Raw genomic sequence first — 55,115 nt, 5'->3', positions numbered from 1 at the left:
GGGAGGACGACGTCGCGATCATCCGCGCCATCGCCGGCTCCCGCGTCGACGAGGCCCCGGTCTCGTTCGTCGGCGCGCCGCCGCTCCCGACCGGGACGGCGTACGTCACCCACCGCGCGGACGTCGACACCTTCGTCCTCGGCGACTGCGCCGGCACCGTGACGGTCACCGCCAGCCCGCTGCCGTCGCAGGCGAACCTCGACATCGAGCTGAAGGTGCTCGACGGCCGCGGCCAGGTGGTCGCCACCGCCGATCCCGCGTCGGCACAGACCTCGCTCACCACGGCCTCCGGCATGGGCGCCTCGCTCTCGCTCTCCCTCGACCGAGGCATCTACTTCGTCTCGGTGGACGGCGCCGGCAACGGCGCCTGGAGCGTGGGGTACGACGACTACGGCTCGCTGGGTGCCTACACGCTCGTGTCGTCGGGCTGCGACGCCTCGACGCTCCCGCTGCCGACCGCGACGACCCTCGTGGCCTCCGCCACCGACCGCACGGTCACGCTCGCAGCCACGCCCTCGTCGACACTGGGACCGCTGGTGGGCGACGTGGTCTTCCGCGAGGGGACCACCGTGGTGGGCACGCAGCCGCTCGGCCAGGTCCCGGCCGTCCTCACCCTGGCGTCCGTGGCTCCCGGCACGCACACCTACACCGCGACCTTCGTCCCCCTCGGGATCACGCACCTCGGCTCGGTGTCGCCCGCTGGCACCGTCACGACCGCCGATCCGGTCGTCCAGCCCGCCACCCCCTCCGGCCCCACCGCACCCGGCGTGGCCGTGTCCGCGAGCACGACGTCGATCAAGGCGCCGCGGAAGGCGAGGGCCGGCACCCGACCGACGATCACGGTGGCGGTGAAGCGCGGCACGGCGGCCGCTGCCGGCACCGTCGTCGTGAAGGTGGGGAAGAAGTCCAGGACGCTGACCCTGGAGGCCGGCAGGGCGAAGCTCCGGCTGCCGCGGCTGAAGGGGCGCACGGTGAGGATCACCGCGCGCTACCTAGGAGACCCGAGCACGACCGCGTCGTCGGCGAAGCGGACGGTCAAGGTCGTCGGCTGACCCGACCCAGGAGCGGGGCCAGCGGACGCAGGTCGGCGTGCACCTCCGCTGCTCCCGCGGCGAGCAGCGCATCGGCCCCGTGGGTCGTCGCGATGCCCATGACACGGCGTACGCCGGCGGCGCGGGCAGCGCGGATCCCGGCCGGCGAGTCCTCGGCCGCGACGGCCGCCGTCGGATCCGCGCCCAGTCGCTCGCAGGCCAGGGCGAAGCCCTCCGGGTCGGGCTTGCCCGCGACCACGTCGAGGGCGGTGACCACCAGGTCGACGCTGTCGAGGCCGAGCCCGAGCGAGGTGAGCGAGCGCTCCACCCACGGCGGTCCGGCGGACGTCACGATCGCGAGCGGCGTCCGTGTCGAGCGGGCCGCGAGGACCAGCTCACGCGCGCCGAGGACCGGAGCCGGGTCCTCGTCGGGCACGTGGGCCAGCACCTCGTCGAGCACGGCCTGCGGGTCCAGCCCCGTCCACGGGCCGGGCTCGGTGGCGAAGACGTCGAGCGCCCGCCGGCCGGTGAACATGTCGAGGTCGGGCACGTCCCAGTCCTTGGCCGCGAAGAAGAGCTCGTAGCCGCGCCGGTGCAGCGGCTCGGAGTCGACCAGCGTGCCGTCGAGGTCGAGCAGGAGGGCCGAGACCCGGGTCGACGTCATGGAGCGGTGAAGAGCAGGTCGCCCGCGGCGACGGCGCTGCCGACCGCCTCGCTCGTCACCGAGCCCTTCTCGCCGTCCATCAGCACGATCGGCACCACCGGCGAGACGTCCTGACCTGCTGCGGACGTCGGGAGCGCCGACGGGTCCCACGTGATCATCGGGTCGCCTGCGGCGACCTCGGCGCCCTGCTCGGCGTGGACCTCGAAGCCCTCGCCCTCGAGCCGGACGGTGTTGATGCCGAGGTGCACGAGCACCCCGATCCCCTCGCCCATCACCACGAACGCGTGCGGGAGGACCTTGAGGACCGTGCCGGCGATCGGCGAGACGACGGTCGTGGTGCCGCCGTCGGGCTCGACGACCGGTTCGATGGCCACGCCGGGGCCGACCATCTCCTCCGCGAAGACCGGGTCGGGCACGTCGGCCATCGCGATGACGCGACCGGGGCAGGGAGCCAGCACTGGCTGGGTCACATCAGGTCCTCGATGTCGTCCGCGAGGTTGTCGGCCTCGGGACCGACGACGACCTGGACGACCGTGCCGCTCGCCATCACGCCGTGCGCGCCGGCGGCCTTGAGGGCGGCCTGGTCGACCAGGGACCCGTCCTTGACCTCGGTGCGGAGGCGGGTGATGCAGGCCTCGATCTCGACGACGTTGTCGGCGCCGCCGAGGCCGGCCAGGATCTGCTCTGCCTTGCTCATCAGTTGTTCCTCTCGCTGAACTCTGTCTGGGTGACCTTGTTGAGGCCACGGGGGTTGTCGGGGTCGAGGCCCATCCGCAGGGCCATCTGCTCGATCATCACCTGTGCGGGCACGATCGACGCGATGGGCTCCACGGTCTCGGGCAGGTCGGAGCCGGCGAGGTGGAGGTCGCAGCGCTCGGCGAACGCCGCCGTGCCACCGATGCCGAGCACCCGCGCGCCGCGGCCCTGGAGGTCGCCGACGAGGTCGGCCATCGGCTCGGCCAGCGGTCCGTGGGCGGCACCGACGAGCACGGCGAGCAGGCCGTCGGACACGACGGAGATCGGGCCGTGGCGCAGGTCGGCGTACGAGTAGCCGCGCACGGGACGCAGGCACGTCTCCTCCATCTTGAGCGCCGTCTCGAGGGCGGTGCCGAGGAGCAGGCCGCGTCCCGACACGACCACCCGGTCCGCTCCGGCGAGCGCCTCCGAGGCGGCCGCCACGTCGGCGGCGAGGAGGCCCTCGACGGCGTCGGGCACACGGTGGAGGTCGTCGGCGAGGGTCGATCCGGACAGCGCGTCGACCAGGACGCCGAGGGCGACCAGCTGGGTGAGGTACGTCTTCGTGGCCGGCACCGCGAGCTCCGGACCGGCCTGCGTCACCAGGGCGACGTCGGCGGACGACGCGAGCGGCGACCCCGCGACGTTGGTGACCCCGACCGTCGCGGCCCCGCAGGAGCGCGCCCACTCCTGCGTCTCGACGATCTCCGTCGTCGAGCCGGACTGCGAGACCGACACGACGACGGTGTCGGAGAGGTCGAGCCGCGCCCGGTAGTGGGTCGCCACGCTCGGCGCGGCGAGCCCCGCCGGGACACCGGCGACGACCTCGAGCAGGTAGCGGCCGTAGATCGCGGCGTTGTCACTCGATCCGCGGGCCACGAGCAGCACGCGGCGCCGACCGTCGGCCAGCTCGCGCAGGCGGGCCCGCTCGGGCAGCAGGTGGTCGAGGGTGCGCCGGGCGGCCGCCGGCTGCTCGGCGATCTCGGCGGCCATCCGGGTGGTCGTGCTGTTCATCGCGGTTCCTTGACAACGTCGGTGCGTCGGAGCCATGCTCTCCAACTGGTACGTACCAGACCGTACCAATGGATCGCTCAGACGTCGAGAGGACGACATGGCCAAGAGGCTCGAGCCGGGCCCCCGCCCCAAGCACGTCCAGCTCAGCGACGTGCTGGCGGAGCTCGCGACGCGCGACCTCGGCCCGGGCGCCGCGATCCCGTCGGAGCGCGAGCTGATGGCGACGTACGACGTCTCGCGCGCCACCGTCCGCAAGTCGATCGACAGCCTCGTGGCCGGCGGCCTCCTCGAGAAGATCCACGGCAAGGGCACCTTCGTCGCCAGGCCCCGCGTCGAGACCCACCTCCACCTCGCGTCGTTCTCCGACGACATGCGTCGGCGCGGGCTGGTCCCGTCGACCCGGCTGATGCGGGTCGACGAGGAGCGTCCGCCGCCGGAGGTGGTGAAGTCCCTCCGACTCGGCGCCCGCGGCACGGCGTGGCGCATCGACCGCGTGCGCCTCGCGGACGGGCAGCCGATGGCGATCGAGCAGGGGTGGTACCCCCGGTCGCTGCTGCCCGACCTCGACACCGAGGACCTCACCGGCTCGCTCTACACGCTCTTCGCCGAGCACTACGGCCTCGTCATCGACGCCGCCGAGCAGACGCTGTGGGGCGAGGCCGCCGAGGGCGCGACCGCGCGCCGCCTCGAGGCGGCGGCCCACACTCCGCTGCTCGTCTTCCGGCGCGTCTCGAGCGCGTCCGGCCGACCGGTCGAGCACGTCGTCTCGCGCTACCGCGGCGACCGCTACCAGGTCCACATGAGCCTCGGTGCCACTCCGGGCACCACAGGGAAGAACACGAAGAAGAGCACCACCGGAAGGAAACGGTCCCCATGACCACAACGGACGCCGCCTCGGGCGGCACCAGCACGAAGCGAAAGATCAACCTGGCGCCGGTCCAGAAGTTCGGGCGCAGCCTGATGCTCCCGATCGCAGCGCTGCCGGTCGCGGCCCTCATGCTGCGGCTCGGCCAGCCCGACCTGCTCGGCGCCGACGGCCTGGGCTGGGTCGACGTCGCCGCCGTCATCGGCGCGGCCGGCAACGCGCTCTTCGCGAACCTGCCGCTGCTCTTCGCCGTCGGCATCGCGATCGGCATGGCGCGCAAGGCCGACGGTTCGACTGCCCTTGCCGCGGTCGTCGGCTACCTCGTCTTCAAGGGGGTCGGCGACGCGATGTCGCCGGTGATCCTCGGCCTGCCCGAGGGCGACGCCGAGCAGGAGCTGATCAACTACGGCGTCCTCGGCGGCATCGTCACCGGCCTGGTCAGCGCGTGGCTCTGGCAGCGCTACCACCGGATCAGCCTGCCGCCGTACCTCGCCTTCTTCGGTGGGCGCCGATTCGTCCCGATCATCACCTCCTTCGCGATGCTGGTGATCGCGGTGCTGATGAGCTTCGTCTACCCCGCCTTCGACACCGGCATCAACGCGCTCGGCGAGTGGGTCACCGACAACTCCGTGCTCGGCGCGTTCGTCTACGGCACGCTCAACCGCCTGCTGATCCCGCTCGGCCTGCACCACATCCTCAACAACCCCCCGTGGTTCGTCTTCGGCTCCTACACCGACGGCAACGGCGAGGTCTGGACGGGCGACATCGCCCGCTTCCTCCACGGCGACCCGACGGCGGGCGCGTTCATGACCGGGTTCTTCCCGATCATGATGTTCGCCCTCCCCGCCGCCGCGCTCGCCATCTGGCACGAGGCGAAGCCGCAGAACAAGAAGCTCGTCGGCGGCATCATGCTGTCTGCCGCGCTGACGTCGTTCCTCACCGGCGTCACCGAGCCGCTCGAGTTCGCGTTCATGTTCGTCGCGTTTCCGCTCTACGTCATCCACGCACTCCTCACCGGCTCGTCGATGGCGCTGACCAACGCGCTCGGCATCAAGGACGGCTTCGGCTTCTCGGCCGGGCTGTTCGACTATCTGCTCAACTTCAACATCGCCACGAAGCCGCTGCTGATCATCCCGATCGGCCTGGCGTACGCGGTCGTCTACTACTTCCTGTTCCGGTTCGTGATCCGGAAGTGGAACCTGCGGACCCCCGGTCGCGAGGACGACGACGAGACCGGTGCGTCGAACCCGATGCTCGAGCAGGACAACAAGGCCTGACGTGATCGTCACGGCCTCACAGGTGGTCACCCCGGCGCGGATCCTCGCGCCGGGGTGGCTGCACCTCGACGGCGACCGCATCGTCGAGGTCGGCGAGGGCGCGCCACCGCGTGCTCCCGACGTCGACCTCGGTGGCACCGTCGTCCCCGGGTTCGTCGACCTCCACGTGCACGGCGGCGGCGGCGCGTCCTTCGAGAGCGGTACGTCGGACGCGGCAGACGTGGTGGCCGCCACCCACCTCGCCCACGGCACCACGTCGATGGCGGCGAGCCTGGTCACCGACACCCGCGAGAGGATGGTCGACGCCGTGCGCGAGCTGGCCCTGCTCGTGCAGGACGGCCGGCTCGCCGGCGTCCACCTCGAGGGCCCCTGGCTGAGCCCGCAGCGCTCCGGCGCCCATCAGCCGGGCTCGCTCACCACGCCCGACCCGGCGTCGGTCGACGCCCTCCTCGCCGCCGGCGACGGCGCGGTGCGGATGGTCACCATCGCCCCCGAGCTGCCCGGCGGCATCGACGCCGTGCGGCGCCTCGTCGACGCCGGCGTGCTCGCCGCGATCGGACACACCGACGCGACGTACGACGAGGCGCGTGCCGCCCTCGACGCGGGCGCCCGACTCGGGACCCACCTCTTCAACGCGATGCGCCCGCTCCACCACCGTGACCCCGGCCCGGTCGGCGCACTCCTCGACTCCCCCGTCGACGTCGAGCTCATCGCCGACGGCGTGCACCTGCACCCGGCCCTGCTGCGCACCGTGTTCGCGGCCAAGCCCGGTCGGTGCATCCTGGTCACCGACGCGATGGCGGCCGCGGGCGCGCCCGACGGCGACTACGCACTCGGCCAGATGGCCGTCGAGGTCCGCGAGGGCGTCGCCCGGCTCGCCTCGCCGGACGGCGACGGCGCGATCGCCGGCTCGACGCTCACCATGGATGCGGCTGTGCGCCTCGCCGTACGCTCGGCCGGGCTCCCGCTGCTCGACGTCGTCCACGCGGCGAGCACCGCGCCCGCGCGAGCCTGGGGGCTCGGCGAGGTCGGGGCCCTCGAGGCGGGTCGGCGGGCGGACCTGGTCGTGCTCGACGGCGACCTCGAGGTGGTCAGGGTGATGCGCGCCGGGGCGTGGGCGACGCGCTGAGCCTCAGCCCTTCGTCGAGCCCAGCGTCAGGCCCGAGACGAACTGCTTCTGCAGCGCGAAGAACACCACGAGCACCGGCAGGGCGACGATGATCGAGCCCGCCGCGACCAGGTTGGTGTCGGTGAAGAACTGCCCGCGCAGGTTGTTGAGGGCCGACGTCACCGGGAGCTTGTCGCCCTGCTGGATCAGGACGGTCGCCCAGAAGAACTCGTTGTAGACCCACGTGACCTGCAAGGTGGCCAGCGCCGCCAGCGCGGGGCGCACGAGCGGCATCGTCAGCTGCCAGTACTGGCGCCACACGCTCGCCCCGTCGAGCTCGGCGGACTCGTAGATCTCGTGCGGGAGCGTCTTCATGTAGTTGCTCAGCACGAACGTGCAGAAGCCGAGCTGGAAGGCCGTGTTGACCAGGATCAGTGCCCAGAAGCTGTTGAGCATCGAGCCCGAGTCGCTCATGAAGAGCGGCAGCGGGACCTCGCGGAACATCCGGAAGACCGGGATGAGGAGGGCCTGCGGAGGCAGCAGGTTGGCAGCGAGGAAGACGCCCAGCAGGGCGAGGTTGAAGCGGTAGCTGAAGCGGGCGAGCACGAACGCCACCATCGAGGACAGCAGCAGCGTCAGCAGCACGGCAGGGATGGTGATGAGCAGCGAGTTCTTCATGTGCAGGCCGAAGTTGGCCTGCGTCCACGCCTGCTCGTAGTTGCTGGTGGTCCACCCGCCGAAGGAGAGGTAGCCGTTGGCCTGGGTGTAGGCGTACTCGCGGAAGGAGTTGATCAGCGCCCAGAGGAGCGGGAAGAGCCAGGCGAGCGCGAGCAGGGCCATGATCACCGTGGCGACGGTCCCGCGCCGCTTGCTCATCACGCCGCCCTCCCGGCGCTTCGGGGCCGTGTCCTTGGTGGCGGGTGGTGCGGCGACCGCTGTCCCTGTCGTCATCGGTTGCGCTCCTCGCGGAAGACGGTCCGCAGGTAGAGGGTGATGAAGATCGAGGAGATCAGCATCATGATCACGGCCAGCGCCGAGCCGAACCCGTAGCGGGTCGCCTCGCCGATGACGTTCTGGGCCACGAGCGCACCGATCACCTCGAGGCCGTTGCGTCCCTTGTTGATCACCCAGACCAGGTCGAAGGCGCGCAGCGACTCGATGACCACGATCACGACGACGACCATGTTGATCGGGCGCATGACCGGGAAGATCACGTGGAAGAAGGTCTTGACCTCACTGGCCCCGTCGACAGCGGCGGCCTCGCGCAGGCTGGCGTCGACCCCCTTCAGGCCCGCCAGGTAGATGAGCATGATGTAGCCGGTGTGTCGCCATGCGGTGGCGACGAGGACCGCCCACAGGTTGATGTCGGGGTCGCCGTACCAGTCCACCTGGGAGCCGAACACGTCGTTGATGAGTCCCTGGTCGCGGGAGTAGAAGAGCTGCCAGATGAACCCGATCAGGGCCAGGGACAGCACGACCGGCATGTAGAACGCGGTCTGGTAGAACCGGCTGCCCTTCATCTCGCGGTCGAGCACGACCGCGAGCAGCATGCCGAGCACCGTCGGGAAGACGAAGAGGAACGCCAGCCAGATCAGGTTGTGCCGCACCGCCGGCCAGAAGGCCGGATAGATGGTGAAGATGTCCTGGTAGTTCTGGACGCCGACCCACTCGATCGTGTCGAGGTCGCCGAACCCGTTCCACTTGCCGAAGGACAGCACCACCGAGAGCAGCGCCGGCACCCAGACCAGCAGGACCACGAGCACCAACGGGATGGCGACCATCGTGATGACGGTCGCCCGGTCCCGCGTCGGCAGCTTCTTCTCGCGGCCCTGGACCGGCGCCACGGTCTTCTCGGGCTCGGTGGACAGTGGCGCCTCGTCGATGTGGGTCATGGCTCAGCCGAAGATCGAGTTGGCCTGCTCCTGGATGCTGGCCGTCACTCCGTCGATGTCGTCCGGGTCCTTCAGGAACGCCTGGATCGACGGGATCATGACCGTGTTGGCGAAGTCGGCGTTGGTGTCGCGGTCCATGAACTGCGCGATGTTGGCCGCCGCTCCCACGACCTCGGCCGACTTCTTCTGCAGGTCGCTGTAGGTCGAGGTGCTCGCACCCTCGTTGGCCGCGATGAACGGCGCGTCCGCGGCGTTGTTGCCCGCGTCGGCCGCAGCGGCGCTGCCCAGCCACTTCGCCATCGCCTTGCCGGCGTCCTGGTTCTGGCCCGCAGAGGCGACGCAGAAGCCGTCGATCGGGGCGTCGAGCGCGTCGGAGCCGATGGAGGAGTCCAGCTCGGGGAAGGTGAAGAAGTCGAGGTCCTCGCCGTTCTCGCCGAGGGCGTCCACGACGAAGGTGCCGAGGAGGTACATGCCGCACTCGCCCTTGCCCATCGACGTCGCAGCCTCCTGCCAGGTGCGACCCAGCGGGTCGGCCTGGTGGTAGGGCAGCAGCTTGCGCCAGGTGTCGAAGACGCCCTTGACCTCGTCGCCGTCCCACGCCTCGTCCCCGGCCATCAGGCTCATGTGGAAGTCGAAGCCGTTGAGGCGCATGTTGAGGATGTCGAAGGTGCCCATGGCGGGCCACCCGTCCTTGTCACCGAAGGCGAACGGGGTCACGCCCTTGCCCTGCATGTCGTCCATCAGGGCCATGAAGTCGTCGTTGGTGCTGGGCGGCGCCCAGCCGTTCTTCTCGAAGACCGACTTGCGGTAGAAGACGGCCCACGGGTAGTAGCTGATCGGCACGAAGTACTGCTTGCCGTCGGGGGCGGTCGCGGCCTGCTTGAACGAGTCGTTGAGCCCGTCGATCGGCCACTGGTCGCTGAGGTCGGTGATCAGCCCGGCCTCGGCGAACTGCGCCATACGGAAGCCGGCGAACCACGTGAAGACGTCGTCCGGGGTGCCCTGGAGGTAGGTGTTGATGCTCTCCTGGAAGGTGTTGTGGTCGACCGCGTTGAGGTCGACCGTGGTGCCCGACTCCTGCTGGTAGGCCTTGGCGATCGCCGCGAGGCGGTCGTGCGCCGCGCCGACGCCCTCGGCCTCGTTGATGCCGAACTTCACGGTGGCGCCGGAGCCCGTGGCGGGGCCGGAGTCACCACCGCAGGCGGCCAGCAGGCTGGCCCCGCCCACGGCGAGACCGCTGAGCCCGATGCCCCGGAGGACGTTGCGGCGCGTCGCCGCCATGGTGGCGACGGTGGAGCGGGGAATGGCAGTGGATGTGGTGCGGGACACGACGGCCTCCTGGAGACAAAACCCAACAAGGATGCACAGCATGTGACGATCGGCACAGCCTCGTCAAGGGTCCAGGGGTCACAGTTCGCACCACTTCAAACATTTCTCAACGCTTTTCCACCGTCGAGCGTTGACTTTGACATGTGAGCGTGACCACAGTTGCGCATGCCGAGTTCCCTGCCTGCTCTGGCCTTCGGTGGCGACTACAACCCGGAGCAGTGGCCACCTGCCGCCCACGTCGAGGACCGCGCCCTGATGCGTGAATCCGGCGTCGACCTGGTCACGCTGGGGGTGTTCTCGTGGGCGTGGTTGCAGCCCACGCCCGACACCTGGGACTTCGCCTGGCTCGACCGCCAGATGGACGACCTGCACGAGGCAGGCATCCGCGTCGACCTCGCGACCGCCACCGCCTCGCCGCCGCCGTGGCTCACCCACCGGCACCCGGAGATCCTCCCCGTCACCGAGGACGGGCGCACGCTCTCCCCGGGTGGCCGGCAGGCCTTCTGCCCGAGCTCGCCGGTCTACCGCGAGCACGCGCTGGCGCTCTGCACGGCCCTCGCCGAGCGCTACCGGGACCACCCGGCGCTGGCGCTCTGGCACGTCTCCAACGAGCTCGGCTGCCACAACGCCCGCTGCTACTGCGACGTCAGCGCGGCGGCCTTCCGCACCTGGCTGCGTCGCAGGTACGACGATGACGTGGCCCGCCTCAACGACGCGTGGGGCACGGCCTTCTGGTCGCAGCGCTACGACGACTTCGAGCAGGTGCTCCCGCCGCGCATCGCGCCGACGCACGCCAACCCCACCCAGCAGCTGGACTTCCGGCGCTTCTCCTCCGACCAGCTCCTGGACAACTTCGTCGTCGAGCGCGACGTGCTGCACCGGATCTCCCCCGGCGTGCCGGTGACCACCAACTTCATGGTGATGCGCCAGACCATCGAGATGGACTACCTGCGCTGGGGCCGCGAGCTCGACATCGTCTCCAACGACCACTACCTGATCTCCGCCGAGGAGGGCGGCCACCGAGAGCTGGCCTTCAGCGCCGACCTCACCCGCGGCACCGCCGGCGGCAGGCCGTGGCTGCTGATGGAGCACTCCACCAGCGCGGTCAACTGGCAGCCGCGCAACCGCGCGAAGCTCCCCGGCGAGATGATCCGCAACAGCCTGGCCCACGTCGCCCGCGGCGCCGACGCGGTCCTGTTCTTCCAGTGGCGCGCCTCCCGCGCCGGCGCCGAGAAGTTCCACTCGGGCCTGCTCCCCCACGCCGGCACCGACACCCGGCAGTGGCGCGAGGTGGTCGAGCTCTCGCAGCTCCTCGACGCCGTCGAGGAGGTCGCCGGCAGCGTGCCGCGCAACGAGGCCGCGATCCTCTTCGACTACGAGGCGTGGTGGGGGTGCGAGCTCGACTCCCATCCCAGCATCGACGTCCGCTACCGCGACCGGGCCGAGGACCTGCACCGCGCGCTCACGGCGCAGGGCGTCGGCGTGGACGTCGTGCACCCGAGCGCCGACCTGTCGGCGTACCGCCTCGTCGTGGTGCCCACGCTCTACCTCGTCAGCGACGCCACGGTGGCCGCGATCACCGCCGCCGCGGACGCCGGGGCGACCGTGGTGGTCACCTACTTCAGCGGGATCGTCGACGAGCACGACCACATCCGGCTCGGCGGCTACCCCGGCGCCTTCCGCGAGCTCCTGGGGGTGCGGACGACCGAGTTCCTGCCGCTGCTCGAGGGACAGCGCGTGGGGGTCCAAGGGCTGGGCGACTCGTCGGTCGACGCCGACATCTGGGCCGAGGACCTCGAGCTGGCCGGCGCCGAGGCGGTCGCGTCCTACGTCGACGGGCCGGCCGCCGGGCTGCCGGCCGTCACCCGGAGGCAGGTGGGATCCGGGACGGCGTGGTACGTCGCCACCCACCTCGACGCCGACGGCACCGACCGGCTCGTCGAACGGCTCGTCCGCGAGGCCGGGGTCGAGCGACTCCCCGGAGCGTCACCGCTGGTCGAGGTGACCCGACGCGTCGGTGACGACGCGAGCTGGCTGTTCGTGATCAACCACGGCGCCGTCGAGGCGGAGGTCCCCGTGCACGGCGTCGACCTGGTCGGCGACCGCGAGGTCGCCGGAGACCTGCGAGTCCCGGCAGGCGGTGTCGCCGTGGTCCGCGAGCACGCCGTCCCGGCTGCCCGGAGGCCCTGATGCTCGCGGCGCAGCGACGGGGGCGGATCCTGTCCGAGCTGAGCCGCGACGGCACGGTGCGCGTCACCGACCTCGTGGAGCTGCTGGGCGTCTCCGACATGACCGTCCGTCGCGACCTCGTGGCACTGCACCGCGAGGGCCTCCTCGAGAAGGTGCACGGCGGTGCGCTCGCCGTCGCCGAGCCGTCCTCGTCGGAGCCGGGCTTCGCCGCGAAGTCCGTGCAGCGACGGCGCGAGAAGGAGGCGATCGCCGCCGCGGCGGCCGAGCTGGTGCATCCGGGCATGGCCATCGCCGTGTCGGCCGGCACCACGACGCACGCGCTGACCGGGCACCTCGCCCGCATCCCCGACCTCACCGTCGTCACCAACTCGGTCTGGGTCGCCGACGTCCTGCACCGCACGGGCGACCCGACCACCTCGGTGCTGCTGACCGGCGGGCTCCGCACCCCCTCCGACGCACTCGTCGGTCCGGTCGCGGTCGCATCGCTGCGCAGCCTCCACGTCGACGCCTTCTTCATGGGCGTGCACGGGATGGACGTCCGGGCCGGCTTCAGCACCCCCAACCTCCTCGAGTCCGAGACCAACCGGGCCATGATCGAGCGATCCCGCCGGCTGATCGTCTGCGTCGACTCCAGCAAGTGGGGTGTCGTCGGGCTCAGCAGCATGGCCGGGCTCTCCGCGGCCGCGGTGCTGGTCACCGACTCCGGCCTCCCCGCACAGGCCAGCGGTGCGCTGGCCGACCACGTCGGCGAGCTGGTCGTCGTCGACCCGATCGACGACGACGAGGACGAGCTGGACGACGCCGGACGCGTGCGGGAGGACGCGTGAGGGTCGTGCACCTCACCCGCGCCGGCGTGAGCCTGGTGCTGGGCCGCGACGACGCCGGGATCCCGTCGGTCCTGCACTGGGGCGCCGCCCTCGGCGACCTCGACGACGACGCCCTGGCCGCGATGGCCGCGGCCCGGAGGCCGGGCATCTCGCGCTCGTCCTACGACCTCCCCCGCACCACGGGGCTCGTCCCCGACGGCACGCGTGGCTTCGCCGGCACCCCGGCGCTGGAGGGCCACCGGATCGGCGGCAGCGCCACGGCAGCGGCGCCCAGCCTGGTCGACTGGGACGTCAGTGCGGGTGACAGTGCCGTCACCTGCACCTCCAGCGACACGGAGGCAGGCTGGGACGTCACCGTCCAGCTCGCCCTCGACGACGGCGGCCTGCTGCACGCGCGTACGTCGGTCACCAACGCGGCCGACGGCGACCTCCACCTCGCCACCGTCCTCACCGCGCTGCCGGTCGCGGCGCACGCGAGCGAGCTGCTCGACCTCACCGGGCGCTGGTGCAAGGAGCGCTCACCCCAGCGGCACCCGTGGGTGCAGGGCACCCACCGCCGCGACGCCCGCCACGGGCGGACCGGCCACGACGCCACCCTCCTCCTGGTCGCCGGCACGCCCGGCTTCACCTTCGGGACGGGCGAGGCCTGGGCCGTCCACACCGCCTGGAGCGGCAACCACACGACCTACGCCGAGCGCACCCCCGAGGGCGACTGCCTGGTCGGTGGCGGCGAGCTGCTCTCCCCCGGCGAGGTGGTGCTCGCTCCCGGCGAGACCTACCGCTCCCCCTGGCTGCTCGGATCGTGGTCGCCGGCCGGCCTCGACCCGCTGAGCCACCGCTTCCACGCCCACCTGCGGGCCGTGACGCCCCGCGCGCGCACCGAGCGGCCGGTGATCGCCAACACATGGGAGGCGGTCTACTTCGACCAGTCGATCGAGCGCCTGGCCGAGCTCGCCGACGTGGCCGCCTCGGTCGGGGTGGAGCGGTTCGTCCTCGACGACGGGTGGTTCCTCGGCCGTCGCGACGACACCGCGGGCCTGGGCGACTGGACCGTCGACGCGTCTGTCTGGCCCGAGGGGCTCGGACCGCTGGTCGAGCACGTCACAGGTCGCGGCATGGAGTTCGGGCTGTGGGTCGAGCCGGAGATGGTCAACCTCGACTCCGAGGTGGCGCGCACCCATCCCGAGCGGGTCCTGCGCGGGCGCGATGAGGCACCGCCCGAGTGGCGGCAGCAGCAGGTCCTCGACCTCCAGGACGACGGGGCGTACGCCGACCTCCGCGCCGCCCTGCTGGCGCTCCTCGACGACCTCGACATCGCCTACCTCAAGTGGGACCACAACCGCGACCTCACCGACGTCACCCACGCCGGCCGCCCGGCCGTGCACGGGCAGACGCTGGCGGCGTACCGGCTCCTCGACGAGCTGCGCGACGCGCACCCGACGCTGGAGATCGAGTCCTGCTCCTCCGGCGGCGGTCGCGTGGACGCCGAGGTGCTGATCCGCACCGACCGGATCTGGCCCAGCGACACCAACGATCCCCTCGAGCGGCAGCACCTGCAGCGGTGGACCTCACTGCTCGTGCCACCCGAGCTGATGGGATCGCACGTCGGGCCGGCCACCTCGCACACCACGGGCCGCACCCACGCGCTGCGCTACCGCGCGGCGACGGCGCTGCTCCACTCCTTCGGCATCGAGTGGGACATGACGCGCCTCGACGAGGCGGGCCTGGCCGAGCTGCGGTCGTGGATCGACCTGCACAAGCGGGTCCGTCCGCTCATCGGCACCGGCGCGCTGGTCCACCCCGACCACCCGGACCCGGCCGTCATGGTCACCGGCGTCGTCGCGGCGGACCGCTCGGAGGGGTGGTACGTCGTCGCCACCGTGGCGGCGACCGCCACCCAGCACCCTGCTCCCCTCCGCCTCACCGGGCTCGACCCCGACCGCTCCTACCGGCTCGCGGAGGAGCTGCCACGCACCGGAGGCGCGGACCTGTCCGGCGGGTGGTCCGCCTCGGGCCTCGTGCTGTCAGGCCGCGTGCTGGAGACGGCCGGGGTGGCGCTGCCGGTGCTGGACCCCGAGGAGGCCCGCGTGCTGCGCGTGGTCGCCGACGACCCGCGCGCCTAGGGTCGTCGGCCTGGTCAGCAGCCGAGCTGGTCGGCCAGTCGCTGCTGCTGGTCCGACAACGGCACGGGATCGCCGTCGTCGTCGGCCTCGATGCCAGAGATGCCCGAGAAGAGGGTGCAGTAGATCACCTCGGTGTTGACGCGGTCCTGGTGCGTCTCCCACGCGGTGATGCCCGAGAAGGTGGCGATGGCGACGGCACACGCGACGACGGTCCACAGGAGGGGCTGCGAGCTGCGCTCGCCCTCGACTGGCTCGGGCGAACCGCCGGCCCGCGGCGGCCTGGGCGGCTTGGCGGACTCCATGATGTCGCGGGAAGCATCCATGGGTCGCACCCTAGATCGGGCACCTAGGCTGACCGCATGGACGCGCAGGCATGGGACCAGCGGTACGCCGCCAGCGACCTCGTCTGGTCGCGCGAGCCCAACCAGTTCGTGGCCGCCGAGCTCGGCGACCTGCCGCCCGGGACGGCCGTCGACCTCGCGGCGGGCGAGGGTCGCAACGCGATCTGGCTCGCGTCGCGCGGCTGGAAGGCCCACGCCGTCGACTTCTCGCAGGTCGCGCTCGACAAGGGCGCGCAGGCGGCCGATGGCCTGGACGTGACGTGGACCTGCGCCGACGCCACGAGGTGGCAGCCGGACGAGCCGGTGGACCTCGTGGTGATGGCCTACTTCCAGGTCCCGGCCGACGATCGGCGCCGGGCGGTGCGCGGCGCGCACGCGATGCTGCGCCCGGGCGGCACGCTGCTGCTCGTCGCGCACGACTCGACCAACATCGCCGAGGGCACCGGCGGCCCGCAGGACCCGTCGGTCCTGATGACCGCGGAGGACGTGCTCGCCGACCTCGACGGCCTCGAGGTCGAGGTGGTGCGCGCGGAGCGGGTGGCGCGCGAGGTCAGCCGATCCGACGAGCACGGCGGCGAGGAACGGCGTACGGCCTGGGACTGCCTCGTGCGGGCCGTCCGCCGCTGAGCCGGGGCTCGAGCGGTGGTGGAGCCACGTTCCTGCACTCAGGAATGTGGCTGGATCACCGCTCGTCGGTGGTCGACGGCGTGTCGGCCCTGTCGTCGCGGTTGACCGGCTCGTCGCCGAAGAGGCCGGCGTCCTTGTTCGCCTGTGCCCTGCGCAGCTGCCTGACCAGGCTGAAGCCGATGACGACAACCGCGATGATCATGAAGATCCACAGCGCGAACCCCAACGGACCCGCCTTCACCGCGGTCGGGTCGGGGGCCTTGTCCGTGAACGCGGACAGCGAGACGATCAGCAGGTCGGACATGCCCCCAGTCTCCCACTCCGTGGTCAGGGAGCGGGGATCGGGATGCCGGCGAAGAGGTCGTCCTCCGGCAGCGTGCTCTCGACGGTCGACGAGACCAGCTCGTAGTCCTCGGTGGGCCACACCGTCTGCTGGATCTCACGCGGGATCGCGAACCACATGCCGTCGGGGTCGATCTGGGTGGCGTGGGCGAGCAACGCCTGGTCGCGCACCCCGAAGTAGTCCCCGCACGGGACCTTCGTGGTGATCCGGTCGTCCCAGTCGGGCTCGCGGTCCCACTTCTCGAGCCGCTCCGCGTAGGGCGACTCGAGGCCGTGGTCGAGCATCGCCCGGTGCAGGGCGTCGGTCTTCGCCCAGCTCCAGCCGTGGTGGTAGTAGAGCTTCATCGGCTGCCACGGCTCGCCGGCGTCGGGATACCGCTCCGGGTCTCCGGCCGCCTCGAAGGCCGCGACGGAGACCTCGTGGCAGCGGATGTGGTCGGGGTGCGGGTAGCCCCCGCGCTCGTCGTACGTCGTCATGACGTGCGGGCGGAACTCGCGGATCAGCCGCACCAGGCGCTCGGCCGACTCCTCCAGCGGGACGAGCGCGAAGCAGCCCTCGGGCAGCGGCGGCTTGGGGTCGCCCTCCGGCCAGCCGGAGTCGACGAAGCCGAGCCAGTCCTGCCGGATGCCGAGGATGTCGCGGGCGCGGTGCATCTCCTCACGGCGGATCTCGGAGATGTTCTCCCAGACCTCGGGGCGGTCCATCTTCTCGTTGAGGACCGAGCCGCGCTCGCCGCCGGTGCAGGTCACGACGTGGACGTCGACGCCCTCGGCGACGTACTTCGCGGTGGAGGCGGCGCCCTTGCTCGACTCGTCGTCGGGGTGGGCGTGCACGTGCATGAGTCGGAGACCGGTGCGCGACTGGTCTGCGGGGGGTCGGGCCATGGACTCCATCCTAGGAGCCGCGCCTTAGGCTTCTGACCGTGACCACCGACCTCGCCGACCGCTACGGCACACCCTCACGGTGGCGCCGCCCGACCGCGGTGTCGTTGGCCGCCGTGCTCGCCGTGGTCGGCCTCGGGTGGCTCGGCTGGGCGATGTGGTTCCACACCACGCCCGCGGTCACCTCCGAGCTCGTGTCCTTCGAGGTCATGAGCGACAACGAGACGCGGGCACGACTCGACGTACGCCTCGGCGACGACGCCGAGGCGACCTGCCGGCTGCGCGCGTTCGCCGAGGACCACACGCCGGTCGGCGAGCTCGCCTTCACGCCGGCCGGTGGCACCAACGAGGTCGTGATCCGCACCGAGCGGCGCGCCACCACGGTCGAGAAGCTCGGCTGCACGTCCGAGGGCCAGCCGCGGCCTCGCTGAGTCCGGCCGTGGCCGTACGAACTGCACTTTCGCGCGGGGCTTGCTAATCTGTTCGTTCTGCCCGTCCCGGGTGCGCTGGTCCATGCCACATGAAGGCCCGTGACCGCGCCGACCCCGATCGGACGGACGTACCGAACCACCGACCCGCTCCGGGTGCGCTGGGGCACACCCAGCACTCGACACACACAGCACCCGACAACGCGAAGCAGGAGCAACGACATGACCGACCAGGGCACCGTCTGGCTGACCCAGGAGGCCTACGACAAGCTGCAGGCCGAGCTCGACGACCTCAGGGGCCCCCGGCGCCAGGAGATCATCGAGAAGATCGCCGCTGCGCGCGACGAGGGTGACCTCAAGGAGAACAGCGGCTACCACGCGGCCAAGGACGACCAGGGCAAGCAGGAGGCCCGGATCCGCCAGCTCGAGGACATGATGCGGCGCGCCGAGGTCGGCGAGACGCCCCCCGACGACGGCATCGTCGAGCCCGGCATGGTCGTGACGGTCGACTTCGGCGACGGCGACCACGAGAAGTTCCTCCTCGGTGCCCGCGAGAACCTCGGCGAGGGCGACACGCTCGACGTCTACTCCCCCGAGTCGGCGATGGGCGCCGCGATCAACGGCAAGACCAAGGGCGACCAGGTGTCCTACACCGCGCCCAACGGCAAGGAGCTCAGCGTCACGATCGTCGACGCGGAGCCCTACCGCGCCTGATCCTCACCACCTGAACACCGCCTGGGCGGTGGTCCACCCACATTCCGATCGCTCGGAAGGTGGGTGGATCACCGCCCTTCGGCGTGTCGGGGCGTGTCGGCCGCTGGAGCGGTGGTGGAGCCACCTTCGAGCGCCAACACATGTGGGTGGACCACCGCTCGAAGCAGCACGAGAGGGTCGTACGTCGCTCAGTCGGCGACGCGGTACCCCCGCTGGCGCAGCCGCTCCTTCAGGTGCTCGGCGTGCGCCTCGCCCCGGGTCTCGAGCTGGATGCGCACCTCGACCTCGTTGAGGGTGAGCGAGGGCGAGATCCGTTCGTGGGCGACCTCGAGGACGTTCGCGCCCTCGGCACCGACCTCGGCCAGGAGCGACGCGAGCCCGCCGGGGAGGTCGGGGATATTGACGCGGAGGTAGAGGTAGCGCCCGGCGGCGGCGAGGCCGTGGCGGATCACCTTGCTCAGCAGCAGCGGGTCGATGTTGCCGCCGGAGAGCACCGCGACGGCCGGCGTCTCGAAGCCGCCCGGGTTGTCGAGGAGTGCGGCGACCGCGGCCGCGCCGGCCGGCTCGACGACCTGCTTGGCCCGCTCGACGAGCGCGAGCAGGGCCTGCGACAGCGACTCCTCGGATACCGTGATGATGTCGTCGACGTGGTCACGGACCGCGGCGAACGTGATGTCGCCGGGCCGGCCGACCGCGATGCCGTCGGCCATCGTGCTCATCGACGCCAGCGGCACCGGCTTGCCGGCCGCGAGCGACCCGGGATAGGCCGCGGCGCCTTCGGCCTGCACCCCCACCACGCGCACGTCGGGACGCATCGCCTTGATCGCGATCGCCACCCCGGCGAGCAGCCCGCCACCGCCGGTCGGCACCAGCACCGTGCGTACGTCGGGAGCCTGCTCGAGCACCTCGAGCCCGAGCGTGCCCTGGCCGGCGACGACGTCGGCGTGGTCGAACGGGTGGATGAGGACCGCACCGGTCTCGTCGGCGAAGGCGCGGGCCGCGGCCAGCGAGTCCTCGAGGTAGCGGCCGTGGAAGACCACGTCGGCGCCGTAGCCCCGGGTCGCCTTCTCCTTGGGGATCGGCGCCCCCTCGGGCATGAAGACGGTCGAGCGGATGCCGAGCGTGGTCGCGGCGAGCGCGACGCCCTGGGCGTGGTTGCCGGCGGAGGCGGCCACGACGCCGTGCGCGCGCTCCTCCTCCGACAGGCGGGAGATGCGGACGAAGGCGCCGCGGGCCTTGAACGACCCGGTGCGCTGGAGGTTCTCGCACTTGAGCGACACCGGTCCGCCGACGAGCGCGGAGAGCCAGCGCGACTCCTCCATCGGCGTCGTCACCGTGACACCCTGCAGCACCTCGCGTGCGGCCACGATGTCGGCCAGGCTGACCTGCTCGGTCATCGTCGGTCCTCCTCGTCGTCGTCGGGCGCGTCCGGTCCGGCCAGCGGGCCGTCGTCCGGTGGCGTGCTCGAGGGCGGCGACCCGTCGGGCGCGAGGTCGTCGTCGAGCGCCTCGTCGGGCTCGTCCTCCCCGAGGTCGGTGTAGCTCGCCAAGTGCTGCGCGACGGCGTTGCCGGCCGCAGCGAGCGGTACGGCGATGAGCGCGCCCGCGACACCGGCCACCAGGACGCCACACCCGATGGCGACGATCACGCCCAGCGGGTGCAGCGAGACGAAGCGGCCCATCAGGAAGGGCTGCAGGACGTGGCCCTCGATCTGCTGGACGACGATCACACCCACGAGCATCAGGACAGCGGGCCACGGCCCCTGGTCGACCAGCGCGACCAGGACCGCCACCGACCCGGCGATCGTGGCGCCGATCATCGGTACGAACGCACCGAGGAAGACCAGGACGCCGATGGCGACGACGAACGGCACGTCGAGGAACCAGGCGACCAGCATGATGCCGACCGCGTCGGCCAGGGCGACCAGCACGGTCGCCCGGACGAACTGGGTCAGCGACACCCACGCCACGCGGCCCGACGCATCGACGCGCTCACGCGCCGCGCGCGGGGCGATCCGCACCAGCCACGCCCAGATGCGGTCGCCGTCGGCGAGGAAGAAGTAGGTGGAGAACAGCACGATGAAGAAGCCCGCGACGACATGACCGACCGCGGTGCCGACCTCGGTCACCCGGGTGACCATGCCGTTGGCGCCGGTGCTGTCGGTGACGGCACCCTGCACGCCCTCGAGGTAGCCGTCGAGCTGGGAGTCGGAGACGTGGAGCGGGCCGGTGCGCAGCCAGTCGCGCAGCTGCTGCAGACCTTCGACGACCGAGTCGGCGAGGTCGCTGGCACCCGCGGCGACCTGCTGTCCGACGAAGGTCAGCAGCAGCGCGACCGTGCCGATGCCGAGCACCATGACGATGCCCGTCGCAGCACCGCGCGGCAGGCCGATCCGGCGCAGCAGGTTGACCAGCGGCACCGCGAGGGCGGCGATCAGCAGCGAGACCGCCAGCGGGAGCGTGATCACCGCGAAGTAGCGCAGCGTCCAGAGCAGGCCGAGCCCGGCCGCGGTGATGACGATGAGCCGCCACGCCCACGCCGCGGCGAGGTCGAGCCCCCACGGCACCTGCGCGCGGCTGAAGTTGGACGGGCCGGTGGTGAAGGCGGGCTCCGCGCGGCGCTCGGCCCGCATCTGCGCCCACTGGCTGACGATCCGCTCGCTGAGGCGGTCGTCGTCCTCGCTGCGGGCGAGGGCAGCGAAAAGCCTGCGCCGGCCCGACTCGTCGTCCGTCTCGTCCCGCTCGTCGCCTACGCCCACGCCGGTCACGCTACCGATCCCCCGCCGTCCGCAGTCGGTCGACCAGTCGGTGCGCGGCCAGGGGGTGCTCCGCGGCGAGCAGGCCCGCGGCCGCCAGGACGTAGTCGTGGTCCACGACGACCGTCGGGGCGCGCGGCAGCTGCCACCCGCCCTCGAAGGCATCGCCGGTCGCCGGCCCCAGCACACGTCGTACGGCGTCGGGGCCGCCGTGGCGCAGCACGCCACCCGAACCCACCAGCAGGTCGACCTCCCGGAGGTCCTTGCCGCTGCGCTCGACGACGCGCCCCTCGGGGCTGACCACCACCTTGCTGCGGCCGGCGTGGCGCTCGAGCGCGATCCGCACCGCGGCCGCGGCGATCTCCAGGTCGGCGTCCCGCTCGTCGTCGGAGTCGGGCAGGAAGTCGGGCTGCGCCCGTCGTCGTACGCCGGCCGCGTGCAGGTCGTCGCGGCCGGCGGCCTCGACCGTCGACATCGCCGACCACCGCATGCCGAGGTCACCCTCGACGGTGCGGGTCACGGGGGTCGTGGCCACCACCTCCCGCGCCAGGCCGCTGTCCTCGGGGTCGAGCTCGACCACGCTGTGCACGTCGGTCGTGGCGCCGCCGACGTCGACGACGACCGCGTCGCCGGCACCGGGGTGCTGGTCGTCGAGACCGCGTGCGAGGAGCTCGACGCCGGTGAGGACCACGTCGGGCGTCGCCCCGCGGACGAGGTCGGTGAACGAACGGCCGTGCGCGTCGGTGCGGCTGCTGAGGTGCTTGCCGCCGATCACGTGGGACAGGAACATCTCGCGGATCGCGGCCCGCGCGCTGTCGGGGGCGAGCACGCCGATCCTGGGCACCACGTTGTCGGCGAGGACGTGGGGCGTGCCCGCGTGGTCGAGGAGGGTCGCGATCGCGGCCTGCGACTCGACGTTGCCGGCGACGACCACCGGGCCATTCCACGGTGTCCGCGCGAGGAAGTCGGCATCGCCCTCGAGCACCTCGGCGTTGCCGCCGTCGGTGCCACCGACCAGCAGCACCACATCGGGCTCCGAGGCCCGCAGCGCGGTGAGCTTGTCGACGTCGAGCCCACCGGAGAGCACGAGGACGACCTTGCCGCCGCTGGACAGCGCGACCCGTCGCCCGGCCTCAGCGGTGACCAGCTCCTCGTTGCCCACCACCGCGATCCTCAGGCCCCCGCCGGCGCTGGAGCAGGCGAGCACGTCCGCGTCGGTGGCGGCAGGGTCCTGCTCGGCCAGCACGCGCATGCAGGCGTCGTACCCGTCGAGCACGTCACCATTCCCCGCCTCGTCCGGGAGGGTGGTCGGGTGGCTCGCGGTCGCGAGCAGGTCACCGGTGTCGAGGTCGACCAGAGCCGCCTTGGTGAAGGTGGAGCCGAAGTCGACGCAGACGACCGCGGTCACACCAGCACCGAGAGCCCGGCGAGCACGCAGAGGACCAGGACCACCACCACCACGATCGGCACGGCGCTGCCCTGAGGCAGCGGCCGGCCCTCACGGATGGCCGCGTCCGCCTGCTGGAACCGCCTCCAGCCGACGACCGAGGTCAGCGCCGCGGCGACGAGCAGCCCCGCCCCGAGGGCGTACTCGGCCCACGAGTCCCGGAGCAGGTGCAGCGCACCCACCGCCGCCACGAGCAGCCCGACGGAGGTCCGTTCGTAGGCCAGGAAGGTGCGCTCGTTGGCCAGTGAGTAGCGCGGGTCGGTCGGATCGGGACGGGGCTCCGGCACGCTCACCCCAGCGCCCGGTCGAGGTCGGCGACCAGGTCGTCGACGCTCTCGATGCCGACGCTGAGCCGGATCAGGTCGGCCGGGACCTCGAGGTCGGTGCCGGCGACGCTGGCGTGGGTCATCCGGCCGGGGTGCTCGATCAGCGACTCCACGCCGCCGAGCGACTCGCCGAGGGTGAAGACGTCGGCGCGCTCGCACACGGCCAGCGCCTGCTGCTCGCCTCCGGCGACGCGGAACGAGATCATCCCGCCGAAGCGCTTCATCTGGCGGGCCGCGACCTCGTGGCCGGGGTGCGCGGCGAGGCCGGGGTAGATGACCTCGGTGACCCGCGGGTCGCCGTCGAGGAACGCGACGACCTTCTCGGCGTTGTCGCAGTGGCGGTCCATGCGTACGCCGAGCGTCTTGAGGCCGCGGTGGGTGAGGAACGCGTCGAACGGACCGGCCACGGCACCCATGGCGTTCTGGTGGAAGCCGATCTTCTCCGCCAGGTCGAGGTCGCGCACGACGACCGCTCCCCCGACGACGTCACTGTGCCCGCCGACGTACTTCGTGGTCGAGTGCACCACCACGTCCGCGCCGAGGGTGAGCGGCTGCTGGAGGTAGGGCGAGGCGAAGGTGTTGTCGACGACGAGCAGGGCGCCCGCGTCGTGGGCGACGGTGGCGAGCGCCTCGATGTCCCCGATGGTGAGCATCGGGTTGGTAGGGGTCTCGACCCACACGAGCTTGGTGCGGCCCTTCTCGACCGCGGCCGCCACTGCCTCGGTGTCGGCGACCGGAGCGGCGCTGTAGTCGGTGCCCCAGAGCTTCGCGACCTTGTCGAAGAGGCGGAACGTGCCGCCGTAGGCGTCGTCGGGGATGACGACGTGGTCGCCGGGGGCGGTGAGGGCGCGGATGATCGCGTCCTCGGCGGCCAGGCCGGAGGCGAAGGCGAACCCCTTCTCGCCGTCCTCGACGGCCGCGAGCGCGCCCTCGAGCGCCGTACGCGTCGGGTTGGCCGAGCGGCTGTACTCGTAGCCGCCGCGCAGGCCGCCGACACCGTCCTGCTTGTAGGTGCTGCTGGCGTAGATGGGCGGGTTCACCGCTCCGGTCATCGCGTCGGGCTCGTAGCCGGCGTGGATCGCACGCGTCTCGAAACCGGTCTTGTTGGCACGTTCCTGGGTCACCGGTCGAGCGTAGACCCAGCGCCCCGCGACCGGGACGGGCCCCGGACAGCAGGAACGGCCGCCACACCCCCCGGGTGGCGGCCGTCCCTGGTGCTGGTGGTGGGTCAGCCGGGCGCGAAGATCGCGCTGAGGTTGCTGTCGCGCAGGTCGGACGTGCCCAGGATGGAGTCGCACACCAGGTTCACGGTCAGCAGCGTCCCCTTGGTGACCGCGAAGCCGCGGGTGGCAGCGATCACGTCGGTGTCACCGGGGGTCGCGATGGTCGCCCGCTGGAAGAAGGGGTCGTCCAGCGCCGTGCCCGGGGTGATGCTGCAGCGAGCCGTGGACGCTCCCGCACCGGTGTTGATGACGTAGGCGCTGGAGGTCACGATGACCGTGCCGTTCGACGGCGGCATCAGGCTGACCGAGCGAACCGTCTGGATGGCCCCCAGGGTGAGCAGCTGGTCGCCCCCGGAGTTGGCCGCGACCGAGTTGACGAACGGCGCGAGCTTCGCGTCGATCTCGGCCTTCTTGTAGTAGCCCGTCAGCTTGGAATCGGTGGCGGTGTTCGCGGCTGCCTGCGAGGCGGCGTCACCGGCAGCCGTCTCCGCCTTGGTGGAGTACTTCGCGTCGCTCTGCTTCTTCGTGTAGTAGCGCTTGTCGGCGAGCGGCTTGAGGTTCTTCTTCCAGATCTTCTTCCAGTTGGTGGCGACGGCGCTGCTGACCTCGGCACCCGCGGGAGTGACGGCCATCAGGCCCCCACCGACCAGGACCCCGAGGAGGACGGCAACGAGCAGCTGCCGCAGTGATCGACGTGACGACATGTGGCGTTCCTTTCAACGGTTGGACGTGTGATCCCAAGGTGCTCCCAGATGGCCCTCCGATACATCGGTGGCAGCACGACGTCTAGTCCAGGTAATTCCACGTACGCCGCCTCGTGGACGCCTGCGGGACCGCCCCGGCCGGGCTTGTCCGCCGGGGGATGATGGAAGCATGTTCGGATTCGGCAAGCCCGCCACCCTGCCCACGCCCGACCAGGCCCTGCCCGGCCGCGAGCGGTCGATGTGGAGCCTCGGGGAGCACCTGGTCCTCCACACCCCCGTCGTCTCCGACGAGGTCCCCGCCGGCCACGAGGTCGCCGTCCTCGGCCTCGGCTGCTTCTGGGGCGCCGAGGAGATCTACTGGCAGCTGCCCGGCGTCTGGTCGACGTCCGTCGGCTACGCCGGCGGCAGCACGCCGAACCCGACCTACGAGGAGGTCTGCAGCGGCCACACCGGGCACACCGAGGCGATCCGCGTCGTGTTCGACCCGACCGTGGTGTCCTACGCCGACCTGCTCAAGAAGTTCTTCGAGATCCACGACCCCACCCAGGGCATGCGCCAGGGCAACGACGTCGGCACGCAGTACCGCTCCGCGATCTACTGGACGACCCCTGAGCAGGAGCAGACCGCGCGCGAGCTGACCCAGGTGTACGGCGACGAGCTCGCCCGCCGCGGCCTCGGCGAGATCACCACCGAGATCCGTCCCGCCAGTGAGACGCCGTACTTCTACGCCGAGGACGCCCACCAGCAGTACCTCGCCAAGAACCCCTTCGGCTACCGCTGCCACGCGAACACGGGCGTGAAGTTCCCCGAGCCGGCCTGAGCGCCGGATCAGTCCATGAAGGGCTGGAAGATCTCCCTCACCAGCCCCGACGCTCGTTCGGCGTCCCCGGCCGCGATGGCTTCGACCAGGTCGTGGTGGTGTCGGTGGGCCGCCTCGTCGTCCCCTGACTCCTCGTCGCGCATGTGGGCTGCGAAGACGTCGGTCATGCCCTCGTAGAGCTGCACGTAGAGCGGGTTGTGCGTCGCCACCACGACGGCGTGGTGCAGGGCGAGGTCCGCCCGGGCCCGGAGGTCGCTGTCGCCCTGGCCCCAGGCCCTCTCGCGGGCGTCGCACAGCTCGCGGAGCCTCTCGACGTCCGCGGTCGTGCGGCGCAGTGCGGCCAGGGAGGCCGCGGTGGTGTCGAGGGCGAGCCGCAGCTCGAGGTAGTGGTGGCGGCTGCCGCCGGACAGCTCGCGCACGAGTGAGCCGGGGAGCTCGCTGTCGGCGATGACGAAGGTGCCGCGGCCCTGCTCCCGGCTCAGCAGGCCTGCGCGCACGAGGGACTGAAGCGCCTCGCGCACCGTGTTGCGGCCGGCTCCGAACGCCTCGACGAGCTCGGCCTCGACGGGGATCCGCCCACCCACCGGCCACCGGCCGGACGTGATCTCGTCGTGGAACCGGCTGGCGACCCGGTCGATCAGTCCCACTCGACGCACCCGCGATGGCGTGCCAGACTGCCCGTCATTCATCCCATGATCCCATCATTCATCGCCCTGTGGAGTCCAGCATGACGTCGACGCTGTCGTCGCACACCCTCCACGGCCGGGGACGGCTGGCCACCTGGGCAGCCTTCGCCATCGCGCTCACGGCGCTCGACCTGCGCACGGCAGTCACCGGGCTTCCGCCCCTGCTGGAGACGGTCGGTGCCGACCTGGGCTTCGGGATCGCCCTCGCGGGACTCCTGGGCACGGTGCCGGCGGCGACGTTCGCCGTCTTCGGCTTCCTCGCCCCCGTGGTCACGCGCAGGTACGGGCTCGAGCGGACCGCCGCGGTGGCGCTCGGACTGTCCGCGGCAGCCCTGACCATGCGAGCACTCGCGCCGACGCCGCTCGCGCTCGTCGCGTCGACGGTCCTCGCGCTGGCGGGCATCGGGGCGGCCAACGTCGTGATCGTGCCGCTCATCAAGGCGTGGTTCGCCGATCGCGTCGCCCTGTGGACGTCCGGCTACCTGCTCCTGCTGCAGACGGGCCAGTTCGTCGCTCCCCTGCTGGCCGTGCCCGTGGCGCAGGCGACGACGTGGCGCCTGTCGCTCGGGATGTGGGCAGTCCCCGTAGCCGTCGCGGCGATCCTGTGGCTCGCGCTCGCCCTCGCACTCCCGTCCGACCACCGCACCGCCGGCCCGGGGCCGGGCGCCCACCCGCGACCGGTCCGCTCGACGACCGCGTGGGGGCTGGTGGGGTTGTTCGCGGCGGTCTCCGTCGCCAACTACAGCATCATCACGTGGGTCCCGTCCGTGCTGACCGACGCCGGGGCCAGTGCCACCCGGGGTGGCTCCATGCTCGCGCTCTACTCCGCCTGGGGTGTGCTCGCCGCCCTCGTCGTCCCCCAGCTCGCCACCCGCATGCGCAACCCGTTCCCGGTCGTCGTCACGTGCTCGGTGCTGCTCCTCGTGGGCTACGCGGGCCTGGCCCTCTCGCCGGTGGACGGCACCGCGCTCTGGATGTGCGCGCTCGGGATCGGGGTCAGCACGTTCCCGCTCTGCCTCACGCTCGTCAACCACCGCACCCGGACGCCGCAGTCCGCCGCCACGGTCTCCGGGTTCGTCCAGGGAATCGGCTACGGACTGGCCTGCCTGGGCCCGATCGGCCTCGGGCTGGTGCGCGAAGCGACGGGCTCGTGGACGGCACCGCTCGTCGTGCTGGCCGCGACCGCCCTCGTCGGCGTGGCCGCCGGCTGGTTCGCCTGCCGGCCGCGCCTTGTCGAGGACACCGCCCCCGTCCACCCCTGACCACTCACTTTCGGCCCGTCACCTGTCGATCCGGGGCGGGTTCGTCCGTCAGAGTGTCGGAGGGCCGCACGGGGCGGCTCAGGGACGAGGAGAGACATGACGAAGTACGCCATCTACTTCATGCAGCAGTGGGTCGGTGACCACCCGGCCGAGTGGTACCAGTCCCGCGTGAAGCCGTCGACGGACGTCGTCCTCGACATGGAGAAGGCAGGCGTGCTGGTCTTCGCCGGCGGCCTCGTCGAGGACATGGAGCTGGCCTTCAGCGCCGACGGCACCAGCGGCGAGATGCTGGTGACCGACGGCCCCTACACCGAGGTGACGGAATACCTCGGCGGCATCACGATCATCGAGGTGGAGACGATCGAGGAGGCCCGCGAGTGGGCCGCCAGGGTCGCCGAGGGCTGCGGGTGGCCGCAGGAGGTCCGGGAGGTCAAGTAGCCGGGTCTCGATACGCCTCACTCGTACCTCGCTCGGCTACTCGACCACCTGTGTCACTGCGCGACCCAGTCGGTGAACGTCCGGGGCGCGAGGAGCCAGTCCGTCCTGGTGTCCTTGCCGTTCGGGCGCGTGCCGGCGACGCGTACGGCAACCCGGACCTCGTCGGGCGAGCCGATCGCGTCGCGGGAGATCCGCATCCGCACCTGGTCGGCGTCGTAGTCGATCTTCATCCGGTAGGAGCCCTCGACGGGCTCGCCCCACGTCGAGGTGGCAAAGCCGTCGGTCGTCAGCAGCGTGTAGTCGGTGCCGACGAAGTAGCCGCCGGCGAAGACGTACTCGGGACCGGTGTCCGTCGGATCGGTGTCGAGGAACACCGATCCCGAGGAGCCGCTGCGGAAGGACTCGACGAGGTCGGTGTGCTTCGTGGTCACGACGACGTTGCGCGCTCCGTGCTGGACCTCCACCGACAGCAGGTCGACTCCGTGGGCGAGGTCCTGGTCGTCCGCGAAGACGAGCTCGTCCGCGTGGGCCGGGAGCTGGGTCAGGGCGAGGGCGGCGAGCGTCAGCGACGCGGCGCTCAGGATGGTCGTACGCATGGGTGCTGTCCGTTCTCGTGGGGTGCACCGGATCGTCCCGATGCACCTAGAGGACGCCGAACCCGCGGCGAAGGTTGCAGGTCCGGGCACTCCGTCTGACATGATCCGCTTCTCGACGGAATTGCCCACGGCTGATACGAGGAGGGGACGTGACCTCCCCCCGGAGCACCCTCCCGACGATCGCGTCCTGGCTCGTGCACGCCTACACCGCCTCCGGGCTGGTGCTGGCGTTCCTGGCCGTCGTCGCGGTCATGGAGGGCGACACCACGCGGTGCCTGTGGCTGTTCCTCGCCACGATGGTCGTCGACGGCACCGACGGCATGCTCGCGCGCTGGGTGCAGGTGAAGCGCCACGTGCCGTGGTTCGACGGGGCACTGCTCGACAACATCGTCGACTACATCACCTACGCGTTCCTGCCGATGGTGCTGCTCTGGAGCACCGGCCTGCTCGGAGACGGGGTCTCGGCGCAGGTGCTCGCGGTGGTGCCGCTGCTGGCGTCGGCCTACCAGTTCTGCCGGGTCGACGCGAAGACCGACGACCACCTGTTCCTCGGTTTCCCGAGCTACTGGAACATCGCCGCGTTCTACATCATCGTGCTCGACCTGACGCCGACCCCAGCCGCAGCCGTGCTGCTCGTCTGCGCCGTCCTGGTGTTCGTGCCCATCGGCTACGTCTACCCCTCGCGCACGACGACGCTGCAGGCGCCGACGCTCGCGCTGACCTGCCTCTGGCTCGTCAGCTATGCGGTGCTGCTGGTGCAGGCGCCCGACCCGAGCGTCGTCTGGCTCGCGATCTCGGTGGCCTACATCGCCTACTACGTGGTGCTGAGCCTCTACCTGACGGCTCGTCGCGCTCACCCCGCGCCCGCGGTCGGCTGACGCCTACCTCCCCACCTCGAGGCGTACGTCGACCACGTCGCCGAGGCCGATCCCCTCGGCCCTGCGCACCGCGTCCTTCACCGGCAGGAACCACGTCTCCTCGCGCGGGAACATCGACGTGGTGAACTCCGTGCCGCCGATCCACGCCCGCACCGGCACGACGCCCCAGTAGACGACCTCCGCCTTGACCTCGTCGACGAGGTCGGCGGCGTCGAGCGGGAGCGGCACGAAGAAGTAGGGCGCGGGCCCGCGCCACTCCACGACGTCGCCGCTGAACTCGAGATCCATGCCAGCAGTCAAACAGGAGAGCGTGAAACAGGAGAGCGGGCGGGAGCTCTCGCTCCCGCCCGCTCCTTCCACTGCGCCCCTGTTGCGCGGTGGCTCCCCCCTGGAGGGTCTGTGGTCAGCGCTGGTCCGACGTGGTCATCCCAGCGCTGCGACGGCGGCGACGACGTCGACGAGGCCGTAGCCCTTGTCGTACGACGTGGTGCCGAGCGGACCGGACTGGTAGCCGGCCCCGTCGGTGTACTTGTAGGCAGAGACCTTCAGCGCCCGCTCGATGTCGGCGGGGGTCGCAGAGGGCTTGGCCTGGAACAGCTGGGCGACGATGCCCGCGATGTGCGGGGCCGCCATCGACGTGCCGCTGATCGTGTTGAAGGTGCCGATGTCGAGCAGCCCCGGACCGTTGCGCGGGTCGAGGCCGGTCGCGCAGATCACCAGGTAGAGCCGGCACGACGAGGTGATGCTCTCACCGGGCGCCGAGATGTCCGGCCAGGTCGAGGCGTCGGAGGAGAGGCCGCGCGAGCTGTACTCGGACACGGTGCCGTCGCGGGTGCCGGTGTCCTGGTCGAAGAAGGACGCCACCGACAGGATGCCGCCGGTCGGGTCCTGGCCGGGCGGGTTGGTGAGGCTCGCCGAGCCGTCGCCGCCGTCGTTGCCGGCCGCCCAGACGGTCACGACGCCCTGGGCCGCGAGGGCCCGCTGGAGCTTGACGGTGGCCGACTCGGGGTCGAACTCGCCGCCACCGGTGGGGCCGTAGGAGTTGTTGGTGACCTTGATCGGCGGGCAGGTCGCGGCCGGGACGCCGGCGCCGCAGGGAGCGGCGTGGTTCTCCAGCACCCAGTTGAGCGCCGAGTCGGCGCCGAGGATCACGATGCCGGCACCGGTCGAGATCGACACGAGCTTGGCGCCGGGAGCGGCACCCTGGAGCTTGCCGCCGTCGGTGAGCGTGGTCGGACGACCGGCCACGATGCCGCTGACGTGGGTGCCGTGGCCCCCGACCGACAACGTGTCGGTGTCGACGAAGCTCGGCAGCCTCTGGACCGAGCAGGTCTCGGTCAGCGGCTCGCACAGCGCCTTGAGGTTGGCGACGACGGCGGACGAGCCGTCGGCCTCCTTGAAGTAGGGGTGGGTCGGGTCGACGCCGGAGTCGATCACGGCGACGCTGACGCCCTTGCCGGTCAGCGGGCTGCCGTTTGCGCCGGTCAGCGTCGAGGCCGCCTCCGCGCCGCGGGTCGCGGTGTTGGACGTCTCCTGGAAGAACTCGATGGGCTGCGCGCCGCCCTCGACGTACGTCACTCCGCTCTGCGTGCGGACCGCGGCGATCTGCGACTTCGTCGCGTTGGCGATCACCACGCCGATGCCCTTGTACTCGCCCTTCTTGGCCATCCCGGTCGCGGCGACGGCCTGGCGAGCGGCGGTGAGGTTGGTCCCGTGCACCAGCACGGTGGTCTTGCCGCTGAGGCTCGTGAGCTGGCCGGCGAGGAAGTCGGAGACGTTCGCCGGCTCCGGGGCGCCGGACACGGCTGCCGTGGCGGTGCCGCCGGCGCCGAAGGCTGCCGAGGCGGCGAGGATGCTCGCGGTGCAGGCGAGCGCGGACGTGAGTCGCACGTGGATCCCTCCCGAGGGTGTCGAGGTCTTGCACCGCTCAACGACGCAACGTGCGCCGGGTCACGCCCTGCGCGCCACCACTTCGGAGCCGGACCGGGCCCGGATTGGAGCCGGGGGGATGATGGGTGCATGACCGAGCTCCCACGCAAGGCCGCGGCCCGCACGGCACGACTCGCGGCGCTGCCCCTGGGGTACGCCGGGCGTTCCGCCATCGGCTTCGGCAAGCGCCTCGGCGGGCGCAACGCCGACGCCGTGCTGAGCGAGGTGCAGCAGCGCACGGCCGAGCAGCTGTTCCGCACGCTCGGCGAGCTCAAGGGCGGCGCGATGAAGTTCGGCCAGGTGCTGAGCGTGATGGAGTCGGCGCTGCCCGAGGAGCTGGCCGCTCCCTACCGCGAGCACCTCACCGCGCTCCAGGACTCGGCTCCCCCGATGCCCACCTCCACCGTGCGCCAGCAGCTCACGACCCACCTCGGCACCGACTGGAAGGAGCGGCTGGTCTGGCTCGACGGAGCGCCGACCGCCGCCGCGTCGATCGGCCAGGTCCACCGCGGCCGGTGGCTCGACCACGCCACCGACGACGGCGCCGAGCGCGACGTCGCGGTCAAGGTCCAGTACCCCGGCGCCGGTGAGGCGCTGATGTCCGACCTGCGCCAGATCGCCCGCCTCGCGCGCGGCGTCGCTCCGGTCTTTCCCGGGCTCGACATCAAGCCGCTCGTGGCCGAGCTGCAGGCGCGCGCCGCCGACGAGCTCGACTACCACCTCGAGGCGGAGGCGCAGGCGGCGTACGCCGAGGCCTTCGCCGACCACCCCGACATCGTGGTCCCCGCCGTGGTGTCGGTGGGTGAGGAGGTGCTGGTCACCGAGTGGCTCGACTCGGCCCACTCCCTCGCCCACGTGATCCGCGAGGGGACCCGGGAGGAGCGCGACCACTACGGCGAGCTCTTCGTGCGGTTCCTCTTCGAGGGCCCGCGGCTCACCGGCATGCTCCACGCCGACCCGCACCCCGGCAACTTCCGCATCCTCCCGGCGTCCGACGGCGGGCTCGGGCGCATGGGCGTCCTCGACTTCGGCGCCGTCGCGCGGCTCGAGGGCGGCGCCATGCCGCGCGCGACGGGTCGGCTGCTGCGCATCGCGCTCGACGCCGACGACGAGTCGCTGGTGGCCGGGCTGCGCGAGGAGGGCTTCATCCGGGACAAGATCGAGGTCGACCCGGCGATGGTGCTGTCCTACCTCGCCCCGTTCGTCGAGCCTGCCGGGGTCGATCGCTTCACCTTCACCCGTGAGTGGATGCGGGCCCAGTTCGAGCGCGTCAACGACCCGCGCTCGGAGGAGTTCGCCCTCGCCCTCAAGCTCAACCTGCCCACGTCCTACCTGCTCATCCACCGCACCTGGGTCGGCGCCATCGGCATGCTGAGCCAGCTCGGCGCCACCGTGCCCTTCCGCGAGATCCTCGAGGAGTCGCTGCCGGGCTTCGCGGAGGACTGATCCCGGACTACCCCGACACGCGACGGGCCACCAGCACGAAGGCTGCCGCCACGAGCGCGAGCGCGGCCATCAGGGCCCACAGCAGGTCCGGCGCCACGGCGTACACCGCCGTGCCGATCGGCGCGGAGATCAGGGTCCCGCTGGTCGCGGCGCCGGTGTAGAGGCCCTGGTACTGGCCGACGAGGTGGTCCGGCGCCTGGTCGAGCACGTGGGCCGTCGCGGTCGTCTTGTAGAGGATCTCGCCGGCCGTGAGCACCACCATCGCGAGCACCACCGACGCGATCGACACCGGGAGCGCGAACATCGCGGTGCCGACGCCCACGAGCGCGTAGCCGAGGGCGATGACGCCGTAGGCCTCGCGCCCCTGCAGCCACTGGGTCACCGGGATCTCCAGCACGAGGATCAACGCGGAGCCGACGGCGATCACCGTGGCGTAGAGCCAGACCGGCTGGCCGGAGTCGCGCAGGTGGAGCGGGAGCGTGGAGTAGAGCTGCCGGTAGACCAGGTCGACGAGCACGACGCCGACGAGCAGCACCACCAGCGGGCGGTCGAGGCGCAGCGCCCGGAGCAACCCGTGGCCCGGAGCCCGTGCGGTGGCGATGTCGGGGGCGTCGCGCGGCAGCACCCGGCTCAGTGCGAGGCGTACGACGATCACGGCCAGGCCGTCGACGACGAACATCGCGTCGTAGCTCCACGTCACGAGCAGCGCACCCAGCGGCGGCCCGAGCACGAACCCGGCGTTGGAGGCGGCGCGCCCGACCGCGACCGACGTACGCCGCTGGCCGCGGGGCACCGCGAGCGCCGACAGCGCACCGGACGACACCGACCCCGTCGCCATCAGGTAGGCCTGGACCGGCAACAGCCCGACCAGCACCCAGAGCGGCACGAGCGGCACGACGGCGAGCATCAGGCCGCCCGTCGAGCTCGCGGTCAGCAGTACCCGGCGGTGTCCGAAGCGGTCGCCCCAGCGGCCGCCGGTGAAGTTGCCGACCAGGAAGCCGACCCCCACCGTGCCCGCGAGCAGGCCGGCGGTCGCGGTGGACATCCCGCGTGGGCCGGTGAGGTAGAGCGTGAGGAAGAGCATCGTGAACGACGCGGCCGACGAGACGAACCGCGCCGCCGGGCCAGCGCCCAGACGACGCGCGGCAGGTCCCGGATCTCCACGGACCAGACCCTGCCAGACCGGGTCGGCTGGCACGATGAGCGCATGGACTCAGCAGCCGCCCTCACCCGCTGGCACGCCGTCGTCGAGAGCCGCGACCCCGCAGGCCTGCCGGGCCTGGTCGCCGAGGACGCGGTCTTCCGCAGCCCTGCCGTGCACACGCCGCAGGTCGGGCGGGACACGGTCGTCGGCTACCTGACGGCCGCGTTCACCGTGCTCGGGCCGGCGCTGACCTACGAGCGCGAGTGGCTCGGCGACGACTCGGCGGTGCTCCAGTTCCGCACGGAGGTCGGCGGGCTCGACGTCTCGGGCATCGACATGATCACGTGGGACGACGACGGCCAGATCGTCGACTTCACCGTGATGGTCCGTCCCGCCAAGGCCCTCCAGGTCGTCATCGAGCACATGGGCGCGGAGCTGCTGCGGATGCTCGAGGCCGCTGGCCGCTAGGTGGTGGTCGCTAGACCCAGAACCCCCGGCCGCCGCCGTAGACGTCGCCGAAGTGCTCGCGGTAGGACGTGCCCGGGCTGCGCGAGCCCAGGTAGGAGCCGACCACCGCGGCCCCGAGGTCGTCGAGCTCGGGGCTGACCATCCGGCCGTCCACCCGACGCGCCATCGAGTCGATGAAGCGGGCCAGGCCGGGGTCCTCGCCGAGCCGGAAGAACGTCACCTGGGCGCCGAGCCGCGCTGCCGCGTCGAGCTCGCGCACGGAGTGGGCGATCGTCAGCGGGTGCGGCGGGTAGGAGAACCAGACCTCGCCGTCGGGCTCGAGGTGGGCGGTGGGTTCGCCGTCGGTGACCACCAGCAGCACCGGCTGGGCGTTGGGGTGCTTGCGGAAGAACCGGTTGGCGAGCAGGAGGCCGTGGTGGAGGTTCGTGCCCTTGTCCCACTTCGCGTCCAGACCGGTGAGCTGCTCGATCTCCATCACCTGCGCGTGGCGGCCGAAGGCGATGAGCTGGAGGTCGTCGCCGCGGAAGCGGGACCGGACGAGCTGGTGGAGCGCGAGAGCGGTGCGCTTCATCGGCACCCACCGGCCGTCCATCGCCATCGAGAACGACGTGTCGACGAGCAGGGCCACGGCCGCCTGGGTGCGGGCCTCGGTCTCGACGACCTCGATGTCCTCGACCTGGATCCGCACGGGTGACGCGCCGCCCCGCAGCACCGCGTTGGTGATGGTGCGCGAGACGTCCCACGGCTCGGTGTCGCCGAACTCCCACCGGCGGCTCGCGCCGGACGGTTCGCCCGCCATGCCCGTCGAGCGTGTCTCGCGCTGGCCGCCACGACCGCTCATCCGGTCCGCCACGTCGCGCAGCAGCGCCTTGCCGAGCTGGCGCATCGCCTTGGGCGAGAGCCGGAGCTCGCCGTCGGACCCGCGCTTGAGGTAGCCGCTGTCGCGCAGCGCCTGCTCGAGCTCCTGGAGGGTCTTCGCCGCGACCGCAGCCTCGGGCCCGAGCTGGGTGGCGAGGGCGTCGAGGTCGACGTCGTCGAGCCGGGCGCCCTGGTAGGACTGGGAGATCTGGTCGGACAGCTGGTCGAGCTGGGCGAGGTCCTGCAGCGCACCCGTGCCGTCGCCCAACCCCATGCCCTGATCGCCCTCGAAGCCCTCAGAGCCCGACCAGTCCTCCCCCGGCCGCAGGGCCTGGAGGTTGGCGTCCATCCGCGCCAGCTGCTCCATCAGCTGCGGCGAGCCGAACGCCTGCTGCGACAGCTCCATCAGCTCCTGGCGCTGCTCCTCGGTCATCGAGTTGAGCATCCGCTGGGCGGCCGCAGCGCGCTGGGCGAGCGAGTCGAGGAGCTCGTCCATGTCCTTGGGCTGCTCGGGGAAGAAGTCACCGTGCTTGTCCATGAAGTCGGCGAACTCCTCGTCGGTCACACCACCGGCGGCGTGCTTCTCGAGGAGGTCGTTGAGGTCGGACAGCATCTCCGAGACGGCCGCCCGGTCCTCGTCGGTCGCACCCTCGAGCGCCTGCTTCATGCCCGCGAAGCGCTGGTCGAGCAGCTCGCGGCCGAGCAGGTCCTTGATCTGCTCGTAGGCCTCGCGCGCCTCGGAGGACTGCCAGTCGTAGGACGACAGCTCGCTCACCGCAGCAGCCGTGGACGGCGACACGTTGTCGAGCACCATCTCGCGGAAGTCGCGGTCCTCGTCCGACATCGTGATGTCGCGCGCGAGCTGGCCGCGCTCGGCGAGCACCGCCTGGTCGAGCAGCTCGCGCACCTCCTGCATGGTGCCGTCGAGGTTGTTGCGCTGGAGGATGTCGCGCCGGCGCTGCGCGAGCTGGCGCTGCAGCTCGTCGAGACCCGTCTGGTCAGGGCTGCCGCGCCGGAGGAACTCACGCATCGCGTGCTCGGGCGAGTAGCCGGCCATCACGTCCTGACCGATCGCGTCGAGCGCCTCGGCGAGGTCGACGGGTGGTGCGAGCGGGTCGCCGCCGTCGTACTTCTGGAAGCGGCTCATCGCAGCACCTTCCTCATCCAGACGTCGTCGGGCCACGCGGGGTCCGGCACGCGCTCGACCTCGACGAAGCCCTTCGAGCGGTAGAAGCCGAAGGCCTGCTCGTTGCCCTCGACGACCTCGAGCCACAGCTCGTCGCCCTCGACCCTCGACTCGACCTCGGCGAGCAGCCGGCTGCCGATCCCGCGGCCGTGGTGGTCGGGGTGGACGTAGAGCTTCCACATCACCTCGCGGTCACCGGCGACGTGCGGGAACTCCCGGTAGGACTGCGCCAACCGGCCGATCGTCGCCAGCGCCACGACCTCCGCGCCCATCTCGCCACTGACCTCGGCGACGAGGTGGGCGTTGGTCTGCATCGACCGGGTGAACACGTCCGGCGTCCACCACTCGTCGATCATCCGCTGGGCGTACGCCGCGTCGATCGGGCCGTAGGTCGGTGGCACGACGGCGCGGCCGAGCGCCACGAAGGCGGGGATGTCCTCGTGGACGGCGGGCCGCAGGGTGATCACCGGATCACCCATAGACGGTCTCCCCGGCGTCGGTGTCCTTGCCGATCCTGCGGGCGAGGTAGAGGCCCTCCAGCGCGAGCTCGATGGCCGCGGCGCGCTCGCCGTCGTTGGTCGCGTCGAGCCGGTCGCACACGGCGTCGTAGAGGTCCGACTCCCCCAGCACCGGCAGGCCGGCGAGGAAGTCACGGGCGCCGACGCGGGCACCCGTGCTGACCATCGCCCCCTCCTCGATCGCCTCGACGAGCAGCCGCAGGTCGATGCCGGCGAGGTGCGCGCGGACGGTCTCGGCGACGGCCGTGCGGAGCAGGTGGGTGAGCACCTCGGTCTCGCGACCCTCCTCCCCCGTCTCGAACTCGATCTTGCCGCCGAGCACGTCGACCGCGGTCTCGAGGTCGACCACCCGGGCGACGGCCTCGTCCTCGCCCTGCGTGGTCGCGCGGTGCAGCGCCGCGGCCGCGATGGTCTCGGCACCGGCGATCGCGAACCGGGCGCTGACGCCCGAGCGCTGGTCGACGGCCTGGGAGTCGCGGAGGTTGCGGGTGAAGCGGGCCAGCACCTCGAGCAGGTACACCGGCACGTCGGCGACGAGGTCGGCCTCCTGCACGATGACGGCCATCTCCTCCTCGACCTCGCGGGGGTAGTGGGTGCGGATCTCGGCACCGAACCGGTCCTTGAGCGGGGTGATGATCCGGCCGCGGTTGGTGTAGTCCTCGGGGTTGGCGCTGGCCACGACCAGCACGTCGAGTGGCAGCCGCAGGATGTAGCCGCGGATCTGGATGTCGCGCTCCTCCATCACGTTGAGCATCGCGACCTGGATCCGCTCGGCGAGGTCGGGCAGCTCGTTGATGGCGACGATGCCGCGGTGGCTGCGCGGGATCAGCCCGAAGTGGATGGTCTCCGGGTCGCCGAGGTGACGGCCCTCCGCCACCTTCATCGGGTCCACGTCGCCGATCAGGTCGGCGACCGAGGTGTCGGGCGTCGCCAGCTTCTCGGCGTACCTCTCGTCGCGGTGGCGCCACGAGATGCGCAGGTCGTCGCCGTAGGTCGCGGCCGCCTGCTGCGACGTCACCGTGATCGGCTCGTAGGGGTGCTCGCCGAGCTCGGAACCGGAGATCACCGGGGACCACTCGTCGAGGAGGCCGACCAGCGAGCGCAGCAGCCGGGTCTTGCCCTGGCCGCGCTCGCCGAGCAGCACGATGTCGTGGCCGGCCAGCAGGGCGCGCTCGACCTGCGGGACGACGGTCTCGGCGAAGCCGTGCAGACCGGGCCACGGGTCCTCGCCGGCGCGCAGCCTGGCCAGCAGGTTGTCGCGGAGCTCCTGACGGAGGGTCTTCAGCTCGTGGCCGCTGGCGCGGAGCTGGCCGAGGGTGCTTGCTTCGGGGTGCTGGGTGTTCGGGTCGGTCACGCTTCCACGCTAGACCGGGCCGTCAACGTCGAGTGCGCTCGAAGCTGCTCTGGACCACTGAGGAAACGAGGGTTCAGCGGCCTGCGACAGGGCAGGATGCGCGCATGACCTCGCTCCTGCTCCCGCTCTTCCTCGTGCTGGTCGGCGTGGCCTTCTGGGCCGGGCGGATGTCGGTCGGCGGTCCGACGCCCGTGGTGGCCCCGGCTGCCGCTCCGCGCGAGCTCGCCGAGCGCGACGCGTTCATCGAGCAGCTGCGCGAGCTGGCCTGGCAGCACCGCGACGTCGCCCCCGAGCTCTCCACGATCATCATCGACGAGATCACCACCCACCACCGCCGGCTGTCCGGCCCCGACGCCTGAGGACCCCGATGTCGACCACTGCGAACAAGATCGCCAGCCGCGCCGGTGCACTGAAGAAGGCGTCGGGCGGGTTCCTCCTGCTCCTGATCCTCGCGATCGGCGTGCTGGTCTTCGTCCGGCCGACGACCGTGTCGACCGGCCCCGACCAGGTGGCGCTGCACTACAGCGACGGCGCCTTCACGCCGCGGCGCTTCAAGGACTGCGTGTCGAGCTCGACGCGGGCCTGGGACGGCCCGGGCGACAAGCACTACTCGTACCCCAAGAGCCAGCGCAACTACGTCTTCGGCGAGGGCGGCGACCGGCCGATGGTGACGTTCGTCAGCAAGGACGGCATCGAGATGAGCGTCGACGGCGTCGCGGCCTTCCTGCTCAACACCGACTGCAACACGCTCCAGAAGTTCCACGACCTCATCGGCAACCGCTACGCCGCCTACATGGACACCACCGACGGCAACGGCTCGGCCGGGTGGCTGCAGATGCTGAGCGTCTACATCAGCCGGCCCCTGGAGACGGCGATCGACCGCGCCAGCCAGAACTACACCTACACCGAGCTCTACACCGACCCCGCCGTCAAGGCGCAGTGGGAGCAGGAGGTGCTGGAGCAGATGCCCGAGCTGGTGGGCCGCCAGATCGACGGCGAGGAGGAGTTCTTCACCGACTTCGCGATCACGCTGCAGAAGCCGGTGCCGCCGGAGTCGGTCAAGGCCGCACTCGTGGCGCAGCAGGAGGCCGTCGCCCGCGCCAAGGCGAGGGAGGCCGAGGCCGCCGCCCAGGTGAAGGCCGCGCAGGCGCAGATCGAGGTCGAGAAGGCCGAGGCCGCCAAGATCGCCGAGCGGATCAAGGTGCTCGGCCAGGAGGGCTACCTCAAGCAGTACGCCATCGACCACGGGCTCAACCCCTACCAGCCGACCACGGGCGGGCTGATCACCAACCAGGGTCCGTAGGGGCCATCGGGTCCGGGACCTTCGGCCCTGCCCGCGGGCGCAGGGCGGAGGGAGGCTGGGAGTCCAGCTCGAGGAGGACCCATGCCCATGTCGTACGACCTGTCCCGCGACGACTGCTCGCGCCTGCTGAAGGCCGGCGTCGCCGGTCGGGTGGCGCTCGGCACCCCCGACGGCCCGCACATCATCCCGGTGAACTACGCGGTCGACTCCTACGACGGCCAGGAGTCGGTGCTGGTCCGCACGACCGCCTACAGCCTGCTCGGCACCTACGGACGCGACGCCCAGGTGTGCTTCGAGGTCGACCAGTTCGACCACGAGCAGAAGCGCGGCTGGAGCGTGGTCGTCCGCGGCCGCGCATCGTTCGTCCAGGACCACGAGGAGCTCGACCGGATGGCACGGTCGTGGCAGCCCCGGCCGTGGGCCGAGGGGCAGCGCCACCTCGTCGTCCGCATCCCGTGGACCGAGGTCACCGGCCGCCAGCTCGGCGGCGGGTGGGACCCGTGGGAGCACCTGCCCGTGCGTCGCCTCGCCTGAAGGACGCGGGTCGACACGGGGTCCACACTGGGGCGGTGACCCGTACCCCGAGCCCGGACCTCGGCGCCGACGCGCGCCTCCTGCTGGAGGCGGTGACCGCCATCTCCAGCGACCTCGACCTGGCCAGCGTGCTCACCCGCATCGTCGAGGCCGCCACCTCCCTGACCGGCGCCCGCTACGGCGCGCTCGGGGTGCTCGGGCGCGAGGGCGGCGAGCTCGTCGAGTTCGTCACGACCGGCATCGACGAGCGGGCCCGCGAACAGATCGGGCACCTGCCTCGCGGCCGCGGGATCCTCGGCGTGATCATCGACGACCCGTCGGGTCTCCGGCTGACCGACCTCAACGCCCACCCCGCGTCGGTCGGCTTCCCGCCGAACCACCCGCCGATGACGTCCTTCCTGGGGATGCCCGTGCGGATCCGCGGGACCGTCTTCGGCAACCTCTACCTCACCGAGAAGGCCGGCGGCGGCCCGTTCACCGAGGCCGACGAGGGTCTCGTCGAGGAGCTGGCACGCACGGCCGGCTACGTCATCAGCAACGCCCGCTCCTTCGCGCTGAGCGAGCGACGCCGGCAGTGGCTCGAGGCGTCGGCGGAGCTCGCCGAGCTGCTGCAGCCGCCGGTCGCCCTGCCGACCGCGCTGCTCCAGATCGTGTCGACCGCGCGACAGGTCTCGCGGACCGTCGCGGTGGCGCTGTGGTCCTCGCTCGGCCCGGAGCACGACACGGTGAGCGTCGCGCCCGGTGCTGCGGACGAGGAGGTGCTGGCCGTCCTCGCGGAGGCCCGCCGGACCGTTGAGGCCGGCTCCGCGGTGTCGACCGTCGAGGTGGACGGCGTCCCCCTCGTGGTGGTGCCGCTGCGCTCGCACCTCGCCCCGGTGACCGCACTGGTCGCCGTGACCCGTCCCGACGCCGATCTCCTCGACGTCCAGGACCGCGACCTCTTCGCCGGGTTCGCCGACCAGGTGGCGCTGTCGCTGGACCGCACGCAGGCGCTCGCCGACCGCCAGGAGCTCGCGCTGATCTCCGACCGCGAGCGGATCGCCCGCGACCTCCACGACATCGTCATCCAGCGGCTCTTCGCCACCGGCCTCCAGCTGCAGGGCGTGGCGGCGATGACCGGCGACGGCCCGGTCGCCGAGCGGCTCGACCGGTCGGTGGCCGACCTCGACGACACCATCAAGGCGATCCGCGGCACGATCTTCGAGCTGCAGGACCGCAGCGGTGACTCGCTGCGCGCCGGCGTCCGCGGCCTGGTGAAGGAGTACGTCCCGGTGCTGGGGTTCACCCCGGTCGTCCGCACGACCGGCCCGGTCGACACCGTCGTGCCGCCGGCGCTCGGCGCCCAGCTGCTCGCGGTGCTGCGCGAGGCCGTCTCCAACGTCGCCCGGCACGCGCTCGCCGACGGCTGCGAGGTCGACGTGGTCGTCGGCGCCGACCTGCTGGAGCTGCGCGTCGCCGACGACGGCGTGGGGCTGCCCGACGAGGTCAGCGAGAGCGGGCTGCGCAACGCGCGGCGCCGCGCGAGCGACCTGGGCGGGACCCTGTCGGTGTCGCCCGTCGGCGACCGCGGCACGGTGCTCGTGTGGCGCGTCCCGATCGGGTGAGGCAGGTGGCCTGACACGCGGGAAAGCCCGACGCCGGGGGGCAGCGTCGGGCTTCCGGGGCCTGCTGGTCACCGCAGGACGGGGTGGTTCTCCACGACGCCCACACGGTTCCACCAGTGACCCAGCCCCCACGTGGTGCCGGCCGCACCCAGGGCGAGGACCGCCATCACGATCACGCCGACGAGGTGGTCGTCGACGACCGGGTTGTTCTCCAGCGGGAGGACTGCGGCGTACATGAACGCGTACATCAGCGCGCCGGCCGCGGTTCCGATCCGCATCGCCACACCGAGCAGAAGGCTCACGCCGATGCCGAGCAGGCCGAACATGAACAGGTACTCGACGAGGACCATGTCGGCCATGCCGTTGAAGAAGCCCTTGAACGGGTTGTTCTCCGGGACGCCGAAGGCGAGGAATCCCTCGGTCGGGCTGCCGCCGTTGATCCAGGCAGCGGGGCCGAACCGGTCCAGGTTGCCTTCCTGGTCGTAGCCGGTGTGGAAGCCCAGGGCGAGGAGCTTGTCGAGGAACGCCCACAGGAAGGTGATGCCGAAGGCGATCCGCAGGGTGGCCAGGGCCCGGTCGAACCAGGGGCCTCGGTCGTCGTGGTCGTTGACGTGCGTGTCGGCCTCGTGCTGGTGGCCATGGATGACGCTCATCGCCATCACTCCTTCTGTGGTGTGTGTTCTTGCTGGGTCACCACCAGAGTCGCGCGAACGGGGCCGGGGGGTCAGGGTCGCCGGTCCCCAGTCCGGGGGGACCAAGGTCCCCCTCAGTCCCGGAGGAGCTTGGAGGCGAGGACCGCCGCCTGCGTGCGCCGCTCGAGGCCGAGCTTGGCCAGGATGCTGGACACGTAGTTCTTGACCGTCTTCTCCGCGAGGAACATCTGCTCGGCGATCTGGCGGTTGGTGAGACCCTCGGCGATGTGGCCGAGCAGGATCCGCTCCTGGTCGGTGAGGGACGCCAGCTCGTCGGGCGTGCCGGGGCCGTTGCGGATCCGGTCCAGGACGGTGGCGGTCATCGCCGGGTCGATGAGCGACTTGCCGGCGGCCACGTGGCGCACCGCGGTGACCAGGTCGGAGCTGCGGATCTCCTTGAGCACGTAGCCCGACGCACCGGCCATGATCGCGGCGAACAACGCCTCGTCGTCGTCGTACGACGTCAGGATCAGGGCGTTGATCGACGGGTCCACCGCCCGGACCGCGCGGCACACCTCGATGCCCGAGCCGTCGGGCAGTCGCGCGTCGAGGACGGCGACGTCGGGTCGCAGGGCGGGGATGCGCGCCGTCGCCTCCACGGCGCTGGCGGACTCACCGACCACCTCGATGTCGTCCTGCTGCTCGAGGAGGAACCGTAGTCCCTGGCGTACGACGTCGTGGTCGTCGAGGAGGTACACGCGGATCGGGTCGGCCATGTGCCCATTGCACCAGACCCGGGGCTCAGACGTCGGTCGCGCCGTCGATCGACTGGCGGATGAGGTCGGCGTGCCCGGCATGGCGGGAGTACTCCTCGACCATGTGCACCAGCACCCAGCGGATCGTCGCGGTGTCGCCCTTCGCGGGGTCACGCGGGCGCGCGACGTGTCGGCCGAGGTCGGGATCGGTGGCCAGGGCTGCGTCGAGGCAGGCGTCCGACCGGGCGATCGCGTCGGCGAGGAGGGCGTCGAGCTCGGCGTGCGAGGCGCCGGCCGCGCTGTGCCAGTCCCAGTCGGGGTCGTCGTGCCAGGGCGCGGTGTCCCACGGCGGGGACGGCTCGTGGGCGGCGAGGTTGTAGGAGAACCAGTAGTCCTCGACGAAGGCGAGGTGCTTGAGCATCCCGCCGAGGGTGAGGTCGCTGGGCGGCAGCGTCTGCTCGAGCTGCTCGTCCGTCAGGCCGCTCGCCTGGAGGCGGATGGTGCCGCGGTAGTGGTCGATGAAGCCGCGCAGCATCCCGACCTCGTCGTTGCTGAAGCCGGGCTCGGGTCGCTCGATCGTCATGCCCGCAACGTAGTCCGTAGACGCGCGGACCGAACACCGGGAATGCGCCGACCCCCACGCTCGCGAGGAGCGTGGGGGCCGGGTTCGGTCCGCGCGTCTACGACGCGTCGCGTCAGAGGGCCGGGCCCTCGCCGCGCAGCTTGTCGACCTCGGCCATGGCGTCGCGCAGCTGGCCCAGCCACTCGTCGGCGTGCTCGCCGACCAGCCGGACCGACCACGCGAGGGCGTCGGAGCGCGACCGCGCGACGCCGGCGTCGACGAGGGTGTCGAGCACCTGCCGCTCGGGCTGGCGCAGCCGGGTCATCACCGGCGCGGCGACGTGGGTGAAGAGCGCCTCGGTGTCACCGAGCCGCACCCCCCACGACACCGTGCGCTGGTAGCGGGCCTGGGCCTCGAGGGCGATCTCGATGCGCTCGGCCTTGGTCTCGGAGCGGAAGCGCCCGATGCGGCCCTCCGCCGCGGCGCCGTCGGCGCCCTCGGCCTGCGCGTCGCTCAGCGTGCCCATCACCGTGATCTCCTCACGGTCGGTGCGCACGTCGATCTCGCTGAACCAGCCCTCGGGCAGCCGCCCGCGGAACCAGTCGGCAGCGTCGCCGGCGGGCGGGAGGTCGGCGACCTGCCAGCCTCCCCGGCGTCCGCGCCCCTCGGGGCCGCCCCGCTCGCCGCGTCGTCCGCGGCCTCGTCCTTCTCCGCGTCCTTCGCCGCGTCCGCGGCTCTCGTCCTGTTCGCTTCGGGTCATCATGTGCCATCTCCTTCTTGCAGTGCTTACATGATTACACCATTACAACGCGACACCCAAGCAGGTTGTTCCCGCCTAGGCTGCACACATGGATCGACCCTGCCCGTGCGGCACCGGGGCGTCGTACGACGCCTGCTGCGAGCCGCTCCTCGCCCACCGCGAGCAGGCCGGCACGCCGGAGCAGCTGATGCGCTCGCGCTACACGGCCTACGTCCGCGGCGACGACGACCACCTCTTCCGGACCTGGCACCCGCGCACCCGGCCGGACGACGTCCGACCGGACCCGTCGACCCGGTGGACCGGCCTGCGGATCATCGCCGCCGAGGGCGACACGGTGGAGTTCGTCGCGTCGTGGGAAGGCGGCGAGATGCACGAGGTCAGCCGCTTCGAGCGGCGGGCCGGGCGCTGGGTCTACGTCGACGGCGACGTTGACTGAGGGTCGCGGGGCGTCCCGTCGGGCTCGTTCTCCTCGGCCGTCCGGAGCTCGACCGGGCCCGGCTCCCAGACGACCTGCACCTTCTCGAACCCCTTGTGGCGCTGCATGCGGGCATAGAGCGCGTACGCCTCGCGGTCCGCGTCGGTGAGGTCGACGTTGTCGGTGAAGGGGGTCAGCAGCGCCCGCGGCCACAGTCTCCGCGCGGCCACGACGTTGATCTCCATCGCGAGGACGGCCATCACCGCACCGATCCAGAGGAAGCCGACGAGACCGAGGACCAGGCCGAACGTCTTGGTCATCGACGAGGTGTCGACGAGCACGTTGTTGACGTACGCCGCCCCGGCGAGCTGGAGCAGCTGCCACATCACCGCCAGCGTGTAGCCGCCCGGGGCCGCGCGTCGGAAGGAGTGCTGGCCGGTCGCGGCGTAGCGGAAGAGGAAGGCGAGGAAGGTGCCGACGACGACGATGGTGAGGAGCGGGAGGAAGAACTGGCGCCACGGGCCGAGCACCTCGTTGAAGAGGTCGGTCGTGCTGGCGACGGTCGCGACGATCGACACGGCCAGCAGGGAGAAGCCGGCGGTGACGAGGAGGACGAGGGTCTTGAGGCGGGAGTAGAACGGGTTGGGCCGGCTGTTGCGCGGCACCGACCAGGCGACGTGCTGGGTGTTCTGCAGCGCCTGGCCGAGACCCATCGCGCCGTAGAGGGCGGCCAGGGCACCGACCGCGACACCCGCGAACGATCCCTGCAGCCCCTCGGGTCGCCCGAGCTCGTCCCCGATGATCGGGAACTGCGCGAGGGCGGAGTCGAGGATCGACTGCTGCCAGTTGGGCTCGCCGCGCAGGATGATCCCGAGGATCGACGTGCCCAGCAGCATGAGCGGGAAGATCGCGACGAACGCGTAGTAGGTCAGCGCCGACGCGAGGTAGGGACCCTGGTCGTCGAAGTACTTGTAGATCACCGCGAGCGGGAAGCCGAGGACCGGATGACGGCGCTGGAACGCATCGACTGACGAGACCGCTCCCACGAGGGGGAGGCTACCGGTCACCACCAGCCGAGCACGTCACCGCCGAGCCGCACCACGAAGCCGGAGACCACCACCAGGAAGAAGGCGCGGACGAACCTGGCGCCCCGCGCCATCGCCAGGCGGGCGCCGAGGTAGCCGCCGACGATGTTGGCGGCCGCCATCGGCAGGGCGAGCTGCCAGATGACCGCGCCCTGCGGGACGAAGACCACGAGCGCGGCGAGGTTGGTCGCCCAGTTGGCCAGCTTGGCCTTGGCGGAGGCCTCGAGGAAGTTGTAGCCGAGCAGGCCGACGAGGGCGAAGACCAGGAACGACCCAGTGCCCGGCCCGATCGCCCCGTCGTAGAAGCCGATCGTCAGGCCGGTCACCAGGACGGCCGTGAGGTGCTGGCCGCCGTGGAAGCGCAGGCTGGTCAGCTCGCCCACGCTCGGCTTGAACCAGACGTAGCCGCCGACGAGCACCAGCACGACCAGGATGATCGGGTCGAAGGCGCTGCGCGGCAGCAGCGAGGCCACGAGCGCCCCGCCGGTCGACCCGACGAAGGCGGCGAGCATCAGCGGCAGGAACGTCCGCGGGTCCGGGCGGATGCGCCGGACGTACGTCGCCGCGCTGATCGACGTGCCGCAGAAGGACGCCAGCTTGTTGGTGGCGGCGATCTGCACCACCGATGCGCCCGGCAGGCCGACGAGCAGGGCGGGCAGCTGCACGAGCCCTCCCCCGCCGACCACCGCGTCGACGAAGCCCGCCACCAGGGCCGCGAGGACCAGGAAGAGGACGACCTCGAGCGTCAGGTCTCCCACGTCAGCGGGTGAACTCCTGCACCACGACCGCGTCGTAGTCCTCGGGCATGGTGGCGTTGAGCCCCGGGCAGATGAACTCCTGCGACTGGTCCTCGACCATCTTCGAGGCCGAGCAGTTGACCGTCGCGACCGGGTCGCCATCGGCGGAGAAGACCATCTGGAAGATGGCGGCACGCTCCTCGTCGAGGACGTTCTTGATCGTCCCCCTGACCTCCGGGGTGGTCACCTCCTCGGCGCCGGTGGAGCGCTCGATCCCGTTGACGTCCCATCCGTCCTCGACGACGAAGCTGTTCCAGCTGAAGGTCGTGCCGACCTCCACCTCGACCGGGTCGGTGCCGGTGTTGACGTCGTCGTCCCCGCCGCAGGCGGCCAGGGTCGCGACGCAGGCGAGGGCGAGGACCGCGCCGCGCAGGCGCCCGGTGGTCACGGGGCAGCCACGAAGGTGAGGAGGTCCTGGCGGGTCAGCACGCCGATCGGCTTGCCGTCCTCCTGCACCAGCACGGCGTCGGCCTTCTCGAGCAGGGTGACCGCATCGGCAGCCGCCTCGGTGGAGCCGATCGTCGGCAGCGCCTCGGACATGTGGTCCTCGACGCGGTCCGTCATCTTCGCGGCGCCGGTGAACAGCGCGTCGAGGATGGTGCGCTCCGACACCGACCCCGCGACCTCCGCGGCCACGATGGGCGGCTCGGCGCGGACGACGGGCATCTGGCTGACGCCGTACTCCTGCAGGATGTGGACGGCCTCGGCGATCGTCTCGCCGGGGTGCGTGTGGACCAGGTCGGGGAGCCGGCCGGACTTGCCGCGCAGCACCTCACCGACGGTGCGGTGGTCGGCCTCCCGGCCGGAGGGGAAGCCGTACTGCGCGAGCCACTCGTCGTTGAAGATCTTGGTGAGGTAGCCGCGGCCGGAGTCGGGCAGCAGGACCACGACGACCGCGTCGGTGCGGCCCTCGGCGGCCAGCTCCTGCGCGACCAGGCGCGCGGCCCACGCGGCCATGCCGCAGGACCCCCCGACGAGCAGGGCCTCCTCGCGCGCGAGGCGGCGGGTGAAGGCGAACGAGTCGGCGTCGGAGACCTCGATGACGCGGTCGGCGACCGTGCGGTCGTAGGTGTCGGGCCAGAAGTCCTCACCCACGCCCTCGACGAGGTAGGGGCGGCCGCTGCCGCCGGAGTAGACCGAGCCGGCCGGGTCGGCGCCGATGACCTGCACCTCGGGGTTCTGCTCCTTGAGGTAGCGCCCGACGCCGCTGATCGTGCCGCCGGTGCCCATCCCGCACACGAAGTGGGTGATCTTGCCGTCCGTCTGCTCCCAGATCTCCGGACCGGTGGTCTCGTAGTGGGAGCGCGGGTTGTGCTGGTTCGCGTACTGGTTGGGCTTCCAGGCTCCAGGCTGCGAGGCGAGCCGGTCGCTGACGTTGTAGTAGGAGTCGGGGTGCTCCGGCGCGACGGCGGTTGGGCAGACCACGACCTCGGCGCCGTAGGCCTTGAGCACGTTGCGCTTGTCCACGCTGACCTTGTCGGGGCACACGAAGATGCACTTGTAGCCCTTCTGCTGGGCCACCATCGCGAGCCCGACCCCGGTGTTGCCGGAGGTCGGCTCGACGATCGTGCCGCCGGGCTGGAGCTCGCCGGACGCCTCCGCCGCCTCGATCATGCGGGTGGCGATGCGGTCCTTCACGGACCCGCCGGGGTTGAGGTACTCCACCTTGGCGAGGACGAGCGGGCCTCCGTCGGCACCCGCGTCGAGGTCCAGGGTCCGGCCGAGCCGGACGAGCGGAGTGTTGCCGATGAGGTCGAGGATCGAGTTCGCGTACTGCACCCGGTCAATCTAACGACCTACTGACTCGTAACAGGCACTGGCGTTGTCCCTCGCCCCTCCCGGGATCGCCTCGACCGGCTGCGTAGGCTCGGCACCGTGGGGGCAACCGGAGCAGCACGCAAACTGGCATCTGCCGCCGCCCTGGGCGGCGGCGGACTCTCCGTGCTCGGCGCAGGGCTCTACGGCGTCCTGGTGGCCGAGGCGAAGATCGCGCGCAAGATGATCGGCAACGCCACCGGCACGGCGCCGGACTCGACCGGGTGGTACGGCCGCGGCCGGCCGGGCCCGGCCATCCGGATCGCGCTGCTGGGCGACTCCAGCGCCGCGGGCTACGGCGTCGACCGGGTCGAGGACACGACCGGCGCGCACCTCGCGACCGGTGTCGCCGCGCAGGCCGACCGCCGCGTCCACCTGCGGTCCTTCGCCAGGGTCGGTGCGCAGTCCAGCGCGCTCGCCGACCAGGCCGATGCCGCGATCGGCACCCACCCCGACCTCGCCGTCGTGCTCATCGGGGCCAACGACGTCACCCACACCGTGCTGCCGTCCGCGTCAGTGCGCCACCTCGCCGAGGGCGTACGCCGTCTGCGCGAGGCCGGCATCCAGGTGGTCGTCGGCACGTGCCCCGACCTCGGCACGATCCGGCCGATCCCCCCGCCGCTGAAGCAGGTGGCGCGCGAGTGGTCGCGCCGGCTGGCCGCCGCCCAGACGATCACCGTCGTCGAGAACGGCGGCCGTTCGGTGTCGGTCGGCGACATTCTCGGTCCCGAGTTCGACGCCGCCCCGGCCGTGCTGTTCGGGCCGGACCGGTTCCACCCGTCGGCCGACGGCTACCGCCAGCTGGCGTCCGTGCTCATCCCGTCGTGCCTGGCCGCCCTCGACCTCCTCCCGGACGACGAGGCCCAGCCCGAGCCGCGGCGGCGCGAGGGGATCCTCCCGGTCGCGGCTGCCGCGGTGCGCGCCGCGCGTACGCCCGGGACCGAGGTCGACGGCACCGAGGTCGGCGGCAACCAGCGCGGCCTGCGCGGGCGCTGGGTCGAGCTGCGCCACCGCCGCCGCCGTCCTTCCACCGACGCCGAGTCGCCGGGCGAGCACGAGGAGCCGGTCGGCTCCGCCGATCAGTCCAGCGGTGCCTGAGCCACATTCCGCAGGCGCGGAATGTGGGTGGACCACCGCTCGACGGGACGACACGCCGTCCGCCGCTCCGGAGCGGTGGCAGAGCCACGTTCTGTGGGCCCGCAATGTGGGTGGACCACCGCTCGGGCAGCGCGGCAGAGCGTCAAATGACGCCGGCCCGCCCGAGTCGTGCTCGGGCGGGCCGGCGGAGCTCAGCGCAGGCTGATCAGCAGCTGATCAGTCGCCGCGGATGATCGCGAGGATGCGGAGCAGGTTGGTGTAGATCCACACGAGGCTGACGGTGAGGCCGAAGGCCGCACGCCACGACTCGCGCTTCGGGAGACCGGCGGCGACGCCCTGCTCCACGAAGTCGAAGTCGAGGATCAGCATGAAGATGCCGAGCACGAGGCCGGCGAGCGCGAACACGAACCCGATCGGGCCGTTGCCGTAGAGCGGCGACTGGATGCCGAAGAGGCTCAGCCCCAGCGACAGCAGGCCGAGGCCCACCATGCCGAACATGGCTGCGACGACGCCCTTGCGGAACTTGTCGCCCACCTTGATGTCGAGCACCTTGTAGGCGGTGAGCGTGCCGGCGAAGGCCGCGAACGTGCCGAGGACGGCGCTCATCACGATGCCGGGGTACTGCGCCTCGAAGACGGCGCTGATCGCGCCGAGCGCGACACCCTCGACGAGGGCGAACGCCATCACGAGCGGCGGGCTGATCACGCGCTTGAACGAGTTGACCAGCGACAGGATGAACGCGCCACCCGCGCCGAGCATGGCCAGCATGTAGACCTGGCCCAGGTCAGCGGTCTCCGTGATGTCGCCGATCCACCACCACGTGGCGAAGGCGCCGGCGAAGACCAGCAGGATCGAGATCGCGGTGCTCTGGACGACCGAGTCGACCGTCATCCGGCCCTGGTCGACCTGCGGGGCGCCCGTCTCGGTCTCGCCGTAGCCGGGGTAGTCCTGGCCGCCACCGGCGTAGGTCTGGTTGCCGTAGGGGTTCGACGAGGCGCGGTTGAACTCCTCGGAACGTGTGAACACGGGATTGTTGCTTCTCATGGTCTCTCCTTGGAGGCCGCCCCCGGAGCTTCCGGGGGTGCGACGCCGTCGCGGTGACGGCGCCTGTCGTCATCCCACTCTAGCCGGGGTGACACCTGTTCAAACGCGCACGGAGGGGGCACTGTTCCCGTCACAGCAACTTCTCAGGATGCGCGACGGACGACCTCACAGCCCCGGAGGTCCTCGCCGCTGCACCGGTCGGCGCCGCGCCGCCCGCGGATGCGGTCGCGCCCGGGACCGCCGAGCAGGACGTCGTCGAGGTACGACCCGAGGAGGACGTCGCCGCCGCCGCGCCCCTTCGCCGTGTAGGCCGACATGCCCTCGACGTGGTCGTCGCCCGGCGTGCCGAGGTAGGTCCAGCGTCCGGAGTCGTACGGCATCTGCACCCGCTCGACCCCGACCACGCGGGCCCGCACCGGCGGGCGCTGCGCGCGGCGTACGACGAAGCGTTCTCGCGCGTGGTCCATCACGCCGCGCACGCTGCGGCCGGCGCGGTGGAGGTTGAGGAACACCGTGTCGCGACCGGCACCACCGGACAGGCGGTGGCGTCCCTCGGTCAGGTAGACGTGCACCTCGTCGCGGCCGGCCCCGGCGTCCAGCGTCGAGACCCCGGCCACCTTGCGCAGGTAGTCCCGGCCGTCTCCGCCGAGCAGCACGTCGGCGCCACCGTTGGACTCGAGGTGGTCGTCACCGGCGCCTCCGTCGAAGTGGTCGTCGTCCGTTCCGTTGCGCGCCGGGTCGTACTCGTACGCGTCCCGCGAGTTCGTCAGCGAGTCGTCGCCGCTGCGGCCCTCGAGCCGGTCGCCGCCACCGTTGCCGATGATCACGTCAGAGCCCTCGGTGCCGAGCACGTGATCGGCGTGGGTGGTGCCGATGACGTAGACGATGACCCCGGGTGCGGGCAGGGGCTGGGCGACCACGACCGTGTCGTTGCCCTCGCCGGTCGCGACGCCGCTGACGAGGTCGACGGCGACGCCGGTCTCCGACTCGCCGAAGTCGATCGTGTCCCAGCTGGTGTCGCCGCCGGTGCGCAGGAGCGTGTTCACCCCCACGTCGACCAGGTCGTCGCCCGGTCCCGGAACCAACGTGTCACCGTACGCCTCCGGCACGTCCTCGGTCCGGGGGACGAGCCCGTTGTCCCCGCCGTACAGCCGGTCGTTGCCGTCCCCGCCGGTGAGGTGGTCGGACCCTGCGTCCGCGCAGACGACGTCGTTGCCGGCCCCTCCATCGATCACGTCGTTGCCGTCAAGAGCGGCGATGACGTCGTCGCCGGGCGTGCCGGTCAGCACGTCGTCGCCGGTGGTGCCCACGATCGTCGCGGCGACCCCCGCACAGGTGGCGGCCGCGGAGTGGGCGGGTGTCCCGACTCCGGCCGCGGCGACCGCGACGAAGCCGACGACCACGGCGGCGTGGGCGGTCCGAGATCTCCGAGATGACATGGCTTCCCCCTGGTGTCCTCCCCGAGGGTAGGCCGACTCCGTCGCCGGTGGTCTGGTCCGGTCGAGGAGGTGTGCGCGGGGTTGTCCTCGGGCGTCGACGCCGTTCGTCTCGTAGGCGAGAGTCAGCACTGGGCTGACCACGACCGACCGAGGAGCCACGATGCCCCTGTACGCCGCAATCATCTACACCACCGACCTCGACTGGACCGCGCCCGAGAATGCCGACGTGATGGCCGAGTACGGCGCCTTCAGCGCGGGCGCGCAGCCGTCATGCGGGGCGGAGCCGCCCTCTACCCGACCTCCACCGCCACCACCGTCCGCGTGTCGGAGAAGGGTGGTGACGTCCTGACGAGCGACGGACCGTACGCCGAGACCAAGGAGGTCCTCACCGGCTTCTTCCTGCTGGAGTGCGCCGACCTCGACGAGGCCATCGGCCGCGCCGCCGAGATCCCCGCCGCGTGGAACGGGGCTGTCGAGGTGCGCCCGGTCATCCCGATGGGATGAGCGACGAACCGGCGACCTCGCCGCTCGAGGCAGCTCCCGCCCTGGGCGAGCTGGTGCGGGCGTCGGGTCGTGACGTCCTGGCCACCCTCGCACGGTGGACCGGCGACCTCGCGCTCGCCGAGGACGCCGTGCAGGACGCGAGCCTGACCGCCCTGGAGGTGAGGTCGCGCGACGGGGTGCCCGACAACCCCGTCGCGTGGCTGCGCCTGACCGCCCGCCGCAGGGCGGTGGACCTGCTGCGCCGCGAGATCGCCCGACGCCCGAAGGAGGTGGCCGCGATGGCAGACGCACGGCTGCACGACCTCCAGCCCGACGGGCCCGACGAGCACGGGACGTCGCGCCCTCGGTGGTGGACGACGACCTGCTGCGCCTGGTGTTCACCTGCTGCCACCCGAGCCTGGCGCTCGAGGCCCAAGTGGCACTGGCCCTCCGCACCCTGTGCGGGCTCACGGTCGCCGAGGTCGCCCGGGCGCTCCTGGTCTCCGAACCGGCCATGGCCAAGCGGCTCGTGCGCACCCGCCAGAAGATCTCGGCCGCCCGAATCCCCTACCGGGTGCCGCCCGACCACGAGCTGCCGAACCGATGGGCGGGGGTCCTGGCCACCGTCCACCTCGTGCTCAACGAGGGCCACACCGCCACGGCGGGCGACGACCTGGTGCGCCAGGGACTCGTCGACCAGGCCATCGGCCTGGCCCGCCTCCTCCATCGTCTCCAGCCGGACGACCCGGGTGCCATGGGTCTGCTGGCGCTGGGCCTCCTCCTGGACTCCCGACGCCTGACCCGGACGGGGCCTGACGGAGTGGTGCTGCTCGCCGACCAGGACCGTGACCTGTGGGACCGCGGCCAGATCGCCGAGGCCGTCTCGCTGCTCGGCGAGGCGCTGCGCCGCACTCCGACCACGCCCGACAGGTACGTCGTCCAGGCCGCGATCGCTGCCTGCCACGCCCTCGCCCCCACCTGGGAGGACACCGACTGGGGGGCGGTGGTGTCGTGGTACGACACCCTCGTGACGATCGACCCCTCACCGGTCGTCCTGCTCAACCGTGCCGTGGCGATCGGCGAGCGCGACGGGGCCGAGGCCGGTCTCCTCGAGCTCGAGTCCGGGGAGGGGCTCGACCACTACTCCCTGTGGCACGCCGCGCGTGGTGGGCTCCTGCGGCGCGCGGGTCGTGACGACCTCGCCCGGGAGGCCGAGCTGCGTGCGGCCGAGCTCCCGATGAGCGACCCCCAGCGCCGCGTGGTGCTGCGGCACCTCGACGGGGACGCCGGATAACCCGTTGCAGCGACGTGGTCGCCCTGCCTACGGTCCAGAGGAGCCGAGATCGGCCCGCGCGCCCTGCGCGACATTCCCACGAGAGAGGCACCGAGATGCGAGCAACGCACGCTCCCGTCCGCATCCACCTCCTCGAAGGGACCTCGCGTGCACCCGCGCCCATCCAGCTCCGGACCGAGCCGATCGCTCAACCTGGGCATCCTCGCCCACGTCGACGCCGGTAAGACCACCCTCACCGAACGGCTGCTCCACCTGGCCGGGGTGATCGACGAGCCGGGATCCGTCGACTCCGGCACCACGCAGACCGACAGCCTCGCCCTCGAGCGCCGGCGTGGCATCACCATCAAGTCCGCCGTCGTGGCGTTCGCCCTCGACGACCTCGTCGTCAACGTGATCGACACCCCGGGCCACCCCGACTTCATCGCCGAGGTCGAGCGCGTCCTCGGCGTGCTCGACGGCTGCGTGCTCGTGCTCTCGGCCGTCGAGGGCGTGCAGCCCCAGACCCGGATCCTCATGCGCGCCCTGCAGCGCCTCGGCGTCCCGACGCTGCTGTTCGTCAACAAGATCGACCGCGTCGGCGCCGACGTCGAGGCCGTGCTCGACGCCGTCCGCGCACGGTTGACGCCGGCGATCCTGCCGATGGGCATGGCGGGTGGACTCGGCGCGCGAACCGCGGCCTTCACGGCGTACGCCGACGACGACCGGTCCTTCCGCGAGCGCGAGACGCTCGCCCTGGCCGAGCACGACGACGTGCTGCTGGCGGCGTACGTCGACGGCGAGGACCGTACGCCGGACCAGCTCATGTCGCTGGTCGCCGAGCAGACCCGGGCGGGAGACCTGCACCCGGTCTTCGCCGGGTCGGCCGCCACCGGTGCCGGCGTGCCCGAGCTGGTTGCCGGGATCGCGCGGCTGCTCCCCCGTCCCGAGCCGGAGTCCGCGGGCGACGACGCCTCCGGCCGGGTGTTCAAGGTCGACCGGGGCGCGGCAGGCGAGAAGGTCGCCTACGTGCGGCTGTTCTCCGGTGCCCTGCGCGCGCGCCAGCGCCTGGACCTCACCGGCGGCCGGTCC

General features: G+C 71.8%; 59 protein-coding genes and 1 pseudogene (2 of these 60 running past the window's edge). 26 read left to right on the top strand and 34 right to left on the bottom strand.

Annotated elements, in window-relative coordinates; genetic code table 11:
• On the top strand, positions 1-1,052 hold the 3' portion of the coding sequence (locus EUA06_RS06875) for an Ig-like domain repeat protein (protein ID WP_129474261.1). Its footprint begins 994 nt before the window's first position; the window shows 1,052 of its 2,046 coding nt (coding positions 995-2,046); its start codon lies beyond the left edge, outside the window; its stop codon occupies positions 1,050-1,052.
• Here the strand turns inward: EUA06_RS06875 and EUA06_RS06870 are convergent.
• From EUA06_RS06870 to EUA06_RS06855, 4 genes are read right to left on the bottom strand one after another with little or no spacing between them, the layout of a single operon-like run.
• A complete protein-coding gene (locus EUA06_RS06870; protein ID WP_129474260.1) occupies positions 1,036-1,695 on the bottom strand; it encodes an HAD family hydrolase in 660 nt (219 codons plus the stop codon). The genes EUA06_RS06875 and EUA06_RS06870 overlap by 17 nt on opposite strands.
• On the bottom strand, positions 1,692-2,165 hold the full coding sequence (locus EUA06_RS06865; RefSeq protein WP_129474259.1) for a PTS sugar transporter subunit IIA: 474 nt from the start codon (positions 2,163-2,165) through the stop codon (positions 1,692-1,694). The genes EUA06_RS06870 and EUA06_RS06865 overlap by 4 nt, the downstream gene beginning before the upstream one ends.
• On the bottom strand, positions 2,162-2,392 hold the full coding sequence (locus EUA06_RS06860) for a PTS sugar transporter subunit IIB (protein WP_129474258.1): 231 nt from the start codon (positions 2,390-2,392) through the stop codon (positions 2,162-2,164). The genes EUA06_RS06865 and EUA06_RS06860 overlap by 4 nt, the downstream gene beginning before the upstream one ends.
• Positions 2,392-3,444, bottom strand: coding sequence for an SIS domain-containing protein (locus EUA06_RS06855; protein WP_242497998.1), 1,053 nt, complete (start codon positions 3,442-3,444; stop codon positions 2,392-2,394). The genes EUA06_RS06860 and EUA06_RS06855 overlap by 1 nt, the downstream gene beginning before the upstream one ends.
• Before the next feature lie 97 nt (positions 3,445-3,541).
• Here EUA06_RS06855 and EUA06_RS06850 point away from each other — a divergent pair, with 97 nt between their 5' ends.
• From EUA06_RS06850 to nagA, 3 genes are read left to right on the top strand one after another with little or no spacing between them, the layout of a single operon-like run.
• Complete coding sequence (locus tag EUA06_RS06850) at positions 3,542-4,321, top strand: GntR family transcriptional regulator (protein ID WP_129474257.1); 780 nt, start codon at positions 3,542-3,544, stop codon at positions 4,319-4,321.
• Positions 4,318-5,586: a PTS transporter subunit EIIC gene (locus EUA06_RS06845; protein ID WP_129474256.1), complete on the top strand. Its 1,269-nt coding sequence runs from the start codon at positions 4,318-4,320 to the stop codon at positions 5,584-5,586. The genes EUA06_RS06850 and EUA06_RS06845 overlap by 4 nt, the downstream gene beginning before the upstream one ends.
• A 1-nt stretch (position 5,587) precedes the next feature.
• Entirely contained in the window at positions 5,588-6,715 is a 1,128-nt protein-coding gene (gene nagA, locus EUA06_RS06840) for an N-acetylglucosamine-6-phosphate deacetylase (protein WP_129474255.1), read from the top strand.
• 3 nt (positions 6,716-6,718) lie between these two features.
• Here the strand turns inward: nagA and EUA06_RS06835 are convergent, their stop codons facing one another.
• The 3 genes from EUA06_RS06835 to EUA06_RS06825 are packed head-to-tail and all read right to left on the bottom strand — an operon-like array spanning position 6,719 to position 9,915.
• Positions 6,719-7,645, bottom strand: coding sequence for a carbohydrate ABC transporter permease (locus EUA06_RS06835; RefSeq protein ID WP_207208235.1), 927 nt, complete (start codon positions 7,643-7,645; stop codon positions 6,719-6,721).
• Positions 7,642-8,586, bottom strand: a complete 945-nt coding sequence (locus EUA06_RS06830; RefSeq protein WP_129474254.1) for a carbohydrate ABC transporter permease — start codon at positions 8,584-8,586, stop codon at positions 7,642-7,644. The genes EUA06_RS06835 and EUA06_RS06830 overlap by 4 nt, the downstream gene beginning before the upstream one ends.
• A 3-nt stretch (positions 8,587-8,589) precedes the next feature.
• Positions 8,590-9,915 (bottom strand): ABC transporter substrate-binding protein, encoded by a 1,326-nt coding sequence (locus EUA06_RS06825; protein ID WP_207208234.1) that lies wholly within the window; start codon positions 9,913-9,915, stop codon positions 8,590-8,592.
• 165 nt (positions 9,916-10,080) lie between these two features.
• Between EUA06_RS06825 and EUA06_RS06820 the strand changes: the two genes are divergently transcribed.
• From EUA06_RS06820 to EUA06_RS06810, 3 genes are read left to right on the top strand one after another with little or no spacing between them, the layout of a single operon-like run.
• Positions 10,081-12,105, top strand: a complete 2,025-nt coding sequence (locus EUA06_RS06820) for a beta-galactosidase (protein WP_129474252.1) — start codon at positions 10,081-10,083, stop codon at positions 12,103-12,105.
• A complete protein-coding gene (locus EUA06_RS06815) occupies positions 12,105-12,932 on the top strand; it encodes a DeoR/GlpR family DNA-binding transcription regulator (protein ID WP_129474251.1) in 828 nt (275 codons plus the stop codon). Before EUA06_RS06820 ends, EUA06_RS06815 begins: the two co-directional genes overlap by 1 nt.
• Positions 12,929-15,055 carry an alpha-galactosidase gene (locus tag EUA06_RS06810; RefSeq protein WP_129474250.1) on the top strand — a complete coding sequence of 709 codons (2,127 nt, stop codon included), beginning with the start codon at positions 12,929-12,931 and terminating at the stop codon, positions 15,053-15,055. Before EUA06_RS06815 ends, EUA06_RS06810 begins: the two co-directional genes overlap by 4 nt.
• Positions 15,056-15,069: 14 nt before the next feature.
• Here the strand turns inward: EUA06_RS06810 and EUA06_RS06805 are convergent, their stop codons facing one another.
• Complete coding sequence (locus EUA06_RS06805; RefSeq protein ID WP_129474249.1) at positions 15,070-15,378, bottom strand: hypothetical protein; 309 nt, start codon at positions 15,376-15,378, stop codon at positions 15,070-15,072.
• A gap of 36 nt (positions 15,379-15,414) precedes the next feature.
• Here EUA06_RS06805 and EUA06_RS06800 point away from each other — a divergent pair, with 36 nt between their 5' ends.
• Complete coding sequence (locus EUA06_RS06800) at positions 15,415-16,023, top strand: class I SAM-dependent methyltransferase (protein ID WP_129474248.1); 609 nt, start codon at positions 15,415-15,417, stop codon at positions 16,021-16,023.
• 55 nt (positions 16,024-16,078) lie between these two features.
• Here EUA06_RS06800 and EUA06_RS06795 read toward each other — a convergent pair whose 3' ends face one another.
• A complete protein-coding gene (locus EUA06_RS06795) occupies positions 16,079-16,327 on the bottom strand; it encodes a hypothetical protein (protein WP_129474247.1) in 249 nt (82 codons plus the stop codon).
• A gap of 23 nt (positions 16,328-16,350) precedes the next feature.
• Positions 16,351-17,250 (bottom strand): mycothiol conjugate amidase Mca, encoded by a 900-nt coding sequence (gene mca, locus EUA06_RS06790; protein WP_129474246.1) that lies wholly within the window; start codon positions 17,248-17,250, stop codon positions 16,351-16,353.
• Positions 17,251-17,288: 38 nt separating this feature from the next.
• Between mca and EUA06_RS06785 the strand changes: the two genes are divergently transcribed.
• Positions 17,289-17,678: a DUF4307 domain-containing protein gene (locus tag EUA06_RS06785; protein ID WP_165354287.1), complete on the top strand. Its 390-nt coding sequence runs from the start codon at positions 17,289-17,291 to the stop codon at positions 17,676-17,678.
• A gap of 219 nt (positions 17,679-17,897) precedes the next feature.
• Positions 17,898-18,389 carry a transcription elongation factor GreA gene (gene greA / locus EUA06_RS06780; protein WP_129474244.1) on the top strand — a complete coding sequence of 164 codons (492 nt, stop codon included), beginning with the start codon at positions 17,898-17,900 and terminating at the stop codon, positions 18,387-18,389.
• A 188-nt stretch (positions 18,390-18,577) separates the two neighbouring features.
• On the opposite strand, the gene ilvA is transcribed toward greA, so the two are convergent.
• From ilvA to EUA06_RS06750, 6 genes are all read right to left on the bottom strand, one after another.
• Positions 18,578-19,786, bottom strand: a complete 1,209-nt coding sequence (ilvA, locus tag EUA06_RS06775) for a threonine ammonia-lyase (RefSeq protein WP_129474243.1) — start codon at positions 19,784-19,786, stop codon at positions 18,578-18,580.
• The gene (locus EUA06_RS06770; protein WP_242497997.1) at positions 19,783-21,147 is read right to left on the bottom strand and encodes an AI-2E family transporter; all 1,365 of its coding nucleotides are present in this window, start codon (positions 21,145-21,147) and stop codon (positions 19,783-19,785) included. The genes ilvA and EUA06_RS06770 overlap by 4 nt, the downstream gene beginning before the upstream one ends.
• A 10-nt stretch (positions 21,148-21,157) precedes the next feature.
• Positions 21,158-22,552 (bottom strand): glutamate mutase L, encoded by a 1,395-nt coding sequence (locus EUA06_RS06765; protein ID WP_129474242.1) that lies wholly within the window; start codon positions 22,550-22,552, stop codon positions 21,158-21,160.
• A complete protein-coding gene (locus tag EUA06_RS06760; RefSeq protein ID WP_207208233.1) occupies positions 22,549-22,878 on the bottom strand; it encodes a YidH family protein in 330 nt (109 codons plus the stop codon). The genes EUA06_RS06765 and EUA06_RS06760 overlap by 4 nt, the downstream gene beginning before the upstream one ends.
• 2 nt (positions 22,879-22,880) lie before the next feature.
• Positions 22,881-24,041, bottom strand: coding sequence for a cystathionine gamma-synthase (locus EUA06_RS06755; RefSeq protein ID WP_129474240.1), 1,161 nt, complete (start codon positions 24,039-24,041; stop codon positions 22,881-22,883).
• Between the two features lie 104 nt (positions 24,042-24,145).
• The gene (locus EUA06_RS06750; protein WP_129474239.1) at positions 24,146-24,844 is read right to left on the bottom strand and encodes a hypothetical protein; all 699 of its coding nucleotides are present in this window, start codon (positions 24,842-24,844) and stop codon (positions 24,146-24,148) included.
• A 169-nt stretch (positions 24,845-25,013) separates the two neighbouring features.
• Between EUA06_RS06750 and msrA the strand changes: the two genes are divergently transcribed.
• Positions 25,014-25,664: a peptide-methionine (S)-S-oxide reductase MsrA gene (gene msrA, locus EUA06_RS06745; RefSeq protein WP_129474238.1), complete on the top strand. Its 651-nt coding sequence runs from the start codon at positions 25,014-25,016 to the stop codon at positions 25,662-25,664.
• Positions 25,665-25,672: 8 nt separating this feature from the next.
• On the opposite strand, the gene EUA06_RS06740 is transcribed toward msrA, so the two are convergent.
• On the bottom strand, positions 25,673-26,311 hold the full coding sequence (locus EUA06_RS06740) for a FadR/GntR family transcriptional regulator (RefSeq protein ID WP_165354286.1): 639 nt from the start codon (positions 26,309-26,311) through the stop codon (positions 25,673-25,675).
• A gap of 80 nt (positions 26,312-26,391) precedes the next feature.
• On the opposite strand from EUA06_RS06740, the gene EUA06_RS06735 reads away from it, so the two are divergent.
• Together EUA06_RS06735 and EUA06_RS06730 are read left to right on the top strand one after the other, a co-directional pair.
• Positions 26,392-27,612 carry an MFS transporter gene (locus EUA06_RS06735; RefSeq protein ID WP_165354285.1) on the top strand — a complete coding sequence of 407 codons (1,221 nt, stop codon included), beginning with the start codon at positions 26,392-26,394 and terminating at the stop codon, positions 27,610-27,612.
• Positions 27,613-27,708: 96 nt separating this feature from the next.
• The gene (locus tag EUA06_RS06730) at positions 27,709-28,050 is read left to right on the top strand and encodes a YciI family protein (protein ID WP_129474235.1); all 342 of its coding nucleotides are present in this window, start codon (positions 27,709-27,711) and stop codon (positions 28,048-28,050) included.
• Positions 28,051-28,103: 53 nt separating this feature from the next.
• Here EUA06_RS06730 and EUA06_RS06725 read toward each other — a convergent pair whose 3' ends face one another.
• Positions 28,104-28,646, bottom strand: a complete 543-nt coding sequence (locus tag EUA06_RS06725) for a hypothetical protein (protein ID WP_129474234.1) — start codon at positions 28,644-28,646, stop codon at positions 28,104-28,106.
• 149 nt (positions 28,647-28,795) lie between these two features.
• On the opposite strand from EUA06_RS06725, the gene EUA06_RS06720 reads away from it, so the two are divergent.
• A complete protein-coding gene (locus EUA06_RS06720) occupies positions 28,796-29,524 on the top strand; it encodes a CDP-alcohol phosphatidyltransferase family protein (protein WP_129474233.1) in 729 nt (242 codons plus the stop codon).
• Between the two features lie 3 nt (positions 29,525-29,527).
• Here EUA06_RS06720 and EUA06_RS06715 read toward each other — a convergent pair whose 3' ends face one another.
• Together EUA06_RS06715 and EUA06_RS06710 are read right to left on the bottom strand one after the other, a co-directional pair.
• Positions 29,528-29,812, bottom strand: a complete 285-nt coding sequence (locus EUA06_RS06715; RefSeq protein ID WP_129474232.1) for a DUF1905 domain-containing protein — start codon at positions 29,810-29,812, stop codon at positions 29,528-29,530.
• 135 nt (positions 29,813-29,947) lie between these two features.
• Complete coding sequence (locus EUA06_RS06710) at positions 29,948-31,414, bottom strand: S8 family serine peptidase (RefSeq protein WP_242497996.1); 1,467 nt, start codon at positions 31,412-31,414, stop codon at positions 29,948-29,950.
• 129 nt (positions 31,415-31,543) lie between these two features.
• Between EUA06_RS06710 and EUA06_RS06705 the strand changes: the two genes are divergently transcribed.
• Entirely contained in the window at positions 31,544-32,899 is a 1,356-nt protein-coding gene (locus tag EUA06_RS06705) for an ABC1 kinase family protein (RefSeq protein ID WP_129474231.1), read from the top strand.
• Between the two features lie 7 nt (positions 32,900-32,906).
• On the opposite strand, the gene EUA06_RS06700 is transcribed toward EUA06_RS06705, so the two are convergent.
• Entirely contained in the window at positions 32,907-34,097 is a 1,191-nt protein-coding gene (locus tag EUA06_RS06700; protein WP_129474230.1) for an MFS transporter, read from the bottom strand.
• A gap of 9 nt (positions 34,098-34,106) precedes the next feature.
• Here EUA06_RS06700 and EUA06_RS06695 point away from each other — a divergent pair, with 9 nt between their 5' ends.
• Positions 34,107-34,511: a nuclear transport factor 2 family protein gene (locus EUA06_RS06695; RefSeq protein WP_129474229.1), complete on the top strand. Its 405-nt coding sequence runs from the start codon at positions 34,107-34,109 to the stop codon at positions 34,509-34,511.
• Between the two features lie 10 nt (positions 34,512-34,521).
• On the opposite strand, the gene EUA06_RS06690 is transcribed toward EUA06_RS06695, so the two are convergent.
• The 3 genes from EUA06_RS06690 to EUA06_RS06680 are packed head-to-tail and all read right to left on the bottom strand — an operon-like array spanning position 34,522 to position 38,427.
• A complete protein-coding gene (locus EUA06_RS06690) occupies positions 34,522-36,516 on the bottom strand; it encodes a VWA domain-containing protein (RefSeq protein WP_129474228.1) in 1,995 nt (664 codons plus the stop codon).
• The gene (locus EUA06_RS06685; protein WP_129474227.1) at positions 36,513-37,034 is read right to left on the bottom strand and encodes a GNAT family N-acetyltransferase; all 522 of its coding nucleotides are present in this window, start codon (positions 37,032-37,034) and stop codon (positions 36,513-36,515) included. The genes EUA06_RS06690 and EUA06_RS06685 overlap by 4 nt, the downstream gene beginning before the upstream one ends.
• Positions 37,027-38,427 carry a MoxR family ATPase gene (locus EUA06_RS06680; RefSeq protein WP_129474226.1) on the bottom strand — a complete coding sequence of 467 codons (1,401 nt, stop codon included), beginning with the start codon at positions 38,425-38,427 and terminating at the stop codon, positions 37,027-37,029. Before EUA06_RS06680 ends, EUA06_RS06685 begins: the two co-directional genes overlap by 8 nt.
• Before the next feature lie 104 nt (positions 38,428-38,531).
• Between EUA06_RS06680 and EUA06_RS06675 the strand changes: the two genes are divergently transcribed.
• The 4 genes from EUA06_RS06675 (at position 38,532) to EUA06_RS06660 (ending at position 41,868) form a co-directional block, all read left to right on the top strand.
• Positions 38,532-38,786 carry a hypothetical protein gene (locus EUA06_RS06675; RefSeq protein ID WP_129474225.1) on the top strand — a complete coding sequence of 85 codons (255 nt, stop codon included), beginning with the start codon at positions 38,532-38,534 and terminating at the stop codon, positions 38,784-38,786.
• Between the two features lie 8 nt (positions 38,787-38,794).
• A complete protein-coding gene (locus tag EUA06_RS06670; protein WP_129474224.1) occupies positions 38,795-39,730 on the top strand; it encodes an SPFH domain-containing protein in 936 nt (311 codons plus the stop codon).
• A gap of 81 nt (positions 39,731-39,811) precedes the next feature.
• A complete protein-coding gene (locus EUA06_RS06665) occupies positions 39,812-40,264 on the top strand; it encodes a pyridoxamine 5'-phosphate oxidase family protein (protein ID WP_129474223.1) in 453 nt (150 codons plus the stop codon).
• Positions 40,265-40,299: 35 nt separating this feature from the next.
• Positions 40,300-41,868: a GAF domain-containing sensor histidine kinase gene (locus EUA06_RS06660; RefSeq protein ID WP_165354284.1), complete on the top strand. Its 1,569-nt coding sequence runs from the start codon at positions 40,300-40,302 to the stop codon at positions 41,866-41,868.
• A 68-nt stretch (positions 41,869-41,936) separates the two neighbouring features.
• Here EUA06_RS06660 and EUA06_RS06655 read toward each other — a convergent pair whose 3' ends face one another.
• The 4 genes from EUA06_RS06655 to EUA06_RS06640 all read right to left on the bottom strand — a co-directional run bounded on the left by EUA06_RS06655 (position 41,937) and on the right by EUA06_RS06640 (position 44,580).
• The gene (locus EUA06_RS06655; RefSeq protein ID WP_129474221.1) at positions 41,937-42,521 is read right to left on the bottom strand and encodes a hypothetical protein; all 585 of its coding nucleotides are present in this window, start codon (positions 42,519-42,521) and stop codon (positions 41,937-41,939) included.
• A 113-nt stretch (positions 42,522-42,634) separates the two neighbouring features.
• On the bottom strand, positions 42,635-43,276 hold the full coding sequence (locus EUA06_RS06650; protein WP_129474220.1) for a response regulator: 642 nt from the start codon (positions 43,274-43,276) through the stop codon (positions 42,635-42,637).
• Between the two features lie 25 nt (positions 43,277-43,301).
• Positions 43,302-43,838 (bottom strand): DinB family protein, encoded by a 537-nt coding sequence (locus EUA06_RS06645; RefSeq protein ID WP_129474219.1) that lies wholly within the window; start codon positions 43,836-43,838, stop codon positions 43,302-43,304.
• 112 nt (positions 43,839-43,950) lie between these two features.
• Positions 43,951-44,580 carry a hypothetical protein gene (locus EUA06_RS06640; RefSeq protein WP_277985658.1) on the bottom strand — a complete coding sequence of 210 codons (630 nt, stop codon included), beginning with the start codon at positions 44,578-44,580 and terminating at the stop codon, positions 43,951-43,953.
• 85 nt (positions 44,581-44,665) lie between these two features.
• Between EUA06_RS06640 and EUA06_RS06635 the strand changes: the two genes are divergently transcribed.
• Complete coding sequence (locus tag EUA06_RS06635) at positions 44,666-45,013, top strand: YchJ family protein (protein WP_129474218.1); 348 nt, start codon at positions 44,666-44,668, stop codon at positions 45,011-45,013.
• Here EUA06_RS06635 and EUA06_RS06630 read toward each other — a convergent pair.
• The 4 genes from EUA06_RS06630 to EUA06_RS06620 are packed head-to-tail and all read right to left on the bottom strand — an operon-like array spanning position 44,989 to position 48,653.
• On the bottom strand, positions 44,989-46,038 hold the full coding sequence (locus EUA06_RS06630) for a YihY/virulence factor BrkB family protein (protein ID WP_129474217.1): 1,050 nt from the start codon (positions 46,036-46,038) through the stop codon (positions 44,989-44,991). The genes EUA06_RS06635 and EUA06_RS06630 overlap by 25 nt on opposite strands.
• A gap of 17 nt (positions 46,039-46,055) precedes the next feature.
• On the bottom strand, positions 46,056-46,835 hold the full coding sequence (locus EUA06_RS06625) for a TSUP family transporter (RefSeq protein ID WP_207208232.1): 780 nt from the start codon (positions 46,833-46,835) through the stop codon (positions 46,056-46,058).
• A gap of 1 nt (position 46,836) precedes the next feature.
• Positions 46,837-47,262 (bottom strand): hypothetical protein, encoded by a 426-nt coding sequence (locus tag EUA06_RS22700; RefSeq protein WP_207208231.1) that lies wholly within the window; start codon positions 47,260-47,262, stop codon positions 46,837-46,839.
• Positions 47,259-48,653 carry a cystathionine beta-synthase gene (locus EUA06_RS06620; RefSeq protein WP_129474215.1) on the bottom strand — a complete coding sequence of 465 codons (1,395 nt, stop codon included), beginning with the start codon at positions 48,651-48,653 and terminating at the stop codon, positions 47,259-47,261. The genes EUA06_RS22700 and EUA06_RS06620 overlap by 4 nt, the downstream gene beginning before the upstream one ends.
• Positions 48,654-48,749: 96 nt before the next feature.
• On the opposite strand from EUA06_RS06620, the gene EUA06_RS06615 reads away from it, so the two are divergent.
• Positions 48,750-49,787, top strand: coding sequence for an SGNH/GDSL hydrolase family protein (locus EUA06_RS06615; RefSeq protein ID WP_129474214.1), 1,038 nt, complete (start codon positions 48,750-48,752; stop codon positions 49,785-49,787).
• 216 nt (positions 49,788-50,003) lie between these two features.
• Here EUA06_RS06615 and EUA06_RS06610 read toward each other — a convergent pair whose 3' ends face one another.
• Together EUA06_RS06610 and EUA06_RS06605 are read right to left on the bottom strand one after the other, a co-directional pair.
• The gene (locus EUA06_RS06610; RefSeq protein ID WP_242497995.1) at positions 50,004-50,813 is read right to left on the bottom strand and encodes a Bax inhibitor-1/YccA family protein; all 810 of its coding nucleotides are present in this window, start codon (positions 50,811-50,813) and stop codon (positions 50,004-50,006) included.
• Between the two features lie 161 nt (positions 50,814-50,974).
• Entirely contained in the window at positions 50,975-52,270 is a 1,296-nt protein-coding gene (locus tag EUA06_RS06605) for a calcium-binding protein (protein ID WP_165354283.1), read from the bottom strand.
• A 270-nt stretch (positions 52,271-52,540) separates the two neighbouring features.
• Between EUA06_RS06605 and EUA06_RS06600 the strand changes: the two genes are divergently transcribed.
• The 4 genes and pseudogenes from EUA06_RS06600 to EUA06_RS06590 all read left to right on the top strand — a co-directional run.
• Positions 52,541-52,774: a YciI family protein gene (locus EUA06_RS06600; RefSeq protein WP_207208230.1), complete on the top strand. Its 234-nt coding sequence runs from the start codon at positions 52,541-52,543 to the stop codon at positions 52,772-52,774.
• Positions 52,771-52,962 (top strand): annotated as a pseudogene (locus EUA06_RS23355) (RNA polymerase sigma factor); the annotation flags it as partial. The gene EUA06_RS06600 and the pseudogene EUA06_RS23355, both read left to right, overlap by 4 nt.
• Positions 52,963-53,123: 161 nt before the next feature.
• A complete protein-coding gene (locus EUA06_RS06595; RefSeq protein WP_242497994.1) occupies positions 53,124-54,047 on the top strand; it encodes an RNA polymerase sigma factor in 924 nt (307 codons plus the stop codon).
• A 147-nt stretch (positions 54,048-54,194) separates the two neighbouring features.
• Positions 54,195-55,115: the 5' portion of an elongation factor G gene (locus EUA06_RS06590; RefSeq protein ID WP_129474211.1), read on the top strand. 1,044 nt of this gene lie beyond the right edge of the window; the window shows 921 of its 1,965 coding nt (coding positions 1-921); its start codon is at positions 54,195-54,197; its stop codon lies beyond the right edge, outside the window.

The organism is Nocardioides glacieisoli (assembly GCF_004137245.1).
In the GTDB taxonomy this organism is placed as follows: domain Bacteria; phylum Actinomycetota; class Actinomycetes; order Propionibacteriales; family Nocardioidaceae; genus Nocardioides; species Nocardioides glacieisoli.
This window is presented reverse-complemented; position numbering and strand designations above follow the sequence as displayed.

Coding starts and splice junctions, on each gene's coding strand:
- EUA06_RS06870 (WP_129474260.1), bottom strand. CDS start 1,695: ATGACGTCGACCCGGGTCTCGGCCCTCCTGCTCGACCTCGACGGCACG.
- EUA06_RS06860 (WP_129474258.1), bottom strand. CDS start 2,392: ATGAGCAAGGCAGAGCAGATCCTGGCCGGCCTCGGCGGCGCCGACAAC.
- EUA06_RS06855 (WP_242497998.1), bottom strand. CDS start 3,444: ATGAACAGCACGACCACCCGGATGGCCGCCGAGATCGCCGAGCAGCCG.
- EUA06_RS06850 (WP_129474257.1), top strand. CDS start 3,542: ATGGCCAAGAGGCTCGAGCCGGGCCCCCGCCCCAAGCACGTCCAGCTC.
- EUA06_RS06845 (WP_129474256.1), top strand. CDS start 4,318: ATGACCACAACGGACGCCGCCTCGGGCGGCACCAGCACGAAGCGAAAG.
- EUA06_RS06835 (WP_207208235.1), bottom strand. CDS start 7,645: ATGACGACAGGGACAGCGGTCGCCGCACCACCCGCCACCAAGGACACG.
- EUA06_RS06830 (WP_129474254.1), bottom strand. CDS start 8,586: ATGACCCACATCGACGAGGCGCCACTGTCCACCGAGCCCGAGAAGACC.
- EUA06_RS06820 (WP_129474252.1), top strand. CDS start 10,081: ATGCCGAGTTCCCTGCCTGCTCTGGCCTTCGGTGGCGACTACAACCCG.
- EUA06_RS06815 (WP_129474251.1), top strand. CDS start 12,105: ATGCTCGCGGCGCAGCGACGGGGGCGGATCCTGTCCGAGCTGAGCCGC.
- EUA06_RS06805 (WP_129474249.1), bottom strand. CDS start 15,378: ATGGATGCTTCCCGCGACATCATGGAGTCCGCCAAGCCGCCCAGGCCG.
- EUA06_RS06800 (WP_129474248.1), top strand. CDS start 15,415: ATGGACGCGCAGGCATGGGACCAGCGGTACGCCGCCAGCGACCTCGTC.
- EUA06_RS06795 (WP_129474247.1), bottom strand. CDS start 16,327: ATGTCCGACCTGCTGATCGTCTCGCTGTCCGCGTTCACGGACAAGGCC.
- mca (WP_129474246.1), bottom strand. CDS start 17,250: ATGGCCCGACCCCCCGCAGACCAGTCGCGCACCGGTCTCCGACTCATG.
- greA (WP_129474244.1), top strand. CDS start 17,898: ATGACCGACCAGGGCACCGTCTGGCTGACCCAGGAGGCCTACGACAAG.
- ilvA (WP_129474243.1), bottom strand. CDS start 19,786: ATGACCGAGCAGGTCAGCCTGGCCGACATCGTGGCCGCACGCGAGGTG.
- EUA06_RS06750 (WP_129474239.1), bottom strand. CDS start 24,844: ATGTCGTCACGTCGATCACTGCGGCAGCTGCTCGTTGCCGTCCTCCTC.
- msrA (WP_129474238.1), top strand. CDS start 25,014: ATGTTCGGATTCGGCAAGCCCGCCACCCTGCCCACGCCCGACCAGGCC.
- EUA06_RS06735 (WP_165354285.1), top strand. CDS start 26,392: ATGACGTCGACGCTGTCGTCGCACACCCTCCACGGCCGGGGACGGCTG.
- EUA06_RS06730 (WP_129474235.1), top strand. CDS start 27,709: ATGACGAAGTACGCCATCTACTTCATGCAGCAGTGGGTCGGTGACCAC.
- EUA06_RS06725 (WP_129474234.1), bottom strand. CDS start 28,646: ATGCGTACGACCATCCTGAGCGCCGCGTCGCTGACGCTCGCCGCCCTC.
- EUA06_RS06715 (WP_129474232.1), bottom strand. CDS start 29,812: ATGGATCTCGAGTTCAGCGGCGACGTCGTGGAGTGGCGCGGGCCCGCG.
- EUA06_RS06705 (WP_129474231.1), top strand. CDS start 31,544: ATGACCGAGCTCCCACGCAAGGCCGCGGCCCGCACGGCACGACTCGCG.
- EUA06_RS06695 (WP_129474229.1), top strand. CDS start 34,107: ATGGACTCAGCAGCCGCCCTCACCCGCTGGCACGCCGTCGTCGAGAGC.
- EUA06_RS06690 (WP_129474228.1), bottom strand. CDS start 36,516: ATGAGCCGCTTCCAGAAGTACGACGGCGGCGACCCGCTCGCACCACCC.
- EUA06_RS06685 (WP_129474227.1), bottom strand. CDS start 37,034: ATGGGTGATCCGGTGATCACCCTGCGGCCCGCCGTCCACGAGGACATC.
- EUA06_RS06675 (WP_129474225.1), top strand. CDS start 38,532: ATGACCTCGCTCCTGCTCCCGCTCTTCCTCGTGCTGGTCGGCGTGGCC.
- EUA06_RS06670 (WP_129474224.1), top strand. CDS start 38,795: ATGTCGACCACTGCGAACAAGATCGCCAGCCGCGCCGGTGCACTGAAG.
- EUA06_RS06665 (WP_129474223.1), top strand. CDS start 39,812: ATGCCCATGTCGTACGACCTGTCCCGCGACGACTGCTCGCGCCTGCTG.
- EUA06_RS06655 (WP_129474221.1), bottom strand. CDS start 42,521: ATGAGCGTCATCCATGGCCACCAGCACGAGGCCGACACGCACGTCAAC.
- EUA06_RS06650 (WP_129474220.1), bottom strand. CDS start 43,276: ATGGCCGACCCGATCCGCGTGTACCTCCTCGACGACCACGACGTCGTA.
- EUA06_RS06645 (WP_129474219.1), bottom strand. CDS start 43,838: ATGACGATCGAGCGACCCGAGCCCGGCTTCAGCAACGACGAGGTCGGG.
- EUA06_RS06640 (WP_277985658.1), bottom strand. CDS start 44,580: ATGATGACCCGAAGCGAACAGGACGAGAGCCGCGGACGCGGCGAAGGA.
- EUA06_RS06635 (WP_129474218.1), top strand. CDS start 44,666: ATGGATCGACCCTGCCCGTGCGGCACCGGGGCGTCGTACGACGCCTGC.
- EUA06_RS06605 (WP_165354283.1), bottom strand. CDS start 52,270: ATGTCATCTCGGAGATCTCGGACCGCCCACGCCGCCGTGGTCGTCGGC.
- EUA06_RS06600 (WP_207208230.1), top strand. CDS start 52,541: ATGCGGGGCGGAGCCGCCCTCTACCCGACCTCCACCGCCACCACCGTC.